Genomic DNA, 55,616 nt, shown 5'->3' with positions numbered 1-55,616 from the left:
TAGATTTCTTTGATGCGCAGGGCGAATTGCTGGAACACCGCGAAATCGACGCATCGTTGGAAAACCGCCATTTCTGGGTCGAATACCGTGCACCGACAGAAAAGTCGATCGCTCGAATCGAGCTACGTACCCTGACGGCGTCTTTTGTGGACTCCTTCACCTTCTGGAGCACCTAGCCACCTCGGGAGCCTTTGCCTTACAGTGGCGCGGATAATTTCGCGCCACTGCCAAGGTTTGCCTTGCATGATCATCCAGCCGCAAAAACCCTCCATCCGCGTCCTGCTGTTCTCGCTCAAGGGCTCGATCATCCCGGCGATCTGGCGCAAGGTGCTGTACACCGTGTTGATCAGCTCGGCGGTGGTGGCCACCCACGGCACCCTGTTCGAGTACAAGGTAATCCTCACTGCCACGCCCTTCACCCTCTGGGGCCTGACCCTGGCGATCTTCCTCGGCTTTCGCAACACCGTGGCCTACCAGCGCTTCTGGGAAGCGCGCACGCTGTGGGGCGAGCTGCTGATCGTCAGCCGCAACCTGACCCGCCAGACCCTGAGCCTGCTGCCCGACCTCGACGCCGGCCAGCGCCGCGCCCTGCTCGACCCGCTGATCGCCTTCGCCTACGTGCTGCGCGACCAGTTACGCGGCAGCCCGGCCAGTGCCGACCGCCAGCGCCTGCTCGACACGTCTACACGCACTGCCCTGGCCAGCAGCGACGCACCCGCCAGCCGCCTGCTCGGCGTGCTCGGCCAGCGCTATATGGCCCAGGCCCGCGACGCCGGTGCCGGCGAGGTGATCCAGGCCAACCTCGATCAGCAGCTCAACCGGCTGTCGTACGTGCTCGGCGGCTGCGAGCGGATCAAGAACACGCCCATCCCCTACCCCTACATCCTCATGCTGCACCGCATCGTCCATGTCTACTGTTTTTTGCTGCCGTTCTGCCTGGTCGACAGCATCGGCTGGTTCACGCCTTTTGCCGTGTGCGTGCTGGCCTACACCTTTTTCGGCCTGGATGCCCTGGGCGACCAGATTGCCGACCCGTTCGACACCCAGCCCAACGACCTGGCCCTGGACGCCATGTGCCGCAATCTGGAAATCGCCGTGCGCGAGCTCGAAGGCGCAGCGGCGCCGGCGCAATTGCAACCGGTCAAAGGGGTTCTGTTGTAAGCGCAGGCTCGTCGCTGCGCGCGGCGTAGCGCTGGGCCAACACCGCACAGACCATCAACTGGAGCTGGTGAAACAGCATCAAGGGCAAGATCATCGCGCCGATGCCACCGCCCACGAACAGCACCTGGGCCATCGGCACGCCGGTGGCCATGCTCTTTTTCGAACCGGCAAACAAAATGGTGATGCGGTCTTCGAGGTTGAAACCCAGCCAGCGCCCCAGCGCGCTGGTCAGCCACAGCACCAGCGCCAGCAGCAGGCAGCAGACCAGCGCCAGGCCCAGCAACCGCGACGGCGGTACCGCATGCCACAGGCCGCTGACCAGCGCATCGCTGAAGGCGGTGTAGACCACCAGCAGAATCGAACCCTGGTCGACGCTCTTCAACCAGCGTGCATTGCGCGTCACCCAGGCGCCGATCCAGCGCCGTGCCAGTTGCCCGGCCACGAACGGCACCAGCAATTGCAGGACGATCTTCAACACGGCGTCCAGGCTCGAACCGCTGTCGCCCTCGATGCCCATCAGCAACACCACCAGCAATGGTGTCAGGACAATGCCCAGCAGGCTTGACGCCGCCGCGCTGCAGATCGCCGCCGGTACGTTGCCACGGGCCAACGAGGTAAAGGCGATGGCCGACTGCACCGTGGCCGGCAAGGCGCACAGGTACAGCACGCCCAGGTACAGCTCATCGCCCACCAGTGGCACAAACACGGGCTTGAGCAGCCAGCCCAGCAACGGGAACATCACGAAGGTGCAGGCAAACACCAGCAGGTGCAGGCGCCAATGCCCGGCACCGGCGGCGACCGCCTCGCGCGACAGCTTGGCGCCATGCAGGAAGAACAACAGGCCGATGGCCAGGTGGGTCAGCCAGCCGAAGAGCACGGCACTGCTGCCTTCGCAGGGCAACAGGGTGGCAATGAGGATGACCCCGAGCAGCGCCAGGGTGAAATTGTCGAACAGCATCCGCAGGTACTTCATCGCCGCTCCGGGCTTGTTATTGTGGCGCTGCAGACGTTAAGGTCTTTGCCCGACTTTCACTAACGCCAGCGCCCCGCCAGTGTCGCCAAAAGGACAACCGCCCGCCGTCGCCCCGCCGTCACTGGAGCAGCTGACCGAACTGCCGCGCCCGCTGTATGGCCATGCGCAGGCGCTGCCCAACGTGGTGCTCGGCTACCGCCATGCCCATCCGTGGGGGCAGTTGTCCTATGCCATTCGCGGGGTGCTGGAGGTGCACACCGACCAGGGTTTCTACCTGGTGCCGCCACAGCGGGCGGTGTGGGTACCGGCGCTGGTCCAGCACCGGGTCAGCTGCGCCGAGGACACCTGCCTGCGCAGCCTTTACCTGGAGCAGGCGCCGGCAGGCTGGAGCGATCCGCAGTGCCGGGTGATCGCGGTCAATCCGCTGTTGCGCGAGCTGATCCGGACCTTCAGCGAACTGCCGGTGGAATACGACACCGCGGGCCCGGACGGGCGCCTGGCGCAGGTGCTGCTCGATCAACTGGAGCTCGCCGAACAACAACAGTTGATGCTGCCGCTGCCGCTTGACCATGACCTGCGCACACTGTGCCGCCACCTGCAGGCACATCCCGATTCGCCTACCGGGCTGACCGCCTGGGCGCAGCAGGCCGGCGTGTCGGAGAAAACCCTGAGCCGCCGCTTTCAACGTGAAACCGGCTTGAGCTTTCGCCTCTGGCGCCAGCGCATGCGCCTGCTCAGCGCCCTGCCCGCCCTTGAGCGCGGCGAGCGGGTCACCGACGTGGCCCTGGCCTGTGGCTATGAGTCGCTATCGGCGTTTATCGCCGCCTTCGGCAAGCAGTTCGGCCTGCCGCCGGGTGAGTTCTTTCGCGCGCGAATCATCAGCAGCGAACACTAAGCGCCTGCGCATCGAAATCCCCGAGCCAGCCTGATACCCTTGCGCCCATCCGTTTTGCCTCTTGCCAGAAAAGGAGTTCCCATGGCAACGCTCACCGTCCGCGACGAGTCGGTTTCGGGCGAAGTCTTCGACGATTTCGCCCTGCACTTTGCTACCGACACCATCACCGTGCGCCAGTTGATCCGCGAGCGGGTTCACCAGGAAGTCCAGCTGCGCAACAACGAAACCGGCCACAGCCGGCGCCAGCGCCTGGTCAGCCCCGAGCCGCTGGAAGCCGCGCTCAACGGTGAGGCTCCCATCGAGCGTGCGAATATCGACTGGCGCAAGCAGGTCGACATCGCCTGCGACGCCTTCACGCGCAATGGCTTTTTCATCCTCCTCGACGAACGTCAGGCCGAAAGCCTCGACGAAGTCCTGACCATCCGCCACGACAGCGTGGTCAATTTCATCAAACTGACCCCGCTGGTAGGAGGCTGAACCATGGCCCTGGAACAACTTCAGGCGTTTCGCCACGACCGCCCGCAAACCGAGCTGGGCCCGGTCGAGCACATCGGCCCGGACGGCTACCCGCTGCTGGCCGGCTCCGAACTGCGCCACGAGCATGAGGTGATCGGCGAGTTGCTGCCGCTGCTGCAGAAGATCCACGGTCGCCCCGATGCCATGGTCTTTGCCTTGAGCAAACTGCCGGCAGTCATGGCCCTGAGCCCCGACCCGGCGTTTCGCACGCGCCTGGTGGTGGCGCTGATCGAACGGGTGGTGGCCTATAACGGTGAGCTGAGCACGGCCAGTGCAGGTCATGCCTTTTCCCATGTCTTTGACTACGGCGTGCTGCCAGCGTTGATGACCTGGCTGATGGAGAACGGCGCCGATGTCGGGCAACTGGCCGAGCCGGTGCTGCAATGGTTTACCAGCTACCGCTTTGCCTATTACGGCACCCTGCCGACCCTGACGGTCACTGACTGGGTCATCGAGCAGCACTTCAAGCACATACCCGACGACCTGCGCGACCTGCTGATCATGCTGCGCAGCCAGTGCGCCGACCTCGGCCACTACGGCAACTTCGGCGAACAGCTGATGGCCAAGCTCGACCCGCTGCTGGGCAACGGCGCCTGGCAGGTGCTGGCGCCCTGCGAGCACTGGACTCAATTAGCCCTGGAAGACCTCGAACAATTCAGCCCCGAGGTGCGCGAAGACTGGTTGGCGCTGCTGCGTCAGGCCGCTGCGGCGACCTCGGCGCGACCGTCGGCGAAATGGCTGAAGAACGCCCAGGCGCTGCTGCACAAGGTCGGTGAGGCTGCACTGCGCGAGGCCCTGCTGCGCTGGTTTGCACGGGTCGATGCCGGGCGCTGCGGCGCACTGCTCAACGTCGGTTGGGAAAGCAGCGATGACCGCGCGCGCATGCACGATGGCAACGCCACGGTGCTGCGCGGCCTGTTGTGGATGAGCGCGCCGCTGGCCGACAGCGAACTGACCCGGGCCATCGCCCGCCTGGCCCTGAGCGCCTACCGCAAGGTGCGCGGCATCGGCCCGCGGGCACCGAAGGTCGGCAACGCGGCGGTGTTTGCCCTGTCCTCGATCCCCAGCAGCGAAGCGGTCGGGCAACTGGCCCTGCTCAAGGTACGGGTCAAGTTCGGCACGGCGCAAAAGGAAATCGAAAAAGCCTTCACCAGCGCCGCCCAGGCCCTGCAGTTGCCGCGTGACCAGATCGAAGAACTCGGCGTGCCGACCTACGGCCTGGAACAGGTCGGCCTGCGCCGCGAAAGTTTCGACGACGGCGCGTTTGTCGCCGAGCTTAAGGTCGATGGCAAGAGCGCCACCCTGAGCTGGTTGCGCGCCGACGGCACACCGCAGAAATCGGTGCCGGCCAAGGTCAAGGCTGATTACAAGGAAGAGCTCAAGGAACTGCAAGGTGCGCTCAAGGACATCGGCGCCATGTTGCCGGCCCAGGCCGAGCGCCTGGACAGCCTGTTCCTGCTGGAAAAACACTGGCCGTTCGGCCAATGGCAGGAGCGCTACCTCGACCACCCGTTGATCGGCACCCTGGCGCGGCGGCTGATCTGGGTGATCAGCGAAGCCGGCCAGCAGCACGCCGTGGTGTTCACCGAGGGCGAACTGCAAAGCCTCGATGGCAAGACCGTTACCCCGTCCAGCGAGGCCGAAGTACGCCTCTGGCATCCGATCGGCCGCCCGCTGGATGAGGTCCTCGCCTGGCGCGAGCGTATCGAAGCGCTGCAGATCACCCAGCCGTTCAAGCAGGCCCACCGCGAGGTCTACCTGCTGACCGAAGCCGAGCGCAACACCGCCACCTACTCCAACCGCTTCGCCGCGCACATTCTGCGTCAGCACCAGTTCCACGCCCTGGCCGCCGCCCGCGGCTGGCGCAACAAGCTGCGGCTGATGGTCGACGACAGCTATCCGCCGGCCACCCGCGAGCTGCCGGCCTGGGGCTTGCGTGCCGAGTTCTGGATCGAGGGCGTGGGTGACGACTATGGCGTCGACACCAACGAAGCCGGCGCCTTCCTGCGCCTGAGCACCGACCAGGTACGCTTCTACGCCATCGACGCCGCGCAACGCAGCGCCCATGCCGGTGGCGGCGGCTATGCCGTGAACCGCTGGGACAACGCCGACGACGCCGCGCCCTTGCCACTGGAGCAGGTCCCGGCGCTGGTGCTCAGCGAAGTGATGCGCGATGTCGACCTGTTCGTCGGCGTCGCCTCGCTGGCCAACGACCCGCTGTGGGCCGACGGCGGGCCGGACGGCCGCTACCGCGATTACTGGCACAACCATTCGTTCGGCGAACTGGGCGCCACCGCGCAAACGCGCAAGCAGCTGCTGGAAAAACTGCTGCCGCGCATGACCCGGCTCAAAGACAAATGGGCCCTGCACGGGCGCTTCCTCGAAGTCACCGGCAAGCTGCGCAGCTACAAGATCCACCTGGGCTCGGGCAACATCCTCATGCTGCCAAACGATCAGTACCTGTGCATCGTCCCCGACGCCAAGGCGCGTCAGCAGACCACGCCGCAGTACCTGCCGTTCGAGGGCGATGCCCTGCTGTCGATCATCCTCTCCAAGGCCCTGCTGTTGATTGACGACGACAAGATCAGCGACCCGACCATCACCCGCCAGCTGGCCTTGAAGTAGCTTGTCTGTCCGCCGCTGGCCCACCGGCGGCGCCTTATTCACCTGCCAAAGGATCGCCCGTGATCGCTCAACTACTGATCTGTGCCAGCGCCGCCATCGTCCTGCTACTGGGCACTGTGCACCTGGTCTATACCTTCGCCAGCAACAAGTTCCAGCCACGTGACCCGGCGCTGGGTGAACAGATGCAAAAAATCTCCCCGGTGATTTCCCGGCAGACGACGGTGTGGCGTGCCTGGGTGGGTTTCAATGCCAGCCATAGCCTGGGCGCCATGCTGTTCGGCCTGGTGTATGGCTACCTGGCCCTGGCAGCACCGCAGGCGCTGCTGCGTGACGGCTTTCTGCTGGGACTGGGGGTTGTGTTCCTGGCGAGCATGGCGCTGCTGGCGCGGCGCTACTGGTTCAACATTCCCCTGATCGGCATCAGCCTTGCGCTGCTGCTGTTTGTTGGCGCCGTCATGCTTCAGGCCCTGCCGCTATGAGGCTGTTGCTGCTGGCTCTGATGCTGGTCGGCACGGCTTGCGTGGCCGATGATGAAGACTATCCGGACCCGCTCTACGGCTTTGTGGTCGGGCCTTATGCACTGGTCGGCAAACAACCGGACAACGGCGCCACGTATTCGGGCCGGGCCACCCTGCGCTATCTGGACGGTCAGCTGGTGCTGGCGAGGACCATCGACGGCAAGACCCGGACGGCCATCGGCAAGGTCGAGGTCGCGGCCATCGCCCGCGCGAAAGTGCTGCGCTTCACCTGGCCCGGACACTACTCGACCTGCCTGGCCCACAGCGACCTGGACAACAACGCGCGCCTGACCTGTTACTGGCAGCGCGACGGCGTCGAGCACAAGGAGCCCGGCATGGAAAGCTACTTCCCGACCGCCACCTGGCCGGAGAATCGCCAATGAACACCGACCGGCAACGCCCGAGCGTCGTAGTGATCGGCGCCGGTATCGTCGGCGCCTCGATTGCCTATCACCTGAGCAAGCATGCCCAGGTGACGGTGATCGACAAGGGCCAAGCAGGCCTGGGCGTCACCTCACAGGCCTTTGGCTGGCTCAACACAACGGCGCCACAGCCCGGCGAATTTGCCCAACTGCGCGGCCTGGCGATTGCCGAGTATCACCGGCTGCAAAACGAGCTGGGCACGGCGCCGATCAACTGGACCGGCGCGCTGTCGTTCAGCCAGGCGCCGTCGCCTGCTGACGGCGTCGAGCCGATCGACCCCGCTCGCGTGCAACAGCTTGAGCCGCATTTCAAAGCGCCCCTGCAGCAGGCGCTGTTTGCGCCCCAGGAAGGCTCCATCGACCCGCCAGCGATGACCCGTTTGCTGCTGGAGCGCGCCCAGGCCAACGGCGCCAACGTGCTGACCGACACCCAGGTGCTGGCCATCGAATGCCTTGACGGCGCCGTCGCGGCACTCGTTACGACTGGCGGGCTGATTGCCTGCGAGCGTCTGGTACTGGCGGCCGGCACCGAGTGCAAGGCCTTGCTGCAGCCCTTGGGCGTGACATTACCGCTGCACCCGTCGCCGTCGATCCTGATCCGCCTGCGGGCACACGAGCGACTGGTGCACACCCTGATCGCCAGCAACGAACTGGAAATCCGCCAACCGACGCCCGAGCGGGTCCTGGCCGCCGAAGACTACCTCGATGCCGATGGCGAAAACGGCCCCGAGGCTATTGCCCAGCGGGCGCTGAATACCATTCGGGACAGTTTGCACCGAGGCCAGGGCCTTGAACTGATCAGCACCGAGGTTGGCTGGCGGCCCATGCCGGATGATCGCATCCCGATCATCGGGGCCTTGCCCGCTGTCAGCGGGCTGTACCTGGCGGTGATGCATTCGGGCGTGACCCTGGCAGCGGTGGTCGGTCGCCTGGTCGCGCAAGAGCTGATCGATGGCCAGCCTGCGCCCGAGCTGCAAGGCTGCCGGCCTTCACGCTTCAGCCTGTAGCCGCCTTCGACAACCAGCTTTTGAACGCTGCCATCGCCGGGCTCTCGGCCTTCGACTGCAGGCGCGTCAGCCAGTAGCTACCGGTGCTGATGCTCAAGGCAAACGGCTGGCGAATGGCATCGCTGGCCAGCAGCCGTTCGAACATCAGCGGCGGTGCCAGGGCCACGCCGGCGCCTTGCAGGGCCGCCTCCATCATCCCCAGCGACGAATCGAAGACCATGGTCCGCGAAGGCTGCACCGCGCCCGACAGCCCGGCGGCCTGGAACCATTCGGCCCATTCATCGCTGCGGTAGGAGCGCAGCAGGGTTTGTTGCAACAGATCGGCAGGCGTGTGCAACTGCAGCGCAATCGACGGCACACACAGCACCGACAGCGGCGCCTCCAGCAGCGGCTGCGCATCGATGCCATGCCAGGCGCCGGAGCCAAAGCGAATGGCATAGTCCAGGCCTTCGGCGGCGACATCGACGCGGTTATTGTTGGTCGACAGGCGCAAATCGATAAACGGGTGCAGGGCCTGGAACTCGGGCAGGCGCGGCAACAGCCAGCCGACGGCAAAGGTGCCCACCGCGCCCACGGTCAGCACCTCGCGATAATGGCCGCCGTCGAAGCAGTCGAGCGTCTGGGCGATGCGGTCGAAGCATTCACGCAGCACCGGCAGCAAGGTCTCGCCTTCGCAGGTGAGCATCAGCCCGCGCGGCAGGCGCTTGAACAGGGTGACCTTGAGCTGGGCTTCGAGGCTCTTGACCTGATGGCTGACCGCCGCCTGGGTCACGCACAGCTCGATAGCCGCACGGGTGAAGCTCAAGTGCCGGGCCGAGGCCTCGAACGCGCGCAGGGCGTTCAGGGGCAAGTGCGGTCGGATCATGCAGACTCCCAAATTTTTCTAATGGCTGCTGCGAAATATCATCGTTTGTGGAGCCTGCGCAGAACGCCTAGATTGGCGCTCCCTGCTGCAGCCAGGCTCACAACAGTCCACTTATGGAAAGGTTGCCGATCATGCACCAAAAAACCAACCTCAAGCCAGGGATTCTGGCCGCCCTGGCCCTTAGCCTGGTCACCGGGCAAAGCCTTGCCGACACGTCGCTGGCATCCACGGTGAACGCCGTCGTGCGCCCGCTGATGCAGCAACAGGCAATCCCCGGCATGGCCGTGGCCATCAGCGTCGATGGCCAGCAGCACTACTTTAACTACGGAGTAGCGTCGAAGCAGAGCGGCCAGGCGGTGAACGCCGACACCCTGTTCGAGATCGGTTCGGTGAGCAAGACCTTCACCGCCACCCTCGCAGGCTTTGCCGAGGCCCGCGCCAAGCTGAGCCTGGGTGACCCGGCCAGCAAGCACTGGCCCGCGCTCAAAGGCACGGCGTTCGATGGCATCACCCTGCTCAACCTCGGCACCTACAGTGCTGGCGGCCTGCCCTTGCAGTTCCCTGATGAGGTCAAGGGCGAGGCCGACCTGCTCGGCTACTATGGCCACTGGAAGGCCGACTACGCGCCTGGCACCCACCGGCTGTACTCCAACCCCAGCCTTGGCCTGTTTGGCTACCTGACGGCAAAAAGCCTGGGTACGCCGTTTGCCGAGCTGATGGAGAAACAGCTGCTGCCGCAACTGGGCCTGCAGCACAGCTACCTGCAGGTGCCTGCTGCACAGATGGGCAACTACGCCCAGGGCTACAACAAGCAGGACCAGCCGGTGCGCGTCGGCCCCGGGCCACTGGATGGCGAAGCCTACGGTTTGAAAGTGACGGCGGTGGACCTCTTGCACTACCTGGACCTGAACATGCAGCCGCACAGCCTGAGCAAGCCGTTGCAACGGGCCATCGCCACGACGCAGACCGGCTACTACCAGGTCGGTGAAATGACCCAGGGCCTGGGTTGGGAGCAGTATGCCTACCCGGTAAGCCTGGAACAGCTGCAAGCCGGCAATGCGCCGTCCATGGTGCTGCAAGCGCAGCCGGTGACCTGGCTTAAACCGGCGCGGCCACTGCCGGCCAACACCTTGTTGAACAAGACCGGTTCGACCGATGGTTTTGGTGCCTACGTGGCGTTCGTGCCGTCAAAACGCATCGCCATTGTGCTGCTGGCGAACAAGAACTACCCGATTGCCGAGCGGGTGAAGGTGGCGCATCGGATCCTCACGGCTTTGGATCAGTAAGATCGCGGGTCAAGCCCGCTCCCACAGGTTTTATGTGGGAGCGGCGGTGCGACGACTCGACTTGACCCGCGATGAGGCCAGTTGACCTCACGGCAACCCGTTGCGCCCATGCAAGCGATAGCCTTCACGTTCGCTCAGGCGATCGTAGTAAGCCTCGACGGCCGGCAACGCCGGGCGCTCCAGCGGCGTCTGCAGCCAGCGGTTGACCGACAGGCCGATGGGAATGTCAGCCAGGGAGAAATCCGCGCCACTGACATAGGCTCCAGTACGCTCCAGCTGACGCTCAAGGAGGGTCATGTTGCGCGCCCAGTTGCGGCACCCCGCCGCCAGCGCTTGCGGGTCCTGGTGGGTCGCGGCCTTGCGCACCAGCGAGACAAAGGCATAGCTCCATGAACCGTTGAGGTCGGTGGCCTGCCAGTCCATCCATTGATCGACCCGCGCCCGCGCCCTGGGCTCGGTCGGGTACAGCTGCTGACCGCCATACTGGCCGGCCAGGTAGCGGATGATGGTGTTGGACTCCCACAAGACGAAATCACCGTCGACGATCACCGGCACCATGGCGTTGGGGTTCAGCGCCAGGAACGCTTCATCCTCGGTCGAGCGAAAGCCCGAGCCCCAGTCTTCGCGCTCGAACGGCAGCTGCAATTCGGCGCAGGTCCACAGCACCTTGCGCACGTTGATCGATGAAGCCTTGCCGAGTATCCGTAGCATCACTCACTCCTGATGGTCGTGTTGTCCCAGGTGTTGCAAAAACAGGCTGAACAGCTCCGATTGGGACGAGACCCCAAGCTTGCTGTACAGGTTGCGGCGGTGCACCTTGACCGTCTCCTGGGAGATGTCCAGGCGCTTGGCGATGGCCTTGCTGGAGTTGCCGCGCAGCACCAGGCGGGCCGTTTCCAGTTCGCGGGCCGACAGGGTGTCGCTGCCAAAATGCTCCAGGGCACGCTCCACCGGCGTCGAATGCTCTGTGACCTGCTGAGGATGCTGCTGGTGCCAGTGCTGACGCATCAGCGCCAGCAGCCACGGCGCCAGCAGGGTCAACTGGCCGATGGCGGCAGTGTCGTAGCGCTGATTGGCGCCCAACGAAATGGCCAGGACCTTGCCCGCGTCGAGGTTGAGGATCAGCTGCAGCTCGTCCTCGCCGACCAGGGCGCGAAAGTAGTTGTTGAAGTAGTCGCTCTTGCGAAACTCGTCCGGCGCCACCTCTTCCATGCGGTACACGCCATCGGCCAGGCCGTCGCGCATGGCCTGGATGAACGGATCGAGCAGGTACAGGCCGCCCAGGTACAGCGGTGCCGCCGCAGGCGCATTGCGAAAACCACGGTCGAACTCCTCCAGCACCACAGGCGCACCCTCACGCTCCACCAGCAAGGCCAGCGCTGTGTCGCAAGGCAGCAGTTGATCGAGCAGCACGATCAACTGGTGCCAGAACCCCGGCCTGCCCAGCTGGTCAATGACCCGGGCCAGGCCATGGTGATGGGCGGCGGCTTCGAATAGCAGGTTCACCGGTAACTCCTTGGGGGTAACGATTGGGGGGAATCGCCAGCGGCAGGTCGAGTTCCTAGACTCTGCACACCGGCACGCAGTATTGCCGTTGCTCGAGCACTTGTCATGCTGTGCGAGCAATGGCCATTGCGGGCCCTTCGAACCTTTCAACAGGAGCTGTGAATCAATGCGTGTACGTGATCTGGGCATTCGAATCGGCGTGGGCAACCCTGGCGCATTCAACGCCATCACCGATGTACCGGGCGTGCGTGTCGGCCATCACACCGTGCAGCGCGGCAGCGGCGACAACGCGGTCAACACCGGGGTCACGGTGATCGAGCCACGGGCCCGGGCCGCCAGCCTGCAGCCGTGCTTTGCCGGCGTGCACGTGCTCAATGGCAATGGTGATGCCAGCGGCCTTGAGTGGATTCGCGAGGCTGGCCTGCTGACCACCCCGATTGCCTACACCAACACCCACAGCGTCGGCGTGGTCCGCGATGCGCTGGTGGCGGCCGAGCGCGAGATGGGCAAGGCCCGCACCTACTGGTGCATGCCCACGGTGCTGGAAACCTACGACGGCGTGCTCAACGACATCTGGGGTCAGCATGTGACTGCCGAGCATGTCCACGCAGCGCTTGGCGCGGCGCAGTCGGGGCCGGTGGCCGAAGGTTGCGTCGGTGGCGGCACCGGGATGATCTGTCACGAATTCAAAGGCGGTATCGGTACCTCTTCGCGGGTACTGGACAGCGCGGCCGGCGGCTGGACCGTCGGCGTGCTGGTGCAGGCCAACTACGGTGTGCGCGGCGCCTTGCGGGTAGCCGGCTACCCGGTCGGTCAGGTGCTGGGGGAGGTACATTCACCCTTTAGCGCACCGCGCACTGTCGGTGAGCCGGGCATGGGCTCTATCGTCATCACCCTGGCCACCGACGCGCCGCTGCTGCCGCACCAGTGCACGCGCCTGGCGCAACGGGCCAGTGTCGGCCTGGCGCGGGTCGGCGGCGGCACCGAAGACTCCAGCGGCGACATCTTCATCGCCTTCTCCACCGGCAACAGCCTGCCAGCGGCCAACTTCGGCCACCCAGGGGCGCCGACCAGCACGGTGCAGATGGTCAACAACGACCATATCTCGGCGTTGTTCAGCGCGGCGGCCGATGCAGTGGAGGAAGCCATCGTCAATGCCCTGCTGGCGGCCACCGACCTTGAGGCCCATGGCAGCAAGGTGCTGGCCCTCAAACCCGAGCAATTGCTCAAGGCCCTGCACGCCGTGGGTTGGCGGGCCGCGCCAGATACTGCTGACAAGGCCTGACAGCGAAAGGCACTCGTTGCTGCGACAATTTGTCGGTATGGTGGTGTTCTGAAGATGGACGTTTACCCGCTCACAGGAAACCCAGAATGCCCCAACGCGAAGTCATCAATGCATCTGTCAGCCCAAAAGGCAGCCTGGAAACACTGTCTCAACGAGAAGTACAGCAACTGAGTGAAGCCGGTTCCGGCAGCCTGTACACCCTGTTCCGCCAGTGCGCGCTGGCAATCCTCAACACCGGCGCGCACGTCGACAACGCCAAGACCATCCTCGAGGCCTACAAGGACTTCGAGGTGCGCATTCACCAGCAGGACCGCGGCGTGCGCCTGGAGCTGCTGAACGCGCCGGCTGATGCCTTCGTCGATGGCGAGATGCTCGCCAGCACCCGCGAAATGCTCTTCAGCGCCCTGCGCGATATCGTCTACACCGAAAGCGAACTGGCCAGCCAGCGCATCGACCTGGAAAGCTCCCAGGGCATCACCGACTACGTTTTCCACCTGTTGCGCAACGCCCGTACCCTGCGCCCGGGCGTGGAGCCGAAAATGGTCGTGTGCTGGGGCGGTCACTCGATCAGCACCGAGGAATACCAGTACACCAAGAAGGTCGGCCACGAGCTGGGCCTGCGCAAGCTGGACGTCTGCACCGGCTGCGGCCCGGGCGTGATGAAAGGCCCGATGAAGGGCGCGACCATCGCCCACGCCAAGCAGCGCATGAGCGGCAGCCGCTACCTGGGCCTGACCGAGCCGGGCATCATCGCCGCCGAAGCGCCCAACCCGATCGTCAACGAGCTGGTGATCCTGCCGGATATCGAAAAACGCCTGGAAGCCTTCGTGCGTGTCGGCCACGGCATCATCATCTTCCCCGGTGGCGCCGGTACTGCCGAAGAGTTCCTCTATCTGCTCGGCATCCTCATGCACCCGGACAACCGTGGCCTGCCGTTCCCGGTGATCCTCACCGGGCCGAAAAGCGCGGCGCCGTACCTGCAGCAGCTGCATGCCTTCGTACGTGCCACCCTCGGCGAAGCGGCGCAGGCGCATTACCAGATCATCATCGACGACCCGGCCGAAGTGGCCCGGCAGATGGTCGACGGGCTCAAGGAGGTCAAGCAGTTCCGCCGCGAGCGCAATGACGCCTTCCACTTCAACTGGCTGCTGAAGATCGAAGAGGGCTTCCAGCGTCCCTTCGACCCGACCCACGAAAACATGACCGGGCTCGCGCTCAGCCGCGAACTGCCGCCGCACGAACTGGCCGCCAACCTGCGCCGGGCGTTTTCCGGGATTGTCGCCGGCAACGTCAAGGACAAGGGCATCCGCCTCATCGAAGAAAAAGGCCCGTACGAAATCAAGGGTGACAGCGCTGTGCTCGAGCCCCTTGGCCACCTGCTGCAAGCGTTCGTCGACCAGCACCGGATGAAGCTGCCGGGTGGTGCCGAATACGTGCCCTGCTACCGCGTCGTGAGCTGATTCAAGCCCCTCCCCCGTTTGCGGGCACAGCCTGTGCCCGCAACATTTGCTGCTATTTTCCTACCCCGCTCAGTGAACCTGCCTGCAGAAATATGGTCTTTCAGCTGGCGGCCTGCGCGCACGCCGCCTCTTCACCGGCCCAGCCATCGGGCTTTTATTGTTTATTTCACGCGAAGACCATCATGCCTATCTCTCGTCCTGTTGCTGCGGCGCCCACGCTGTTTTCCTCCTCCAACCCGGGCGCGCGCCGCCTGCTGACGGCCAGCCTGATAGGCGCCCTATTGGTCCTCGCCACCCCGCTACAGGCCGAGGAAGCCACCAGCAGCAACGAGCGCTGGGTCAGCGACAGCCTGGCCACCTACGTGCGCAGCGGCCCCACCGATGGCCACCGTATCGTCGGCAACCTCAAGTCCGGGCAGAAGGTCACCCTGCTGGCCACCCAGGGCAACTACAGCCAGGTGCGCGGCGAGTCCGGCGACACCGTGTGGATCACCAGCAGCGACCTGCAGGCCGTGCCCGGCCAGGCCGAGCGCCTGCCGCAACTGACCGGGCAGGTGACCCAGCTCAGCGAGCAGTTGAAAACCATCGACGACAGTTGGAAGACCCGGGTGCAAGGCATGCAGGAGACGCTTGATTCGCGCAAGGCGCTGATCGACGAACTGGAAGCGCGCAACAAGGCGCTGAATGCCGAGCTTGGCGATACCCAGTCGGAACTGCGCAGCACCCAGGCGCGTCTGGGTGACGAGAACAAGCAGGTGCTGATGCGCTATATGGTCTACGGCGGCGCCATCGCCGGTGCCGGCCTGCTCGCCGGCTTGATCCTGCCGGCCTTGAGCCGTGGGCGCAAACGTAATGATCGGTGGTTCTGAGGGATAGTCCTGGGACGCTCAGCGCCCCCTGTGGGAGCTGGCCTTGCCAGCGATCGGCCGCGCAGCGGTCGTGATCCGCAGCGTCCAGCCAAAGGTCATACCCGCCGCTGCCAGCAGAATCAACCCTGAACCCGCCAGTTGCCGCGCGCCTAACGGGTGCCCCAGGGCCAGCCAGTCGACCAGGATCGCCACCACCGGGTAGATGAACGACAAGGCGCCGACCAGGCTGGTGGGGATCTTCTGGATAGCGCTGTACAGCAGGGTCGACATCAGCCCGGTGTGGACGATGCCGATGGTGGCCAGCCAGGCCCAGGTAGCGGGCGCACGCGTCAACCCCGGCACGTGCGCAAAGGGCGCCAGCAGCCCTACACCGACCAGCATCTGGATCAGCACGATCAATTGCGGCGCCACACCGTGTAATCGCTTGGTGATAACGGCGGCAACCGCATAGAAAAACGCCGCGCCCAGCGCCATTAACACGCCCAGACGGTAGTCACCGGCGACAGCATCCGCGCTCGATCCGGCCATGACGATCAGCAGCATCCCCGCGAACGCCGCCAGCAACCAGCCGGCTTTGTTAGCGGTCATCTTCTCGGCGAACAACAGCATCCCCAAGCCCACCAGCATAAACGGCTGGGTGTGATAGACCACGGTGCTCACAGCGATCGAGGCATGCCCATAGGCACTGAACAGCAACACCCAGTTCAGCACCAGCGCCACCCCACCGACTGCCGCCGCCAATGCCTGGCGCCGGCTAATCCTCCCTCGCCGCAGCAAACCCAGCCCGGCACAGGCCAGCAGTAATGCCAACGCACCGAACAGGCAGCGCCAGAACACCACGGCGGCCGCAGGCTGGTCTGCGGCCAGGACGAACCAGCCAACCGTACCGGAGATCAGCATGGCGGCGGTCATCTCCAGGGTGCCGCGTGTTTTCAGGTGCATGGCGAGCTGAATCCTGTCATATCGAACAAAGGTCCGTTATGCTGAACAGATGAAAACCGTTCGTCAAGACGAACAATTGACCGGTATAGCGAACAAATGATCGAAGCACACTCCCCCATCCTCCTGCTGGCCAGCGCCATCCGCCGCGAGCGTGAGCGCCTGGGCCTGTCAGTGACCGAACTGGGCAAGCGCGCAGGCCTGGCCAAGTCCACCCTGTCGCAGCTGGAGTCCGGGGTCGGCAACCCCAGCCTGGAAACCCTCTGGGCCCTGGCCAGTGCGCTGCAGGTGCCGGTCAGCCGGCTGATGGGCCAGCCGCGCCAGCATGTGCAGGTGATTCGCGCCAATGAAGGCGCCGCCAGCCACGCCGAGCAGGCCAATTACGCCGCCACCTTGCTCGCCGCCTGCCCGGCGGGGGCTCAGCGCGATATTTACCGGGTGCGGGTGCAGCCAGGTGAGCCACGGCTGTCAAAACCGCATCCACCGGGTACCCTTGAGCATGTGATCCTGTGCCACGGCCGCGCCCGAGTGGGCCCGGTCGAGCAGGCGGTGACGCTGGCGGCCGGCGACTACATGAGCTATTCGGCCGATACCCCGCATCTGTTCGACGCGCTGGACGCCGACACCCTGGCCGTGATGCTGATCGAACACGCCTGAACGAGGACTGCCCATGAGCGAATTGCTGTTGCGCCGCCTGTACTTGCCGGCGCCGATGGGCCAGGTGCTGATCGTCAGTGACGGCCAGCAACTGTTGGCACTGGAATTCGATGCGCCCGAAAAACGCCTGCTGCGGCTGCTGCGTACCCGCTTCGGCACAGGCGTACAGTTGCGTGAAACCGCGGGGCTGGCGGCGCTCGCCGATGCCGTGCAGGCCTACTGCACGGGCCAATTGCAGGCGTTTGATGCAGTGCCCATGGACGCTGGCGGCACCCTGTTCCAGCAGCGCGTCTGGGCGGCGTTACGAGCCATCCCGGTGGGCAGCACCCGCACCTACGGGCAGATCGCCGCACAGCTCGGCAACCCCGCAGCCGCGCGGGCGGTGGGCCTGGCCAATGCGCTGAATCCGGTGAGCCTGGCCATCCCCTGCCATCGGCTGGTCGGCAGCAACGGCGCGCTGACCGGCTATGGTGGCGGTATTGAACGCAAGCGCTGGTTGCTGGAGCACGAACGTCGCAATTCAGACGACGGCTGATGTTGGCTGTACCGGCCTCATCGCGGGTCAAGCCCACTCCCACAGGTTCGGCGTACACAGATTTACTGTGGGAGCTGCAGGCGCCCTACTAACAGTATTTACATAGGGTTCAGAGGGCGCTTTTTATTTATCCAGTCAAAAATCCCAGCGCGTGGTCAGCATCAAGTTGCGCGGGTCACCATAAGACATCGAATTATAGAAACCGATGTTGGTGTAATAACGTTTATCGAACAGGTTATTGGCATTGACTGTTGCCGACAGGCTGTCGGTGATCTGGTAGCGGGCCATCAGGTCCACCAGCCAGAACGGATCCTGGGCGAACTCCTGGTCGATGTCCTTGGGCTGATTGTGCAGCACCTGCCAGCCCTTGCCCTGCCAACGCGCACCACCGCCGACGGTCAGCCGCTCCAGTGCGCCCTTGAGCTTGTAGCTGGTGTAGAAGCTGACCTGGTCTTGCGGCTCCCAGGTCGAAACCTTCTGGCCATCGTCATCGCGAATCACTTTATGGGTGTAACCCGCCTGCAATTGCCAGCCCGGCGCCAGCTCACCCGAGACTTCGGCCTCGAAGCCCTTGGTCTTGGCTTTCACGCCCATCCAGGCGAAGGCCACGTCGGGGTTGGTCGGGTTGCCGTTGTACTGGTTGTCCTCGACCGTACGATTGCTCTCATGGATCTCGAAATAGGCAAGGCTGGCGTTGACCCGGCCGTCAAGGAATTCACCCTTCAGACCCAGTTCGTAGTTCTGCCCTTCGTCCGGGTCCAGCAGGCGGTTGGTACGGTCACGGAACCAGGCGTCCTGGGGCATGAAGATATCGGTATAGCTGGCGTACAGCGAGTAGGTGTCGTTGAGGTCATAGACCGCGCCAAGGTACGGCACCAGGCGGTCGTTTTCCTTGTTGTTGTCCTCGATCCCGTCGTAGCTGTAGTTGACCAGGCGCCCGCCGAGCAGCAGGGTCAGGTCGTCGGTCGGGTGCAGGCGTGCTGTGAGGTAGGTGCCGTTCTGGCGCACCTTGTCGTCGGTGCGCGCCGCCACCGGGCCCCAGTCGGGTTCGGCAATGTCGCCGTCCCAGTTGGGGAAGTCCTCGATGTTGTTGTTGCCATGGGTGACATTGCGGTAGTCGTTGCCCTTCCAGCGCGAAGCGGTGAAGGAGTTGCCGATCACCAGTTCATGCTCGCGGCCGAACAACTGGAACGGCCCGCTCAGGTACAGGTCGAGGGAGTTGCTGACGGTTTCGCCGGTGTACTTCTGTGCATAGATACCGGCGGTGCCGTCCTTGCGCGGCTGGTAGCCCTGGATCGAGCCAAGCGGCGCGTGGTAGCCGTTGATCTTGTGATCGAGCTGGGCCTTGGCCACCCAACCGCTGTCCAGATGATGTTCGAGGCTGGCGAACACCGTGCGGGTGTACTGCTCCCAACTGCTCCATTTCGCCGCGTTGTTGAAATGGTGCGAGACATTGTTGGTGTCACCCTTGCCATCGAACAGCGGCACGGTGCCCGACCAGCTGGAGCCTTTGGGGTTGTTGTCCTGGTAGTCGGCGCCGACGGTCAGCAAGGTGTCGGGGTCGAGGTCGAATTCGAGAATGCCGTAGTAGACACTGGTCTTACGCTGGTAGTGATCAAGGAACGAGTGCTTGTCCTGATAGGCCGCCACCGCCCGGCCACGCACATTGGCGCTGTCGGTCAACGGGCCGCTGACGTCCAGCTCGCTGCGGTAGTTGTCCCAACTGCCGGCACCGAGGGTGAAGTGGCCCTTGAACTCGGCGGTGGGCTTTTTGCGCACCAGGTTGATGGTCGCGCCGAGCGAGCCTGCACCGGTCAGCAATCCGGTTGCGCCCTTGAGCACTTCGACGCGGTCGTAGATGGCCATGTCGCTGAGGCTGTTGCCGGCCGAATATCCAACGTTGCGCGAAGTCGAGGGAATGCCGTCGTACTGGAAGTTGTTGATGGCAAAACCGCGTGCGTAGTAGCTGTTGCGCTCGGTGTCATAGGCCGAGACGGTGATGCCCGGCGTGTGGCGCATCACGTCGTCGATGTTGTTCAGGCCAAAATCATCCATGTGCTGGCGAGTCACCACGGTGATCGATTGCGGCGTTTCACGGGGCGTCAGTACCAAACGCGTGGCCGTGGCGATGGTGCCGGGGGTGTAGGAATGGCTCTCCTCGGTAATGGTACCCAACTGGTTGCTGGTAACCTCGGTGGCGCTGAGGTTGATCGCGCCCGCCTCGCTCACTTCCCGTACCAGGCTGTAGCGCCCGTCCGCTTCCTTGATCACCGCCAGGCCCTTGCTGGCGAGCAAGGCGCGCAGGCCCTCCTCGACCCCGTACTGGCCATGCAGGCCTTCGCTGCGCTGGCCCTGGGTCAGCGCCGGGTCAAACGACAGCACCACTCCAGCCTCGGCGGCAAAGCGGGTCAGCACCTGACCCAGATCATCCTGCGCCAGGTCGTAGGTACGCGTGGCCGCTTCGGCCTGGGCCATGCTCAAAGGCAACAACAGCGCGCAACAGCGCAGGGCGTGGTGAATCCGGCGGGTTCTCATTCGATGCGTTCTCTTCTGGTTGGCATTCAGGCAGTGGGCCTGCCTCCCATAAGTCGAACGACAAGACGAATTAATATCATTTGCATGAAAAATACTTTAGCTAACGGGCCTGCACCGTCACCCAGTACGGCGTGCGCAGGCTGACCCGCACCGGCAGCGTGCTTTCCAGGGCGCGGAAAATCTGCGCCTGGTCGTCGAGCCTGAAGGTGCCGCTGATGCGCAGCCCTACCACCTCCGGCGCACAGCGCAACCAACCGCGGCGGTAGCGCGCCAGCTCGGCGACAAACGCCCCAAGGTACTGCTCGTTGGCGATCAGCAGGCCTTTGCTCCAGGCGTCCAGGTTGGTTTCCAGTGGCGAACTGAGCACCAGCGCCGGGTTGGCAAAACGGCATTGCTCACCGGCCTCAAGCAGCGCACCGCCACCCTGCTCGCCCGGCAGCACCCGCACGCGGCTTTCGAACACGGCCAGGCGCGTGGTGGTTTCGCCGGCCAGCACCGAGAAGCGCGTGCCCAGTGCCTGCAGCGTGCCGTGGCGGGTTCGTACCAGGAAGGGTCGATTGGCCGGGTCCTTGGCGGTAGTGACCAGCACCTCGCCGTCGCGCAGCACCAGCAAACGCTGCTGGCTGTCGAAGCGCACATCCACGGCGCTGGCGGTGTTTAGCTGGATCTGGCTGCCATCGTCCAGGGTCAGGCTCAGGCGTTCGCCGGTGCGGGTGTGGTAGTCGGCGAACCAGGGGCCTTGGCGCCCCTGCTGGTAACCGGCCCAGCCCAGCCCGCCGGCACCGGCGACCAGGACCAGCCCCTTGAGTACCCCGCGACGGCCCATCGCCGGCTGCTGGCCGGCCAGCTCCAGCATGCGCCCGGCCAGGCGCGTGGGCATTTGCTGCAGGCGTTGCTGCACCCGCTCGACCTGCTGCCAGGCCCAGCGGTGCTGCTCGTCGGCCTGCATCCAGGCGTGCCAGGCGGCTTGCTCGGCGTTGCCGGCGCTTTCGTCACCGAGGCGCGCACGCCAGGCGGCGGCCTGCTCGAGGGCGGCGAGTTGGCGCGAGTCCAGGGCGGCCATCAGTCGGCCTCGTGCTGCAGGCTGTACAGCGTGCAATGGTGCAGGGCCTTGGCGATGTCGCGGTTGACCGTGACCACCGAGATGCCGAGGGTTTGGGCGATGGCCTTGTAGGTCATGCCATCGAGTTGCGACAGCAGAAAGGCCTTGCGCACCCGGGCGCCGAGGCCGGCGAGCATGGCGTCCAGCTCGCAGAGGGTTTCCAGCAAGATGGCCCGGCCTTCGGCAGAGATATCCAGGGCTTCGGGTTGCTCGGCCAGCGCTTGCAGCCAGGCGCGCTCCAGCCGCGCGCGGCGAAAGTGGTCGATCATCAGCCGCCGGGCGATGGTCGCCAGGTAGCCACGAGGTTCACGCACGGCGTGCAGGCGGTCACTGGCATCGTCGGCGCTGAGCACGCGGACGAACACGTCCTGCATCAGGTCGGCGGCCAGGTCCTGGCATTCCACCCGCGGGCGCAGCCAGCCGGTCAGCCAGCGGTGATGAGCCTGGTAGAGGTGGCTGACCTGCTGGCGCAGGGCGGGGTTGGAATCGGTCATGGCGACTCGACGAGCAAATGAGAATTTCTATCATTCTATGCGAATGATAGAAGGCGTTGGAAGAGCGCCGCACTCAAGCTGGCCCACCGGCCGCATCGCTGGCAAGCCAGCGCCCACAGGTCTTGCACAAACCCTGAGAGCGGCGCCGACCCTGTGGGAGCGAGCGCGCAGCGCTCGCAATCCCGGTGAATTTACGTCAGCCTGGTTATCATCTGCGCTCTTTCAGGAAGGAACCGCCCCTCATGTCCCTCGTCACCACCTACCTCACCGGCCTGCGTCAGGCGCTGCCGAGCGAGTCACTTGAGCAGTTGAACCTTGCCCACGGCGCTTCGGCCGAAGGCCTGCAGAAGCTCACTGAGCGTTACCCGCTGTGCCCCGCCAGCCTGCTGGAACTGCTCGGCCATATCGACGGGACCCATTTCCGAGACTACCCAGGCGGCACGGTCATCGTCCTGATCCTCGGCTCGGACGTGTTCGAGTACCCCTACTTCCTCAGCGCCGCCGCACAGATCCTCGAAGACGCCAGGGGTTACACCGACAGCATTCGCGGCATGTACGGCGATGACCTGGACGAATACCCGGAAGCCGTCGGCCCGGGCATCGACATCGACCTGGGCATGAACCAGCGCCTGTGCTTCTCCCACTGCATGAACAACGGCGGCACCTCGAAGCTGTACATCGACTTCAATCCCGCCGCCGGCGGCACCGTCGGCCAGGTGCTGCGCTACCTGCACGACCCCGACAGCTATGAAGTGATCGCCGACAGCTTCGATCAGTACCTGCAGCAGTTGATCGACAGCGACTTCGCCTTTGTTGAACGGGAGATCTGAGCGCCATTACCCATTCAGGGTTACTCCATCAACGTGATTACCGCCCACGCCGTCGCGCCGCATACTCGGTTCCAGCCCTACGCAAGGAACCCCGATGAAGATCGAACTGATACAACTCGCCGGCCGCGACGGCGATACCGCCTACAACCTGCAACGTACCCTTGAGGCCATCGCCGGCTGCGCGGCCGACAGCGACTTGCTGGTGTTCCCGGAAACCCAGCTGATGGGCTTTGCCAGCGCCGCGCAATTGCCCGAGGTCGCTGAAGCCGTGGATGGCCCCAGCGTCCAGGCCGTGCTGCAGGCAGTGCGTGAACGCAATGTCGCGGTGGTGATCGGTCTGGCCGAAAAGGCCGACGGCCGCTACTACAACACCTCGCTGCTGCTGACCCCCGAGGGCATCGCCCTGCGCTACCGCAAGACCCACCTGTGGCCCTCGGAGCGCGGCCTGTTCATCCCCGGCGATCGCTACGCCACAACCACCTGGAAAGGCCTGCGCATCGGCCTGCTGATCTGCTACGACATCGAGCTGCCGGAAAGCAGCCGCGCCCTGGCGCAACTGGGCGTCGACCTGATCGTGGTCAGCAACGGCAACATGGACCCCTACGGCCCGGTGCACCGCACCGCGATCATGGCCCGCGCCCAGGAAAACCAGGCCTTTGCGTTGATGGTCAACCGCGTTGGCGCTGGCGATGACGGCCTGGTGTTCGCCGGCGCCAGCGCGGTGGTCGACCCGCACGGGCGCCTGCTGTTCGAGGCCGGGCGCGAGGCCTGCCGGCAGGTCATCGAGCTGGACCTGCAACAACTCGAACACGCCCGCCGCGCCTACGACTACCTGGCCGACCGGCGCCTGCAACTGCCCGGCCAACGCATCGAGCACCCTGACGGGCGCCGCGAACTGCTGATCCCCTGAGCGCTATCCCTTACAACAAGAGCCCGGAGAGCCCCATGAAGTCGATCCGCCCTATCCCCCTGGTACTCGCCGCGCTGCTCAACGTCGCCGTCGCCCAGGCCGCCGAAAGCAGCGCACCCAGCGTGCATATCTACAACTGGTACGACTACATCGCCCCCAACACCACCAAGGAGTTTCAGCAGGCCTCGGGCATCGCCCCGGTGTATGACGTGTTCGACAACAGCGATGTGATGCAGAGCAAGCTGATGGCCGGGCGCAGTGGCTATGACGTGGTATTTGCCAGCGGCGACCTGCTGCCCAACCTGATCAAGGCCGGGGTGCTGGCCGAGCTCGACCGCAGCCAGTTGCCCAACTTGCCGCACCTGGACCCACAGATCCTCGCCAAACTGCAGAACAACGACCCCGGCAACCGCTTCGCCGCACCATATTTGTGGGGCACCACGGGCCTGGGGTATGACGTCGACAAGGTCAAGGCGCGCCTGGGCGATGCCGCACCGCTCAACTCCTGGGACCTGATCTTCAAGGAAGAAAACATCGCCAAGCTGGCCGACTGCGGCGTGGCCATGCTCGATGCGCCCAACGAGATCATCCCCATCGCCCTGCATTACCTGGGCCTGCCCTACAACAGCAAGAACCCCGAAGACTACCGCAAGGCAGAAGCGCTGCTGCTCAAGGTACGCCCGCACATCGCCTACTTCGACTCCTCGCGCTTTATCTCGGACCTGGCCAACGGCAATGTCTGCGTGGTGCTGGGCTGGTCCGGCGGGGTGTTTGACGCAAGACTTGCCGCCGACAACGCCAAGAATGGCCGCGACATCCGCTACGCCATTCCCCGCGAAGGCGCGCCACTGTGGCTGGAGAACATGGTGCTGCTCAAGGATGCGCCCAACCCGCAGCAAGGCCTGGCCTTCATCAACTACATGCTGCGCCCCGAGGTGATAGCGGCCTCGACCAACTACCTCGGCTACCCCAACGCCAACAAGGACGCCGCGCCGCTGGTGGAGGCGAAGATTCGCGACAACCCCTCGGTGTACCCACCCCAGGCAGTGCTCGACACCCTGTTCGCCCTGGAGCCGCTGCCTCTGAAATTCGAGCGCATCCGCACCCGGGTGTGGAGCAAGGTCAAGACCGGGAGTTAGTGTTAGCGTAGTGAACCGCACGCTCGCCCAAGGACTCGCTGCATGATCCGCTTGGCATCCACTGAAGACCTGCCCGCCATCGATGCCCTGATTGAGGCGGCCTACAGCCCCTACATCGTCCGCATCAAGGCCAAGCCGGGGCCGATGCTGGAAGACTACGCACAGTTGATTGCCCGTCGGCAGGTTCAGCTGCTGGACGTTCAAGGACGCGTTCTTGGCCTATTGGTGTTGATTGTCGAAGAGCACGCGCTGCTGCTCGATAACGTGGCGGTACACCCCGAGGCGCAGGGACGCGGCTATGGTCGCCAGCTTATCGAGCATGCCGAAACCCAAGCCCGTCAATTGGGGTTGCCGCAAATTCGCCTGTACACCAACCAGGCCATGGCGGAGAACCTGGGGCTGTATCAGGCGCTTGGTTATCGTGAAACCCATCGCGCCGTTGATCAGGGTTTCCAGCGGGTGTTCATGGAGAAGACCATTGGCAACCGCTGAGCCTCAATCCTCCAATGGTTTGGGCGGTGGCAAGGGCTTGGCGGGTTTTGCCGGCTTGGCCGCTTTGCCATCCTTGCCCGGCTTGGCCTCTTTAGCCTTTGTGGCGTCAGTCTTAAGATCGGCAACAGTCGGCGGCACGATGGCTTTCTCTGCCGCCGGCAACTGATCAACCGCGTCGAAAATCGCCTTGGGTTCAAGGGTGCCGGGGTGTTCTATCCGGTGCTGCTCACCATCCTTGCCCACCAGTACCACCTGGGTGACCACCGTATCCCGGGCACTGAACTTGAACTGGCGGATCAAGGCCATGGTGGCCTGCTGATCGAGGTCTTTGCCATCGCGCTTGCCCATCATGCCGGCGACGCTGTACAGCACCAGGTTGCGCTCCTGGAAGGCAGCCTTGGTGGCCGGGTCTTCCAGCGCTGCATTCAACGCGCGAAGGGTCGGGTCGGCGGTACTGGGGGCAAGCACAACCAAGGCGCGGGCCTTGTACAGATCCTGGCCCAAGGGGTCATCACTATCGGCAGCGAGGGCGGGACCGGCAACAATGGCCAGCACGGTGGCGAGGGTCAGTGACCGGACAAGCATGCGCATCTCCTTTCAAATTCCATGCATCAAAGACTACAAATCGCGACGAAAGATCCGGGTTGCGAGCCTAAACTACAGGGCCAGATGAGTGGGCAAGGCAAAGGTAACTTCCGATTACCAAGTGCGACCTTGGATGCACACCGAAAGGTCTGTCATCCGATTCTGAGGATAGCTGAAGGCCGCCTGCCATGCCCGACGACCACCCTGGAAAAAGGCCTGAACCATGAGCATTGCCGACACCCTGCTGTTGTTGCTGATCCTTGTTACCGCCCTGGGTTGCGGGTTGATGGGCGGGTTGTTCTTCGCCTTCTCCAACTTCGTCATGCAGGCCCTGGAGCGCATCCCGGCGCAGAGCGCAGTCACGGCCATGCAGTCGATCAACCAGGTGGTGCTCAACCGCCTGTTCCTCTCGCTGTTTCTCGGCACCGCCATTACCTGTGCGATTCTGCTGACCTGGGCCTGGTTGCGCTGGCCATTGCCGGGCAGCCTGTGCATCGGCATCGGCAGCGGCCTGTATTTGCTCGGTAACGTGCTGGTGACCATGCTCTTCAACGTGCCACGCAACCAGAGCCTGGCACGCCTGGACCCGGCCAGTAGCGAGGCGGCCAGTGCCTGGCCGACCTATGCGCGGGTATGGAACCGCTGGAACCATGTGCGCACCATTACCGCCCTGGCGGCGACGGCCTGGTTGATGGTGGCCTTGTTGCGGGTGGTGTGGACTCAATAGGCAACACATCGGCGCCGAACAGATGGCCTTGTGATATCCTTGTGCCCGCCTCGCGTGGGCATCAGGATTTCAAACAGTAAGGATTATCTGTGAAAGACTTCGTCATCAGCGTCAACAACATCGTGCTCTACGTCTCCCTGGGCGTTCTCTGGCTGCTCGGCCTGGGCACCATGTTCATGCATAGTTTCTGGTCCGGCCTGGGCGCCCTGGTCGGCGGTACGCTGCTGTGGTGCATCGTTTCCGGCTTCTGGTTCGTGCAGTCGGCAACCTATGAAGAGTTGCGCAAGCTGAACGCGAAGAACGCATAAGCGCAGCGGTTCATCGCTGGCAAGCCAGCCCCACAAAATCATGCATGACCCTGTGGGAGCTGGCTTGCCAGCGATCGAGTGCAAAGCACTCGCAAACACCTAGAACAAGCCCATCTGCCGATCGATCAACGCCGTGAAATCGTCCTCCACGAACGGCAGGATCGCATCCGCCACCGGCTGCAACTGACGGGTCAGGTAGTGGTCGTAATCGATCGCCGAATGCCGCGTCTCCAACGGTTCCGGCCCCGCCACGGTAATCACGTAGCTGATCCAGCCGCCATTCTGATACTGCCGCGGCCTGCCCTGACGGTCATTGAAGTCATCGGCCATGCGCGCTGCCCGCACATGCGGCGGCACATTGCGCTGGTAGTCGGCCAGCGGCCGGCGCAGGCGCTTGCGGTAGATCAACAGCTCATCCTGCTCACCCGCCAAGGTCTTGCGCACGTATTCACGCAAATACTGTTGATACGGCTGACGCTTGAAGATCCGCTCGTACAGTTCCTGCTGAAACTGCCGGGCCAGCGGCGACCAGTCGGTGCGCACGCTTTCCAGGCCCTTGAAAATCATCTCCTCGACGCCCTCGCCACGTTGCACCAAGCCGGCATAACGCTTCTTGCTGCCCTCCTCGGCGCCGCGAATGGTCGGCATCAGAAAGCGCTTGTAGTGGGTCTCGTACTGCAGCTCCAGGGCGCTGTCCAGGCCATAACTGTCGCGCAGGTGCTCGCGCCACCACTGGTTGACCTGCTGCACCAGCTCGCGGCCGATGCGCGCCGCATCCGCCTCGTCATGGGCCCCCTTGAGCCAGACAAACGTGGAGTCCGTGTCGCCATAGATCACCGCATACCCCTGGGCCTCGATCAGCTCACGGGTACGGCGCATGATCTCGTGGCCGCGCATTGTGATCGATGAGGCCAGGCGCGGGTCGAAGAAGCGGCAGCCACTGGAACCGAGCACACCGTAAAAGGCGTTCATGATGATCTTCAGCGCCTGGGACAGCGGCGCATTGTGCTCGCGCTTGGCCACCTCGCGGCCCTGCCAGACCCGCTCGACAATCGCCGGCAGGCAATGCCGGGTACGGGAAAAGCGCGCACCGCGAAAGCCCGGCACCGAGGTCGCGTCGCCCGGCTCGCGCAGGCCTTCGATCAGCCCCAGCGGGTCGATCAGGAAGGTACGGATGATCGACGGATACAGGCTCTTGTAGTCGAGCACCAGCACCGACTCGTACAACCCCGGCCGCGAGTCCATGACAAAGCCGCCGGGGCTGGCCTCCTCCGGGCGCTCACCCTGGTTGGGCGCGACGAAGCCCTGGCGGTGCATCAAGGGCATGTACAAATGACAGAACGCCGCCACCGAACCGCCGCTGCGGTCGGCCGGCAAGCCGGTGACCGTGGCACGCTCCAGGAGGAAGGTCAGCAGCTCGGTCTTGGCAAAGATGCGCGTGACCAGTTCGCAGTCCTTGAGGTTGTAGCGGGCCAGGGCTGGCTTGTCCTCGGCGAACATGCGGTTGATTTCGTCCATGCGCTGGTACGGGGTGTCGATGGCCTTGCCTTCGCCGAGCAGGGTCTGGGCGACGTTCTCCAGGCTGAACGAAGGGAAGCTCCAGGTCGCCGAACGCAGCCCTTCGATACCGTCGATGATCAGGCGCCCGGCGGCCCCGGCAAAAAAATGCGCGCGGCTACCGTGCTCGCGCCAGTCCATTGCTTCACCGCCACGGCCCAGGCGCAACGGCACCTTGAGCGCGGTGGCGTGGTGTTGCAGCACGCGCAGGTCGAACTGCACCAGGTTCCAGCCGATGATCGCGTCGGGGTCGTGCACAGCCAGCCAGTCGTTCAGGCGTTCGAGCAAGCAGGCGCGGCTGTCGCAGTACTCGAGGTCGAAATCCACGCCTTCGGCGTTGCCGTTGGCCGGGCCGAGCATGTACACCTGGCGCTGGCCGCAACCTTCCAGGGCAATGGAGTACAGCTCGCCGCGCTCGGTGGTTTCGATGTCCAGCGACACCAGCTTGAGCGTCGGCCGGTAGTCGGGGGCGGGTTTGAGCTGGGCGTCGAGCAGCACACCGCTGGCATCCGGCGTGCCGCTGAAACTGACCGGCGCGGTGATGAAGCGCTCCATCAGGTAACGCTCCGGCGGGCGCACATCGGCCTCGTAGATTTGCACGCCGGCGGCGCGCAGGCGCTTTTCCAGCTGGATCAACTGGCGGTGCTGGCGGCAGTACAAGCCCAGCACCGGCCGTTGTTCGAAATCGCGCAGGGCCAGCGCACGCAACTCGACGTCGCGTTCGCCGCGCAGCACCGCTTCGGCTTGCCCACGCTGCTCGACGGGGACGAACGCCACCGAGGTCTGCACCGGCAGACGCAAGCGCCGGGGGCCTTGATCGGTGGCCAGCCAGAACTCGACAACCGTACCCGCCGGGGTATCGCGCCAATGCCGGGTCAGGACAAAGCCCTGCTGTAACTCCACCGCTGCAACCTCGAAAACACCTGTGTATGCGGCGATTCTACCCGTCTGGGCCAGCGCCTGCCGAACTTAGCTCAGCACCCGTGCGCCCGGTGCGAAACCATGACCATGGGCGCGACCGGCAATCAGCAAGGCCACGGCGATCAGCGCCAGCAGCACCCAGGGGAAACTGCCCACGCCCCACTGGCTGAGCAGCACGCCGCCGAGCAGGCCGCCTGCGGCAACCGCCGAGTTCCACACCGTGACAATCATCGACTGGGCGACATCGGCGCCCTCCCCGGCAGCGTCGGCGCTGGCGGTTTGCAGCAGGGTCGGCGCGCCGCCGTAGGTCAGGCCCCAGAGCGCGACACTGAGATACACCAGCGGCGCCGACTGGCTGACAAAACCGAGCACCAGGGCCACCACGGCAAAGCCGAACAAACTCAGCAGGACCATGTTGCGCAGGTGCTTGTCGATCAACGCACCCACCACGCCGATACCGGCCAATGCGGCAATACCGAAGGTCAGCAGGACCATGCCGGTACTCGCCGCCAACCCCACCGACGCCAGGTACGGCACGATATAGGTGTACAGCACGTTGTGCGCCAGCACCCACGTGAGGATCACCAGCAACACCGCCAGCACGCCGGGGGTGCGCAGTACCTGAGCGATGCCCGGGCGTTGGCCCGGGGCGTGGCCGTCAAAGTCCGGCACCTTGCACAGCACCCAGGCCACCAGCACCAGGGTCGCAGCCGAGACCAGGGCAAAGGTCATGCGCCAGCCCAGCAGCTCGCCCAGCCAGGTACCGGCCGGCACGCCCAGCGACAAGGCCACCGGCGCGCCGATCATCGCCACCGCCATCGCCCGGCCCTGTTGCTCGGGGCTGACCATGCGCCGCGCATGCCCGGCGATCACGCCCCAGGCCAGGCCAGCGGCGACGCCGGTCATGAAGCGGGCGACCAGCGTCAGCCAGTAGGAACTGGACAAGGCCGTCACCGTGTTGAACAACAGGAAGCCGATAATCGCCAGCAGCAACACCGGCCGCCGGCGCCAACCCTGGGTCAGGGTCACCAGCGGGATGGCGGTGAGCAGCGAGCCCAGGGCATAGACGCTGACCATCTGCCCGGCCATGGCCTCGCTGATGTGCATGCCGCTGGAGATCTGCCCGAGCAGGCCGGCCGGCAGGGTTTCGCTGAGGATGGCGATAAAACCGGTCATTGCCAATGCCAGCAGGCCGCTGACCGGCAAGGGCTGCTCCAGTGCGGCGGGCCCATCCGCCGTGCAACTCATCTGAGTCATGGTGACACTCCTGTAGGAAAGATGGGCGAACCTTAAGCCTGCGGTCACTGCGGAAAAAGACGGGTACAATTCCGCTCATAACGGACACTGATGTCCGCAATCAGGAAATGCAGATGGATAGCCTCAACGGTTTCGTGGTGTTCGTGCGGGTGGCAGAAACCGGCAGCTTCGTCGGCGCCGCGCAGTCGTTGGGCGTCAGCGCTTCGGCCATCGGCAAGCGCGTGGCGCGCCTGGAGAGCCGCCTGGGGGTGCGCCTGTTTCACCGCAGCACGCGCAGCATCACCCTGACCGCCGAGGGCGGTCTGTTCCTGGAGCGCAGCCGGCGCATCCTCGCCGAGATCGAAGCCACCGAACTTGAACTGTCCCAGGCCAGCGAGGTGCCACGCGGACGCCTGCGTATCAGCCTGCCACAGGTGACCGCGCTGGTGATGCCGGCCTTGAGCGAGTTCATGGCGCAGTACCCGGCCATCGAACTGGACCTGGATTTCGACGACCGCCTGGTCGATATCATCGGCGAAGGTTTCGATGTGGTCATGCGCGGCGGCACACCCAGCGACTCGCGCTTGAGCGCGCGCTTTCTTGGCCACTTTCATCACGTGCTGGTGGCCTCGCCGGCGTACCTGGCGCGCAATGGCACGCCCGTTCACCCCGATGAACTGGCCCGGCATACCTGCCTGCACTACCGCTTTCCCAGCACTGGCAAGCTCGAGCAATGGCCGTTGCGCCAGGAGCCCGCCGGGCACGAATACGACATCCCGGTGTCGATGGTGTGCAATCACGTCGACACGCGCATCTGCTTTGCCATCCGCGACCGCGGCATCACCTGCATTCCGGATTTCACCGTACGCCAGCAGTTGCAACGCGGTGACCTGGTGACCGTGCTGGATGACTACATGGAGCGGCGCGGCAGCTTCTACCTGCTGTGGCCCTCGGGGCGGCAAGTACCGCCACGGCTGCGGGTGTTCATCGACTTCATGAGCACGCGGCTGCTGCCGGGTGCTGGCGCGCCGCAGTATTAGTCATACAAATAATCCAGCCCCTGGCCGGGCAGTTGCGGTACCTGCTGCCGCAGGAATTGGCCGAGTTTCTGCACCTGGTGCGCCTTGGGGCTGGCCTGCAGCCAGGTCAGGTAATAGCCCTCGCCGGTGGCCACCGCCTGGGGGAATGGCGTGACCAGGCGGCCGGCGTCAAGCTCACCGCTGGCCAGCAGCAGGTCGACCACGGCCACACCCAGGCCTTGCTGGGCAGCAGAGATGCCCTGATCAAGGGTGTCGAATACCTGGCCACGTTCCAGGCTGAGCGCGCTGCCCCCTGTCCGATTCAACCAGCGCCGCCAGTCACGCCGGTCCGGCGACGGGTGCAGCAGTTCGCAGCGGGCCAGGTCTGCCGGGTATCCGGGCTGGCACACCGGCACCAGCCACTCGTCAAACAGCTTGAGGCTGGCGATATCAGCGGCGAAATGACCGTCGCCGAGCAGGATCGCGCAGTCGTAGGGCTCGCGGTAGAAGTCCACCGTGTCGATGTCCATCCAGACGCTGCTCAGTTGCACATTACTGTGCTCATCATGTTGCTTGAACGCCGCCAGGTGCCTGAGCAACCAGCGCACGGTCAGGGTCGAGGGCGCCTTCAGGCGCAGATGCTGGCGGCCCTGCCTGAGCAGCCCGCAGGCGTTCTCGATGATCTTGAAACCGACCTTGAGCTCCTGGGCCAGCAACCGGCCCGGCTCGGTCAGCGCCACTTTCGGCCCGCGGCGCTCGAACAGCGCGCAGTCGAACAGGCCTTCGAGGGTCTTGATGTGATGGCTGATGGCGCCCTGGGTCAGGGCCAGTTCTTCAGCGGCGCGGGTGAACGAGCCGTAGCGTGCGGCCACCTCGAATGCCCTGAGTGCCTGCAATGCGGGAATACGTTCGGTCATGTCCAGCCAGATCATGAGTAAAACTAATAGAAGGCCACAGTAACAGGCGTTTTACAACCCTCCCTGGCCTGCCGAGAATTCTGCTCCCCCCTGACCGAGAGATCCGCCTGTGAACAGTGCCCTGCTTGCCACCTACGCTCTGACCGTCTTGCTGCTGATCGCCAGCCCCGGCCCGGTGGTGGCGCTGGTGGTCAACACCACTGCCCGCGCCGGGCGCAAGCAGGCGCTGCTGACCGCCCTGGGCACCAACGGCGCCTCGCTGGTGCTGATTGCCCTGGCGGCAGCCCTGATCTTCAGCAGCGCCGCACTCAACCCACTGGTGTTGAGCGCCCTGAGCGTGTTCGGCTGTCTGTTCATCGGTTATCTGGGCCTGAGCGCCCTGGCCGAACTGCGCCAGCCCGCGCTCGCCACGGAGCAGGCCCCGCCCCGCCAGGGCGGGCTGTGGCAAGGCTTTGCCATTGGCCTGGCGAACCCCAAGGACATCCTGTTCTTTGTCGCCTTCTTCCCGCAGTTCATCCAGGTCACCGAGCGGTTCAGCCACAGCCTGATGCTGCTGGGGCTGGTCTGGCTGGTGCTCGACCTGGGTATTCTGGGCCTGTACATCCTGGCCATCGGCCGCCTGGCCGAGCGCCTCGACCGGCGCCTGATCAGCGCCATCAGCGCCGTGGTACTGCTGGTCATCGCCGTTGCCGGGCTGGCCTACAACATCCGCCAACTGTTGCCCTGACGGGCTACGCTTTCGACTGTGGGCCCAGAGCGGTTAGAATGGCGCGCTATAACCCAGGCCGGCCTCAAGCCACACTATGGACAGTCGGATTGAACCCTGAACAGCGCAGTTGTCTCCAAGCCCACATGCATACCCGTCCGGCCCCGAACCCCAGAGGCTCTTCCTTGATCCGCTCGCCCCTTTTGCACGGCCTGCTCGCCGTCGTGCTGCCGACTTCGGCACTGGCCGCCGGCGTTCAGATCGACCCACATGCCGACCTGCTGTACCGCCAGGCCCTGACCTTCCTGGAACAGGCCGAGTCCCAGACCAGCAGCTACACCCTCAAGACCAGCACCACCGACCAGGACCTCGCCCAGCAAGGCCAGGCCCTGGGCCGCACCCTGGCACCGGCGGTGACCCTGCTGAAGAAGGCCGTGGCACTTAACCACCCGGCAGCGCAATACCGCCTGGCGCTCTACTACATCACCTATTTGCCGGCAGCCCAGATCCCTGACGCCGCCTGCCCGCTGCTCGAAGGCAGCATGACCCAGGGGTTTGCCCCGGCAGCGCTGGGCATCGAGAACTGGTGCCCGACCTTCAGCCGCGGTGAATACCGCACGGCGCTGGAGAGCGTGCAGAGCACCGCGACCCTCTACGCATCTTACTACCCGCAACCGGCCGTACGCCTGCCGTGCCATCGCGAGCAACCGCAAGGCCTGGCCATGCAGTGGGGCCGCCAGCGCGACTACCAGGCCGAGGTCTACCGCCTGCTGGCCAGCACCGACCCGGCGCAAAGCAGGAGCTACTGGCAAAAAGCGGTGGACATCAACGGCTGCATCCCGGCGCAGCGCCGGCTGGCCAGCAACCACTACTGAGGGCCCTGGCGTCGCCGCCGACAGCAAGATCGTTCAAGTCAGCGGCGCATCGCTCTGGCATGCTGTACAACCGTGTTCATTGGTTGTTGCTGCCGTCCATGTCCAGTCCACCGTTCGCCCGCCAGGCCTTTATTCGAGGCGCCATCGCCATCCTGCCGTTGTCCCTTGCCGTGGCCCCCTGGGGGTTGCTGGCAGGCTCCATGGCCATCGAAGCCAACCTCAGCCCCTGGGAAGGCCAGGGCCTGTCGGCCATCGTCTTTGCCGGCGCGGCGCAACTGGTGGCGATCGGCATGCTCAAGGGCGGCGCCAACCTGTTCTCGATCCTGCTCACCACCCTGTTGCTGACCTCCCAGCACTTGCTCTACGGGCTGTCGATGCGCCCGGTGCTGTCGGGCCTGCCGACCCGCTGGCGGCTGGGCCTGGGCTTTCTGCTCACCGACGAGTTTTTCGCCCTCACCAGCCAGTACGACAAACAACAGTTCAACCGCTGGTACGCCCTGGGGGTGGGCCTGACCTTCTACATCGCCTGGAACCTGTTCACCCTGGCCGGGATCATCCTCGGCCAGAACATCCCGCACCTGGACCAACTGGGCCTGGACTTCTCCATCGTCGCCACCTTCGTCGCCCTGATCGCGCCGCTGGTGCGCAACCTGCCCACCGTGGTGTGCGTGGCGGTGTCGTTGTTCTGCTCGGTACTGTTCAGCTTCTGGCACTGGGACATCGGCCTGGTGGCCGCCGGCCTGCTGGGCATGAGTGCAGGGTTCATCTGCCAGAAATTCAGTGGAGCACGCGCATGATCTTCGCCCTGATTATCGGCATGGGCCTGTTGGTGTTTCTCAACCGCTATGCCTTTCTGGAACCGCGCCTGCCGTTGCGCCTGAGCTCCAACGCCCGGCAATTTCTCGGCTTTGCCGTACCGGGCATGCTCACCGCGATCTGCGGGCCGATCGTCTTTCTGCCCGGGCACCAGCTTGACCTGAGCCTGAGCAACCCTTACCTGATCGGTTCGCTGGTGGCGATAGTGCTGGTGCTGTTGACCCGCAGCACCTTGATCAGCATGCTGCTGAGCATGGCCTTCTTTTTTGTCTTTCGCTGGTGGTTGAACGGCAGCCCATGAACCCTGCACCCAAGGAACAGACCCGCTTCTGGCAAGCCTCGGCGCTCGGTGACACCGAGATGCTGCATGCGCGTTATTTTCAGCAGCGCTTCGCCCCCCATGTGCATGAAGGCTACGTGATCACCATCATCGAGTCCGGCGCCCAGCGCTTCTGGCACCGCGGCAGCGAACACCTGGCGCCGGTGGGCAGCATGGTGCTGATCAACCCCGACGAGCTGCACACCGGCGCCAAGGCCAGCGAAGAGGGCTGGCGCTATCGCGGTTTTTACCCCGACAGCGAACGCATCACCGGCGTGCTCGACGAGCTGGAACTCAAGCGCGACGGCCTGCCGCGCTTTGACGCCAGCGTGCTGCATGACCCGCAACTGGCCAAAGCCTTCAGCTGGCTGCACTGCTCGGCCGAACGGGGTGCCAGCGCCCTGGAACAACAAACCGCCTGGCGCGAAGCCGTGCTGTTGCTGGTGCAGCGTCATGCCCGCGCCGGCGCGGCGCGCACGCCCGGCAACGAGCCCTGCGCCGTGGCCCGGGCCAAGGAGTTGATGGACAGCCGCCTGGCCTACCCGCCCTCGCTGGAAGAGCTGGCCACAGCGGTGAACCTCTCGCCCTTTCACTTCGCCCGGGTGTTTCGCCAAGCCACGGGCCTGCCGCCCCATGCCTGGCTCAAGCAACGACGCCTGAGCCGCGCCCGTGAACTGCTGAAAAGCGATTGCCTGCCGTTCAACGTCGCCTTTGCCCTGGGGTTTTCGGACCAGAGCCATCTGAACCGGCAGTTCAAGCAAGCCTATGGCGTAACCCCGGGCGAGTACCGGCGCGCCTGCACTCATTAACGGACTAAGCCAATGCCCTACCCGCTTGCCTACCGCTGGTTCATTCACAAAGGCCTGACCGACTGGGAACCGTGGTATTTCTGCGATACCCAGGCGTCGCTGCAACACGCACCTGACCTGACCAGGAACGCCTTCGCCGCCAGGGCCTTTGCCAAGGAAACCGGGGCGGACTTCGAGGTTTACCTGTTCGCCCGCCGCCAGGACCGGGAAGACTTTGCCTTCTTCGTGGTGCGCGACGGGGTGATTGAAGACAAGGTCATCACCGTGCATTTGTCGTTTGCCGACAAACTGGAGCTACGCTCGCAGTTGAGCTATGAACAAGTGACCCGCAGCTTCAGTGAATGGGTCGCCGAGGTGGCGCTGGCGGATGCGCTTGAGTGGATGAGCGAGGAAGACCTGCAGGATTGAATCTGGGGCTGCTCTGCAGCCCATCGCTGGCAAGGCCAGCTCCCACATGTGGGAGCCGGCCTTGCCGGCGATCGAGCGCAAAGCGCTCGCAGGGCATTCACGCCGGGCGCTGCATCAACACCAAACGCAGCGCCAGCAGTGCCAACACACTGGCCAGCAAACGTGGCTGCAATTTGGCCAGGCGCCCCTTGCCACTGAACCACCGGCTTATCACCCCGCCACACGCCCCCAACAGCACATGAAAGACCAAGGCAATCACGCTCAGCACCAGCCCCAGCAGCAGCAACTGCTGGGCCACCGCGCCTTTGGCCGGCACCACGAACTGCGGCAAGAACACGATAAAAAACAGCAGTGCCTTGGGGTTGAGCAGGCTGTTCAACGTGGCCGCAACCAACACCGCCGCCAGGGATGTCTCGCGCGGCCTATCCGCGTTGCCCGCCTTGCGCGGCTGCAACAGCTTGAAGGCCATCCACAACAGATAGACCGCGCCGCTGAAGCGGATGATGTCGAAGGACGGCGGCCAGGCGGCGACCAGCGCGGTAACACCGGTGGCGGTCAGTACGGTGAGCACCAGGTCCGCCAGGCTGATGCCCAGCGCCGCCGCCAGCCCGCCGCGCCAGCCCATGGACAGCCCATGGCTGATGACAAAGGCCATGTTCGGCCCCGGCGACAGCAGCAACAGGGTCACCGCCCCGGAAAAAATCATCAGCGTTTGCATATCGAGCATCGCACGCCCTCCTGGCTGAGTTACGAGTGTCGACAGTAACGAATCACCGGCTCAAACAAGCACTACAGTGGCGATGATTTTCTACGCAACAGTTGCCAACCTCACTGAAATGTTTGTCTGTTGTTCATGACTGGGCCACTGCGCGCCAATCGGCGCCGAAGATGGCATAATGCTATGGCGCTATTCACTTCTATCCAACAGGGATGTATCGTTGAAATTCGTGTTTGAACTGTTCAAAACCTATGCACCCGTCGTCTTGCAGATAACCATCACTATCGGTGTGATCGTGACCTTCTGCTATTGGACGTTCATCATAAATTTTTATCCCACGGGCATAACCCTGAGTGAGAGCTTGCTGTTTATTTTCGCCGCCCTGATGTTTGGTCTTTTATACAGCTTTTGGTTCTGTCTAGTGTTCATTGCACTGTACGGTGTCGTCCAATTTAGCTCGAAAAAGATCAAGACCAGTTGGGGGCTGGCGCTAATTGGCCTTCTGGCGGGTATATTACTGGTTCTCTGGGCGATCGGAGCCGGTACGCTTGAGGTGCTAGCGCCAATTTTGGGAGCTGTCATCCTTGTTATTATTTTAGTGGTGCAACCTCCCCTTCCACCGTACAGCCATCCCAACGATATTAAAGAACGTAAACGCAATAATACACTCATGACGATAATCGCCGTGATCTGCCCATTGATAGTCGGCTCAGCTATTTCTGCGAAAATCATTTCCAGCAGCTTGGAGCTCCTGGGTTTCCGACAAATGAATGTGTCCATCAGTCTCGATGAATCAAATCAAAAAATTATCCAGCGAATAGCTGCCGAATTCGACCTGCCGCTACAGGGATGTGAGTCGCAGCATCAGGAGGCTCAGATCATTCACCATGTCAACGTGCTCTGGCATGGTGTCGGTGAGCGTACACTGGTGGAGATACCAGTGTTGACGCGCGCCAACGCGAACTCGGCCTATCAGGTTGAGTTGAACCGGAGTGGTTTGAACATTGTAAGGCGGCCGTCCAACAAGACAAGCGTCCCCTTGTGCTTCTCCTTGAACAATGACCTACTTTTCGACACCTACTCTTCCACCTTGACGGGCGAAGGCAGGCGGGCCCTCGACGCTTTCACGGTTAAAATCAAGGACTACCTGAGCGTCAGTAAAACGTCCATCTCCAGCATCAGCGTTGTGGGTCACACAGACCGCACCCCAGTCCTTGCCGCAAAGGACAATAACCAGAAACTCTCTCTGCGTCGTGCCGAAAGCGTTAGCATGGCCTTGCAAGGACTGGGTGAGAAAAATCCTGAATTTATCCTCGAAGGTCTCGGTGCTCGAGCACCACGGTCCAAATGCCCACGCACACTTCCTCAACATGAACTGAGAGAATGTTTAACGGTGGACCGCCGGGTGGAGATTATCATTAAAACCAAGGCTAATTATTCCCCACCGACCTTTACCGTCCGCCTCCAGCATGCGTGGGAGGTTGTTAGATCTACCGCTCGTTGGCTCGGAATTAATTGACGCTCGCCATTTGTCTGGGAGTCACTCAAGCCAGCAACTGTATTTGCTTCATCCAACAGGAGCTAACGCCTCTTGGCTCCCGGCAATATCTGTATCTGCGTAAAGCCAGCTCTCAATTGGAACTGGCCTTGCCAGCGATCACCCATGCACCCATCGCCGATGCAGCCCCCGAGCCACCGCATCGAGCATAAAGCCCAGCACACCGATCAACAGCACCATCGCCATCAGCTCCGAGTACGCCAGCCGATCGCGGGTATCGAGGATGAAGTAACCAAGCCCGGCACTCACCCCAAGCATTTCGCACGGCACCAGCACGATCCACAAGATACCAATGGCCAGGCGCACGCCGGTCAGCACATGGCCAAGCACGCCGGGGATGATCACCTTGCACAGGGTCTCCCAGCGCGTCGCGCTCAGGCTGCGGCTCAACTGCAACCAGCGCGGATCGAGCTGGCGCACACCCGCAGCGGTATTGAGCAGGATCGGCCACAGCGCGGCGAAGGCCAGCAGGAAGTAGATCGGTTGATCGCCCACCCCCATCAGCATCACCACCACCGGCATCCACGACAGCGGCGAGATCATCCGCAAGAACTGAAACGCCGGGGTGGTCGCCGCCTCCAGGTGACGATAGCTACCCACCAACAAGCCCAGCGGCACGCCGATCAGCAAAGCCAGCAGCAAGCCGATGAGGATGCGCGTGAGGCTGACCCAGATGTGCTCGTACACCTCGCCCTGGCCCAGCAGCTCGATCAGGCTGCCGAGGCTGGCCTGGGGCGAAAAACGCGCCGACAGGCCATCGGCCTCGCCAAACACATGCACGCCCAGCCACCACAGCAACAACAAGCCGAGCAGGCCGGCAACGCCGAGGGCGCCATGGATTGCATGCTTGCCCATCAGATCGAAAACTCCTCGCTACGCTCGAAGCTCTCCGGCAAGCCGAAAGCCTTGAGCCCGCCGACGGCGGCGATGCTGTTGCGCACGAAGCGGTCGTCGACCAGATCGCGGGCGGTCTGTTGCGGGTCGAGGCCGGCGAGAAAACCCTTGTCGCCTTCGATCAAAGTGTTCTGCAGGCGGCGCACCAGTTCTTCGGTGTAGCTGGGGAACGGATAGGGCTGAAAATCGATGCGTTTCTCGTCCCACTGCGCATGCTGGATCGCACCGCTGGCGATGTAGGCGTCGCGGGCCGCGGCCGCCGGCGCCAGTACCTGGCTGAGCACCTGCGGGGTGTGCGGGGTGTATTTGTTCGGCCCGCTCTTGGACAGCAGCGCGGCGGCTTCGGCGCGGTGGTCGCGGGTCCACAGCTGGGCCTTGACGATGGCATTGACCACCTTCTGCGACCACTCTGGGCGGTTGTTCAGGTCATGCTCGTGCATGAACACCACGCAGCAGGCATGGTTGCGCCAGATGTCGCCGGTAAAACGCTGCACGCGGCCGACCTTGAGGTCTTCGGCCAGGGCGTTGAACGGCTCGGCGACGATGTAGCCGGCGATGCGCTTGCTGGCGAGCGCCGGCGGCATGTCCGACGGCGGCAGCACCACCAGGTTGACCTCGTTGGCGGCCAACTGGGCAGTCGCGGCCTTGGACACCGGGGTCAGGCCGTGGTCGCGAAACAGCTGCTGCACCACCACGTTATGGATCGAGTACCAGAACGGAATCGCCACGGTCTGCCCGCCCAGTTGCTTGACCTCGGTGACGCCCGGGGCCACGGTCAGGCCCGAGCCGCCAACGTGGTTCCAGGCCACCACCTTGGCCGGCACCTTGCTGCCGTAGCGGGCCCAGACGGTCATCGGCGAGAGCAGGTGAATGACGTTGACCTGCCCGGAAATGAACGCCTCGATCACCTGCGCCCAACTGCGCAGCAGCACCGGCCGCTCGGCCTTGATGCCCTCGGCTTCGAACAGGCCATTGTTGTGCGCCACCAGCAACGGCGTGGCGTCGGTGATCGGCAGGTAGCCGATGCGCACCGGTGCATCCGGGTCGCTGGCCGCACGCGCCTGCAGGCTATTGAGCAGCGGCATGGCGCCGCCAGCGGTCAGCAGGGCGCTGAGTTTGATGAAGTCACGACGAGTGTGGGTGAAGTCGTCCAGGCACATGGGCAGTCTCCGACGGCAGCGGCATAGGTTGAGAATCAGGTTCGGGTGTGCGGCTGGCCCGCCGAAGGGTTTTGAGTATGTCGATGCGCAGCGCGCCCAGTTCCTCGACCCGCTGCTCGCGTGGCTGCGGCAGGTCGATGGGCCATTGGCCGAGGGTGCGCGCCGGGTGGTTGCCCAGTAGCAGCACGCGATCGGACAACAGCAGGGCTTCGTCAATATCGTGGGTAATGAGGATGGCCGCAGTGTTGTGCCGGGCAATCAGTTGCAGCAGCAGTTGCTGCATGTCGGCGCGGGTCACTTCATCCAGGGCGCCGAAGGGTTCATCGAGCAACAGCACTTGCGGTTGGCGTGCCAGGCAGCGGGCCAGCGCGGTACGCTGGGCCATGCCGCCGGAGAGCTGCGCCGGGTACTGCTCGCGAGCGTGCTGCAGGCCGACCGCCTCGATGGCATGGTCGATGCGCGCCCGTCGTTCGCTGGCGGCAAGCTTGGGCTGGCGGGCGAAATCCAGGCCGAAGGCGACGTTGCTTTCCAGGCTCAGCCAGGGCAGCAGGCTGGGGTCCTGGAAGGCCACCGCCAGGCGTGGGTGCGGCCCCTGCAGCGGCTCACCCAGCAGGCTGACGCTGCCGGCGCGAGCTTGCTGCAAACCGGCCAGCACCCGCAACAGGCTGGATTTGCCGACACCACTGGGGCCGAGGATGGTGATCACCTCACCGGGCGCCAGTTGCAGGTCGAAATCTTCCAGCACGCTTTGCCAGCCGTGTTCACGCGGGTAGCCGAGGCTGATACCGCGGGCTTCGAGCAACACCTCGGTCATGCTGCCGGCGCCTGGCGTTGCAGCTCGGCGCGCAGTTGCACCAGGCTCGGGGTAACGATGGGCACGAAGGCCGACTCGCGCCAGCGGCGGGCAAAGCCTGCGCCGTAAGCGGTGAGATAAGCCTTGCCGCCGCTGGCCTGCAACTCAAGCTGCACGGCATCGGCTGCGGTTTCGGCGAGGGTGATGCGCAGCTTGAACAAGGCCGCCGGTTGGGTCAGAAAGCGCCCGTCGAGCAGGCCCTTTTTCAGTTCGGTCACGGTGTTTTCCAGGCGCTCGCGCAGTACCTGCAGCGCCTCGCCAAGGAACGAGCGCATGCCTTGCAGATGCGCCTCCACCTCACTCAATGAACGGCGCGCCAGGCCGATGGCCATGCCGCATTGCAGGCCCAGGAACGACGGGCGCACCGCAGGCAGAAACTGCTTGGCGTTTTCGTGCAGCAGCCAGTCGCGGCTGACCGGCACCTGCTCGAAACTCAAGGCGGCGGTGTTGCTCGACTGCAGGCCCAGCAGTTGCAGGTCGTCGGAGCGGGTCAGCCCGACAGCAGTGTCGGGAATAGCCAGGACGAATGGCGAGGCGCCCTCCTCTTCAATGGCTGCCGCCACCACGAAGCCCCCCTTGCGCAGGTTGGTCACCCAATGCAGGCGCCCGGCCAGGGTCCAGCCCTGGTTGTCACGCAGGCCCTTGACCTGCAGCGCTTCGATACCCGAGAGGTACTTCATGGCGTTGGAGAGCCCGGTGGCGCCGGCCAGTTTGCCACTGAGCAGGTCGGCCAACAGGCGCTCGCGCAGCCCGGCGTTGGGGCTGTGCAGCAAGTATTCGACAAAGGCGCGCTGGCCCCAGAAGACGAAGGCCGCCGCCAGGGAATGGCTGGCGACATTGGCAAGCGTCTCTACCGCGTCGGCGACCGTGCCGCCGCTACCGCCCAGAGCCTGGTCGATGCCGACGCGCAGCACCTGCGCCGCCGCCAGTTGCCCCAGTACCGCCTGCGGGTCGCCATGGCCCTGGTCGAGGGCTTCGGCCTGGGCATCCAGCCACGTAACCAATGCGGGATCGAGCATAGCGTTTACTCCATTAAAAATGCGCCAGCCTGCGCCGGCGCCGAGGGTTCGTTATGCCGAAGGCTGCCAGCGGTACTTGCTCAGCTCGTCATTGAGCGGGGTTTGGGCGAACACATTAGCAAAGTTGCACAGGGTTGCCAGGCTTACACCGAGGATCACCTCCAGGGCATTGCCTTCGCTGTAACCCGCTTCGCGCAACGCTCCGTAGCCGGCCTCGCTGACATTGCCGCGGGTGGCGATGACTTCGCGGGTGAACGCCGCCAGGGCTTCGAGCTTCTCTTGCGGCAGCTCGCTCTTGGCGCGCAGGGCATCGACCACCTCTTGCCCCAGCTTGGCCTTGTTCAGCGCCACGGCAGTGTGGCCGGCCACGCAGAAGTCGCAACCGTGGTGGGTGGCAGCCACCAGTTGCACCACTTCACGCTCGGCCAGACTCAGCTCGGCCTTGCCATTGAGTGCCGAGACGGTGACATAGGTTTCCAGCGCCGCCGGGGCGTTGGCCAGCACGCCGAGCAGGTTGGGGATGAAACCGGAGGCCTTCTGGGCGTTTTCCAGGTAAGGACGGGCAGCCTCTGGGGCGCTTTGCAGTGTATGGACAGTGACGCGCGACATGGAGTGGACTCCTGCAGACTAGGGGTGTGCCACAAGTCTGTTGGTTATAAGAATTACCTGCCATATTCTGCAGTCGCTATTACTTGCTCCTGAGTCTTTTCATTAGATGATTTCGTCCAGCCCTGTAGTCGATTGGTTATTAGAAAGCCTTGAGCTAGACGCCAGCCTGTTCCATGTCGGGCGTTATTGCGGCGCTTGGCACGCCAGCACCCACGGCCTGGCGCGGGCCAGTTTCCACCTGATCGTCCAGGGCCATTGCTGGCTGCATATCGACGGCCAGGCCGAGGCCATGCGCCTGCAAGCCGGCGATGCGGTGTTCCTGCTGCGCGACTTCAACTATCGGCTGTCCAATGCCCAGGACTGCGAGCTGGCCCAGCAGCAACCGCGCCAGGTCATGCAAGCGCTGGACAGCGCAGCCACTGACGGCGTCGGCCTGGTGTGCGGGTTCTTTCATTTTCAACCGGGCCTGTCGTCGCTGATCATCGACAGCCTGGACGACTGGATCATCCTGCGTGCCGGCGACCCGGCATCCACAGCCGCACGTGCACTGTTCGAACTGATCCTGGCCGAGTGCCAACGGCTGCCCGCGCCCTCCTCGGCGCTGCTCGAACGCCTGAGCCACCTGCTGTTTTTGTACGTGCTGCGCCAGCGCGTCAGCGACGACCAGGGCATCAGCGGCCTGGTGGCCCTGGCACGTCACGCCAACTTTGCCAGCCTGCTCGAGCAACTGATCGAACACCCCGACCAGCCCTGGTCGCTGGAAAGCATGGCAGCCTGCACGGGGCTGTCGCGTTCGGCGTTCTTCAAGCGCTTCAGCGAACTGGCCGGGCAATCGCCGGGGCAAGTGTTGCTGGCCCTGCGCATGCGCCATGCCTGCCAGCTGCTCAAGGCCAACCACACCGTCGAGCAGGTGTGTGCGGCGGTGGGTTATCAGTCGATTGCCGCCTTTACCCGTGCCTTCAGCAAGGCCGTCGGCGTGCAGCCGGGGGCGTATCGGCGCCAGCATGAAGGCCGCTGAGGCAAACAGCGTGCGGTAATCGAACACAAGCAGGCCTTACCCCCTCAAGTCCGCCAGCAGCCACTCCGATAGCAGACCCACCCACTGCCGTTACAGCGGCAACGCGTGGGGTGATAACAACTAAAGGAGTACTGCCTGCATGTTCGCCGACCTGAAAATCCGCACCGGTATGTTCTGGGTGCTGTCGCTGTTCAGCCTGACCTTGCTGTTCTCCACCGTCAGCGCCTGGCGCGCGGCGGTGGGTAGCGACCAGCAGATCAGCGAACTGGACCAGACCGCGCACCAGTCGGACCGCCTGAACAACGCCCTGCTGATGGCGATCCGCGCCAGCGCCAACGTGTCCTCGGGCTTTATCGAACAGACCGGCGGCCACAGCGAGAGTGCCAACAAACGCCTGAAGCTCTCGGAGGAACTGCTGGGCAACAGCGCGCAGTTGATCAATGAGTTGGTCAGCAACGCCCAAGAACCGACGCTCAAGTCCCTGACCGTGGCGCTGCAAAGCACCTTTGGCGAATACGCCAAAGCGGTGGCCGGGCAGCGTGAAGCCACCCGCCAGAACGACCTGCAGCAGTACTTCAAAGTCAACATCGACGCTGGCAACGCCATGGGCCGCTTGCAGGCGCTGCGCCAACAACTGGTGGCGGCGCTGAACGAGCGCAGCCAGCAGATCATGCTCGAATCCGACCGGCGCCTGAGCAGCGCCCAGGTGCTGAGCGTGGCGCTGGGGCTGCTGACCTTGCTGCTCGCCGCCCTGTGCTGGAGCTTTATCGCCCAGCGTGTACTGCGTCCGCTACGCGAGGCCGGCCAGCACTTCCAGCGTATTGCCAATGGCGACTTGAGCGTGCCGGTGACGGTGCACAGCAGCAACGAGATCGGTCAGCTGTTCAGCGAACTGCAGCGTATGCAGCACAGCCAGCGCGACACCCTGGGGCAGATCACCGGCTGTGCCAGGCAACTGGCCGAGGCTGCCGGTGCACTCAATGGCATTACCGAACAGAGCTCGCACAGCCTGCGCCAGCAAGACCAGGAGCTGGAACAGGCCGCCACCGCCGTCACCGAAATGACCACGGCCGTGGAGGAAGTCGCGCGCAACGCCGTGTCCACCTCGCAAGCGGCCAGCGCCTCCAACGAACTGGCCGAACAAAGCCGCCGCCAGGTCAGCGACAACCTCGACGGCACCCAGGCCATGGCCCGAGAGGTGCAGACCAGCAGCGCGCACCTGGAGCAACTGGCCGGGCAGATTCGCGACATCGGCCAGGTGCTGGAAGTGATTCGCTCGGTGTCCGAACAAACCAACCTGCTGGCGCTCAATGCCGCCATCGAAGCGGCCCGTGCCGGGGAAGCCGGGCGCGGCTTTGCCGTGGTCGCCGACGAGGTGCGCACCCTCGCCTACCGCACCCAGCAATCGACCCAGGAAATCGAGCAGATGATTGGCCGCGTGCAGCACGGTACCGAAGCGGCAGTGACGTCGATGCAGGCCAGCACCCAGCGGGCGCAGTCGACCTTGGGTATTACCCAGGCCTCAGGGCAGGTACTGGAAGGGATCTACAGCGCCATTGGCGAGATCAACGAGCGCAACCTGGTGATTGCCAGCGCCGCCGAGGAGCAGGCGCAAGTGGCGCGCGAGGTGGATCGTAATTTGCTCAACATCCGCGAACTGTCGACCCGCTCGGCGGCCGGGGCGCAACAGACCAGCGAAGCCAGCCAGGCATTGGCGGGGCTGGCCGGGCAACTGACGGCACTGGTGGCGCGCTTCAAGGTTTAAGCAATAAGCGCCCACAGGGTCGGCATACACCGATCCCTGTGGGCGCCGGCCTTGCCGGCGATGGGCTGCAACGCAGCCCCAACACTCTCAGACATCCACAAGAATCCTGAATCCACCAAAAATCACCCGCTTACCATCAAACGGCATCGGGTTCTGCTCAGGCTGCAAGCGCGGGTCCTGCATCATCTTCTGCATCCCCGCATCGCGCACTTCGCGTGACGGCCAGAGGACCCAGGAAAACACCACCGTCTCGTCGTCCTTGAGCTTCACGGCCATGGGGAACGAGGTGAGCTTGCCCTCGGGAACATCATCGCCCCAGCACTCGATCACCTTCAGCGCACCGCATTCCTTGAACACCACAGCGGCCTCTTCGGCGTGTTTTTTGAAGGATTCGCGGTTGGCGGTGGGCACTGCGAGGACAAAACCGTCGACATAGGACATGGGCTGAACTCCTGCATGAGGGGGGTACAGGGTGGTCGATCAGGCAGGCGCGCAATCGACAGGCCTATCGCCTGAGGCGACCAAAGGTCATCGATCTGCACAACCTCTTCCCCTGCCCCATTGCGGTGCAAAGCCACTACAATAGCCCACCGCAAAAACAGGCTGCCCCCCCATGGATATCGAGCTGGCCCGTACCTTCCTTGAAATCGTTCGCAGTGGCAGCCTGGTGTCCGCCGCCGAACGCCTGCACGTCACCCAGACGGCTATCACCGCCCGGGTACAAAAGCTCGAACAGCAACTGGCCTGCCAGTTGTTCATCCGCAGCCGCAGCGGCGCCAGCCTCACCGCCGACGGCGAAGCCTTCGTGGTTTACGCCAATCAGCTGGTGCAAACCTGGGAGGCCGCACGCCGCGACCTGCCCTTGCCCGAGGGCTGCCACCAGGTGCTGCACATCGGCGGCGAAGTCAGCCTGGGCAACCCGCTGGTGCTCGGCTGGGTCAGCGCCCTGCACCGGGAAATGCCCGGCCACGCCATTCGCAGTGAAGTCAGCGACGGCGAGTCCTTGCTGCACAAAGTGGAAATGGGCGTGCTCGACGCCGTGCTGGTCTACCAGCCCACCTACGGCCCGGGCCTGCAGGTGGAACAGCTGATGGAAGAAAAACTGATCCGCATCCGCCGCAAAGACCAGCCCGAACCTTACGTATACATCGACTGGGGCCAGGCCTTCCGCCGCCGCCACGACGCCGCCCTGCCCGAATGCGCGCGCCCGGCGCTGAGCTTCAACCTCGGGCCGCTGGCGCTGCAGTACATCCTCGAGCACGGTGGCAGCGGCTACTTCCGTACCCGCGTGGTGCAGGCGTACCTGGACAGCGGCGTATTCGAACGTGTGCCGCAAGCGCCGGAGTTCACCTACCCCACCTACCTGGTGTATGCCCGCGAGCGCGACAGCGAGGCGTTGCAGCAGGCGTTCAGGGTGCTGCGCGAAGTGGTGGCCGGTGAGAGTGACTGGTCACAGCGCTGGGATCCGGTGATCTGAGCGCGTCGCTTCACTGAGCAACTGGCGTTTGAGCCCGGCAATCAAATCCGTCTGGGTGATCACCCCCACCAGCGCCTCCCCTTGCATCACCGGCAAGCAATGCAGCCCCTGCTCACTGAGCAACGGAATCAGCGCCACCGCGGGCTCATCACTGCGCACGGTAATCACCGGCCGGCTCATGATCTGCTCCAGCAGCACCTGAGGCCGGCGCCCAAACAACCCGCGCCAGCTGAAACGCCCCTCGGCCATGGCCGGCCCGACCAGGTCGCTCAAGCTGACAATCCCCACCAGACGCCGCGCCTCATCCAGTACCGGCAAGGTGTGCAAGTGGTGGCTCGACAACACCTGCCAGGCCTGCTGCAGGGTGGTCTGCGGGGTCGCCAACTGCACATCCCGCGACATCACCGAGGCGGCGGTAATGCCGCCGAGGCTGCGCTTGAGCGCGTGCTGCTCGGTGGCCATGATGATGCGTTCGAGCTCATCGCGGGTGACGTCGACAAACTCGCCGAGCTCTTCCAGCGCCTGGTCGAGGTCCTCGCCACTGACCCCGACCCGCTCACCCGGCAACACATCGGCGGTGTGGTGCAGGTCTTTTCGCGGCGTGGCGGTTTTCGGGTAGCGCACGCCGGTCAGGCGGTTGTAGATCACCGCTACGGCCACCAGTACCAGGGCATTGAGCATGATCGGCTCGAACACCTGGTCGCCCATTGCCGCCAGTGATGAGTCCGCCAGCACTACACTCACCGCCACCCCGCCACCCGGCGGGTGCAGGCAGCGCAGCAGGCACATCAGCAAAATCGCCACGCCAAGGGCCAGCGCCGCGACCCACAAGGCCGAGCCAAAACAGTGATGCAACACCAGCCCCACCGCTGTCGCGCAGGCATAGCTGCCAACAAAGGGCCAGGGCTGCGCCAGCGCGCCGGAGTGCACGGCAAACAGCAGCACCGCCGAGGCCGCCAACGGCCCGAGCAAGTGCAGCGCCACCGTCGGGCCAAAGGCCAGGCTACAGGCGAAACCAGCAAGAAACAGACCGAGCAGCGCGCCGACGCCTGCGCGTAGCCATTCTTTCGGGGGGATGTTCAGAGGGGCCGGCAGCAGCCGGCTGAACCAGTTGTTCAGACCGCGGGTAGACATGGGTAAATCGGGCACCTGGGCAGTAAAAAAAGCCCGGCCAACGTGGCTGGGCTGAGTATTGCGAGGGGCAATACCAATAGGCTCCGTCCGTGGAGATGGAATTTTTTGAGTGTTGCGTTGGGGGGATTTTGCCGGGGTTGCGGTGGGGGGTGGTAATTCAAAAAAGTGAGGGGTGGGTGCAGTTTTTTTGAGGGATGGGCAGCAACAGGCCGGTATCTACCGATCCGCGCCGGCACCTTGGCCCAGTCGGCGAGCAGGTTGGGAGACGATGCCAAAGTGATAGGTGAGTAGTCCGATTGCGGCCACGGTGCCCAGCGCGACGAAGGCTGCGCTATAGCCGAAACGATGCGCGATCCAACCGGCGAGTGCGTGACTCATGGCCGCGCCTATCCCTTGGATCGCCATCACGGCACCAAGCCCTGCATTGACGTGTCCAGTGCCGCGCAGGATGCACGCGACAAGCCCAGGCAAGGCGACACCCAGCAGACCCGCCCCGATTCCGTCAAGGGCCTGTACCGGAATCAGTGCCCACGGGGACGCCCAGAAACCGGCGATCAGCCCTCGCAAGGGTAAAGCCAACAGGGCGGTAATGATCAGTACCCGATACCCGTGCCGAGAGGCATACCATCCAGCCCAAAGCGCCACAGGAACCATCACCAGCTGCGCGACGATGACGGTCGATGCAGTGAACACGCTGGGGTCCGCCAGCCCGCGCGTGACGATCGACTGCGCAAACAAGGGCAGCATCGCGGCATTGCCCAGGTGGAACAGCAGCATCGTGATCGCGAGCAGGCCCAGCTCGCGCGAGTCCGTCAAAATCCGCAACATGGAAGGCGAAGGACTGCCACCTTGCGCAGGCTGGTTGCAAGTGAGGTCTGCACCACGGGCCCGCTCATGATTGATGTCCTGCGGATGGATCTTGCACAAGCAAGCAAGCGCCGCGCACGCCATCAGGGCCATCAACACGAATACGGCTGACAGCCCCCAGCGGTAGCCTGCCAGCCCGGCCAATGCAGCCGCGACCACGTTGCCGGCATGGTTCCAGGCCTCGTTGATGCCAAGCTGCCGAGACAGGTCCCTCTGATCCACGATGCCCAAGGTAATACCCATGATGCCGGCGCCCATCAACGCCCCCACGGCACCGGTCACCAGCTGAGAGGCGACCACGACGCCGAACGACGGTGCCGTCCATAGCGCCGCCGTGGCGAGCATGAGCATGACGGTGGCACTTGCCAGTAGCAGTCGCTTGTAGCGCGAAGCGTCGATCCAGGCTCCCATCGGCGTGGTCGCCAGCATGCCTGCGACGCCGCCGATGGCCATCACGTAGCCAATGTCATCGGCTCGCCAGCCTTGACTGGCCAGAAGCACACCGAGGAAGGGCCCCAGGCCGTCACGGACGTCGGCCAGGAAGAAGTTCAGGCCGGACAGCCAGCTCCGCGAGCTGGCGTGCGTCGGGGTTATGGAAGGCGTTGCCATCGTCACATCCTTACTGCGCACGGTCGTAGAGCGGCTCCAGGGTGGACAGCGAGGTGCCCATGCTGACGGCTTCCAACGCGGTGCCAAACGCATTGCGCGTGCCCAGCCCGGATGCCGCGAACGGCGCCCCCGTCTGCACCGAAAGGCGCAGGCTTTCTGGCGGGAAACGAACGATGCTGCCATCGCTCAGGATGACGCCGTTGGCCTCGCCCCGCGGACCGGTGAGCACGGCCTCCACCTGGCCTTCCACCTGCTGGGGCTGCAGGCGCTGGGCGCGCAGGTGGGGTGGCAGGACTCGGCCTTCGCCGACCGGCGGCGGCTGGTCGTACACGGTGCGCCCGCTGTCGGTGTGGACGATGGCGTCGGCCTTGACCGTGCCCCGCGCTTGCGCCCGTCCGATGATGCGCACGGCGTCCCCCACCTGGACCGCCGCAGTGAGCGCATCGGCCATGTGCGGCGCGAACTTGACAATGGTTCCGTCGCTCAGGCGCAGGCCGTCGACCTCACCGTAGGGATTGATGAGCATCCGCTGGACCTGACCTTCCACCACGTACTGGCCCATCAGGCCAGGGGCGGCCATGTCTTGATGCGGTGTCGCAGGCAGATGAGCGGCTGGGTCGGGCGGCATGGCCTGTGCGCTGAGGTTGCACAGTCCGAATACCAGCGCAGCAGACGTGGCGATGAAATACGTAGACATTGGAGAAGCTCCTTGGCTTGGGAAACAACACCCAACCTGTAGTGCAAGCACCATGCCTAATAATATTTACAACGAAATCAACTACTTATATCAATAACGAGCCATGTACCGTCCGATCCCGTGACGCCCGGGTGTCACAGAATCGGACACCGGCTGGCCTGCGCAGGGGTCAGTCCAGCTCAAACTCGGCCAGCTTGCGGTAGAGCTGTTGGCGAGACAGACCGAGACGCCGCGCCGCCTCCGCGCGGTTACCAGCCGTCGCAGTCAGGGCACGCACAATCATCTCGCGCTCCAGGTGGGCAACGGCTTGTGCCATAGGTCCCTCCCAGTCGATGTCCAGGCCCGGGGTGGGCGCCGCCGCCGTCTGCAAGCCGATGTGCTCGACATCGATGACCGCGCCGTGGCTGAGGATGGCCGCGCGTTCCATGGCGTTGCGCAGTTCGCGCACGTTGCCGGGCCAAGGGTGGGCCAGCAGCAGCCGAGCTGCCGCCGCACTCAAGCGCTTGGGCGAGTCGCCGCCCAACAGGCGTAGAAAGTGTTCGGCCAGCAGCAGCACGTCGCCCAGCCGCTCACGCAGCGGCGGCAGCCACAGCGGCACCACCTGCAGGCGGTACCACAGGTCTTCCCGGAAGCGCCCCTCCTTGACCGCGGCGGGCAGGTCCCGGTGCGTGGCCACGACGATGCGCACGTCCACCGGCTGGACGCGGTTGGCGCCCACGGGGGTGATCTCGCGCTCCTGCAGCACCCGCAGGATCTTCGCCTGTGTGGGCAGCGGCATGTCGCCGATCTCGTCAAGGAACAGGGTGCCGCCATCGGCCTCGCGAAAGCGCCCGGTGCGTTCGTTGACGGCACCGGTGAACGCGCCTTTGACATGACCGAACAGCTCGCTTTCCATCAGTTCAGCCGGGATCGCAGCGCAGTTCACTGCGACGAAGGGGCCGGTGGCTCTAGCGCTGTTGCGATGCAAGGCGCGCGCCACCAGCTCCTTGCCCGTGCCCGTCTCGCCGAGGATCAAGGCGGTGGCATCGGAGTTCGCAGCCAGCCCGATGCGCTTGAAGACCTGGCGCATGGCCTCGCTGGCGCTGACCAGTTCGCGGCCATCCACAGGTTCTCTTGCACCAGGCGATGCCCCAGCCGCCTGCGGCCGGTCTGGGCTGGGGGCTGCTTGGCGCAAGGCCCGTTCGAGCGTTTCGACCAGGGCGACCCTGGTCACGGGCTTGGTCAGATGGTCGAACGCGCCCAGGCTCATCGCCTCGATGGTGTTGCCACCGCTCGCATAGGCGGTGAGCATGATGCAAGGCACCTGCGAGAGGCGCGCCGCACGGCGCAGGAACACCAGACCATCCTCTCCCGGCAGCCGCAGGTCGACGATGGCCGCATCCACGGCCTCGGTGCGCAGCCTGTGCAGGCCCGCATCGGTGGTTTGAGCCTGCAGCACCGTATGGTCCAGGTCCTGCAGCACTTCTGCAAGGCTGTCACGGAACGCAGCGTCATCGTCGACGATCAGGATTCGGGCCACGGTAGCTCCATCTCTATGCGCGTGCCCTTGGCCGACTCGGCGAGACCGACCCGCCCGCCGTGTCCCTGCACGATCTCACGCACCAGCGCCAGCCCCAGGCCGGTACCGCCTGCGCGGGTAGTGGCGAAAGGCTCGAACAACGTTTCGCGCATGTCGGCCGGAATACCGCAACCATCGTCCGCCACCCACAACAGCAATGCACCACGGCGCGTGCGATGCGCACCGAGTTCGATTTCACCGCATGCTCCCGTGTGCGCCATCGCGTTGAGCAGCAGGTTGTCAAAGACCCGTGCCATTTGTGTCGGGTCGAACAGCGCCAGCCCCTTCGCGTTATCGGACAGCTGCGGTTCAACCGCCAGTGTGATTCGTACGCCATGCTTTTGCGCCGCTTCGGCGTGGGCATTGCGCTGCGTCTCCAGCCATCCCCGCAGGTCAACCGCCTGGCGCTCGGCGCGCAACGGTTGCGTCAATGCCAAGAGGCTCGACACCAGTGCCTCCAGGCGTGCCGTTTGCGACAGCACCGCCTCCAGGGCACCAACCACACGGGCTTCGCGCCGGTCGGCCGGCGCAGCCATCGCGTTTTCCGCCTTCATGCGCATCGTGCCCAACGGATTGCGAATCTCATGCGCGAGCCCGGCGCAAACGCGCCCCAAGGTCGCCAGACGCTCGGACTGGGCCAGCTGCTCTCGCAGGTGGGCCGACTGGCGCTGCCAACGCGCAAGCATCCAGCCCAGCCATGCGCCGGAGACCACCACCAGCGCCAGCAGCAGGCTCACCGCGAGGATCAGGGTGTTGACCGTGCCTGCGGCCAACAGCGGCACGCGCAGCAGGGTCCAGGCGATCAGGCGGCGGTCATCGGTTGCCACAGGGCAGGCGGCGAACGCCACGGCTTCGCGTAAACCCGGTCGCACGTCCGCCACCAGGCCTGCGGAATCCTGCGCACGCTGGGCCGTGGAGGCAATGCGCTCCAACTCGGCACTCGGCGGATCGCGCTTGATTCCCGTGCCGTCGTAGGTTGGGAACGCGTAGGCCACCACCCCCACATCCGCTCGCCAGAAGCCACCCTCCATGCCCGGCTGATCGCGCAGTGCCAAATCAAGCACCGCCTGTGCCGCGGCCGGGGTCATGGGATAGGGCTGATCGTCTGCAGGCGGGAGCTGCTGGCGAACGCGTGCCGCCCCCGCTTGCAGCGCCTGGCAACTGGTCGCGGTGAGTTGGCGCGCATGCGCAATCTGGGGGCCGGCGCCTTGGCGGCTGAGTATCAACAGCAGCCACCCCAGCACAAGAGCAACTGCGGCAATGGATAGCCACAGGATCAACAGATCACGTCGAACGGATGATTGCAGCGACAGGTCAAATTCCCTTTGATGTGAGGCACCGCGGGTCAATCGGTGGGTGTTTTGCCGGCAACCTTGCCAGATGGGACATTGCCGTGCAAGGAAACGGTCGGTTGGCCGGCCGTTTCATAACCAGGCGTGACGTGGTTGAGCAAGGTTACGAGGTTGCAAGGGTGTGCGTAGGGGCAAGTTGTTTTCGAGTAAAAGTGCCCCGCTGCCGGGGAAGATCGTCTGTCAGGACCTCCCCAAATATGGCATTCCGCCTGATGGGCAGTGACACCTCTCTGGCCAGGGGGGATCCGACACCAACGCACCATAGGCAACACCTGATGCAAGCATTACTGCTAGAGATCCTCGACCAAGTTCGCCCCCTGCTCAGCCAGGGCCAAGTGGCGCAATACATACCCGCCCTGGCCCAGGTAGAGCCCAACCAACTGGGCATCGCCGTGCATGGTTTGGACGGTCAATTGCACTGCGCGGGGGATGCGCACACGCCCTTCTCGATCCAGAGCATTTCCAAGGTATTCAGCCTGGTGCAGGCGATCAACCACAGCGGCGAAGATATCTGGTCGCGGCTGGGTTACGAGCCTTCCGGGCAAGCGTTCAATTCGCTGGTGCAGCTTGAGGTGGAAAAAGGCAAGCCGCGTAACCCGTTTATCAATGCCGGCGCACTGGTGATCTGCGATATCAACCAGTCCCGTTACGCCACCCCAGCGCTCTCGATGCGTGATTTTGTCCGCCGCCTGGCTGGCAACCCGCGCGTTACCAGCGACCTTGTGGTCGCGGACTCCGAATACCAGCACCGCGCACGCAATGCCGCCATGGCCTACCTGATGCAGGCGTTCGGCAACTTCCATAACGATGTTGATGCGGTGCTACGCAGTTACTTCCACCATTGCGCCTTGTCCATGAACTGCATAGACGTTGCCCGGGGCTTCGCGTTCCTGGCCAACAGCGGTTACTGCCCACATAGCGGCGAACAAGTGCTCAACCCACGCCAGGCGCAACAAGTGAATGCGATCATGGCCACCAGCGGGCTGTATGACGAGGCCGGCAACTTCGCCTACCGTGTGGGCCTGCCAGGCAAAAGCGGAGTCGGCGGCGGTATTGTCGCGATTGTGCCGGGGCGCTACAGCATCTGTGTGTGGTCACCAGCACTGAACGCCTCGGGTAACTCACTGGCGGGGCTGCGGGCGCTGGAGCTGTTGAGCGAACGCATCACCGGCTCGGTGTTTTCGGCGGTACCTTGAACCGCCCGGGCGTCAAGCGTGTTCCCGATTCCCCGCCAATCCTTCTTTAACTGCCCCGGCAAAACCCGCACAATTGCCGGCTTTTTTTGACAAGGTAGTCCCTCGTGCAACGGATCGTCATTTTGGGCAACGCCGGTAGCGGTAAGTCCACCCTCGCCCGCGTCCTCGGTAAACGCCTGGGCGCGCCGGCGGTACACCTGGACAGGCTGTTCTGGGAGCCCGGCTGGGTCGAGCCCGATGCCGAGCAGTACCGCGCACGGGTGCGCGAGGCGGTGGCGCAGGACACCTGGGTGTGTGAAGGCAACTATGCACGGCGCACCTTTGACCTGCGCCTGCCGCGCGCTGACCTGGTCATCTGGCTGGATACACCGCGCTTGACCTGCTTTTGGCGGGTGATCAAGCGCAGCGTGTTGAATCGCCCTCGCCCCGACCTGGCCGACGGCTGCAGCGAGAAGCTCGATCGGGCGTTTCTGATCTTTTTGAAGTTTGTCTGGACCTTTGATCGCGGTTATCGCCCGGGGATCGAGGCGGTGCGCGAGGCCATCGGGCCGCAGGTACCGGTGGTCCACTTGCGCGGCAGTCGGCAGATTGCGGCGTTTGTCGAAGGCTTGCCCAGCAATGCCGGCTTCAGCCCAAAGGCACAGCAATCAGTGCAATGATACTGCCGTGCATGGACCGGATACATCGCTGACAAGCCAGCGCCCTTGAGAACGGCGCAAGTCCTGTGGGAGCGGGTCTTGCCCGCGATCGGGCGCGCAGCGGTCGCTATCCAGACAACACTGATGTGCTGGCTGTACCGGCCTCATCGCTGGCAAGCCAGCTCCCACAGGGATGGACTGCCCCCAAGAAGTTGGACACCAATCCAACCCTTGGGGGAGTTATGAGCAAGTACTCAGAGCATTTCAAGC

Annotated in this window: 57 protein-coding genes (1 of these 57 running past the window's edge); 33 read left to right on the top strand and 24 right to left on the bottom strand. The window is 64.2% G+C overall.

Translation table 11 applies throughout. The features are described from left to right. On the top strand, positions 1-176 hold the 3' end of the coding sequence (locus tag NLX68_RS11745; protein ID WP_254284122.1) for a hypothetical protein. Its footprint begins 1,654 nt before the window's first position; 176 of the gene's 1,830 nt are visible here — the last part of the coding sequence; its start codon lies off the left edge, out of view; the stop codon is at positions 174-176. Positions 177-243: 67 nt separating this feature from the next. Next, positions 244-1,161, top strand: a complete 918-nt coding sequence (locus NLX68_RS11740; protein ID WP_254284121.1) for a bestrophin family protein — start codon at positions 244-246, stop codon at positions 1,159-1,161. Here the strand turns inward: NLX68_RS11740 and NLX68_RS11735 are convergent. Further along, a complete protein-coding gene (locus tag NLX68_RS11735; RefSeq protein ID WP_254284120.1) occupies positions 1,142-2,134 on the bottom strand; it encodes a bile acid:sodium symporter family protein in 993 nt (330 codons plus the stop codon). The two genes, NLX68_RS11740 and NLX68_RS11735, sit on opposite strands and share 20 nt — an antisense overlap. Before the next feature lie 79 nt (positions 2,135-2,213). Here NLX68_RS11735 and NLX68_RS11730 point away from each other — a divergent pair, with 79 nt between their 5' ends. The 6 genes from NLX68_RS11730 to NLX68_RS11705 all read left to right on the top strand — a co-directional run bounded on the left by NLX68_RS11730 (position 2,214) and on the right by NLX68_RS11705 (position 8,117). Then, on the top strand, positions 2,214-3,029 hold the full coding sequence (locus tag NLX68_RS11730) for a helix-turn-helix domain-containing protein (protein WP_254284119.1): 816 nt from the start codon (positions 2,214-2,216) through the stop codon (positions 3,027-3,029). Positions 3,030-3,110: 81 nt separating this feature from the next. Next, entirely contained in the window at positions 3,111-3,506 is a 396-nt protein-coding gene (locus NLX68_RS11725) for a hypothetical protein (protein WP_254284118.1), read from the top strand. A 3-nt stretch (positions 3,507-3,509) separates the two neighbouring features. After that, on the top strand, positions 3,510-6,170 hold the full coding sequence (locus NLX68_RS11720) for a DUF4132 domain-containing protein (protein ID WP_254284117.1): 2,661 nt from the start codon (positions 3,510-3,512) through the stop codon (positions 6,168-6,170). A 59-nt stretch (positions 6,171-6,229) separates the two neighbouring features. Then, positions 6,230-6,649, top strand: coding sequence for a hypothetical protein (locus NLX68_RS11715; protein ID WP_254284116.1), 420 nt, complete (start codon positions 6,230-6,232; stop codon positions 6,647-6,649). Then, positions 6,646-7,071: a hypothetical protein gene (locus NLX68_RS11710; RefSeq protein ID WP_254284115.1), complete on the top strand. Its 426-nt coding sequence runs from the start codon at positions 6,646-6,648 to the stop codon at positions 7,069-7,071. The genes NLX68_RS11715 and NLX68_RS11710 overlap by 4 nt, the downstream gene beginning before the upstream one ends. Beyond that, positions 7,068-8,117 carry an FAD-binding oxidoreductase gene (locus NLX68_RS11705; RefSeq protein WP_254284114.1) on the top strand — a complete coding sequence of 350 codons (1,050 nt, stop codon included), beginning with the start codon at positions 7,068-7,070 and terminating at the stop codon, positions 8,115-8,117. The genes NLX68_RS11710 and NLX68_RS11705 overlap by 4 nt, the downstream gene beginning before the upstream one ends. On the opposite strand, the gene NLX68_RS11700 is transcribed toward NLX68_RS11705, so the two are convergent. Further along, positions 8,107-8,982, bottom strand: a complete 876-nt coding sequence (locus tag NLX68_RS11700; RefSeq protein WP_254284113.1) for a LysR family transcriptional regulator — start codon at positions 8,980-8,982, stop codon at positions 8,107-8,109. The two genes, NLX68_RS11705 and NLX68_RS11700, sit on opposite strands and share 11 nt — an antisense overlap. A 131-nt stretch (positions 8,983-9,113) precedes the next feature. On the opposite strand from NLX68_RS11700, the gene ampC reads away from it, so the two are divergent. After that, a complete protein-coding gene (gene ampC / locus NLX68_RS11695; RefSeq protein ID WP_254284112.1) occupies positions 9,114-10,268 on the top strand; it encodes a class C beta-lactamase in 1,155 nt (384 codons plus the stop codon). Between the two features lie 87 nt (positions 10,269-10,355). Here ampC and NLX68_RS11690 read toward each other — a convergent pair whose 3' ends face one another. Together NLX68_RS11690 and NLX68_RS11685 are read right to left on the bottom strand one after the other, a co-directional pair. Further along, a complete protein-coding gene (locus NLX68_RS11690) occupies positions 10,356-10,979 on the bottom strand; it encodes a glutathione S-transferase family protein (protein ID WP_254284111.1) in 624 nt (207 codons plus the stop codon). Positions 10,980-10,982: 3 nt separating this feature from the next. Further along, the gene (locus NLX68_RS11685) at positions 10,983-11,774 is read right to left on the bottom strand and encodes a helix-turn-helix transcriptional regulator (RefSeq protein ID WP_010221771.1); all 792 of its coding nucleotides are present in this window, start codon (positions 11,772-11,774) and stop codon (positions 10,983-10,985) included. A gap of 166 nt (positions 11,775-11,940) precedes the next feature. Between NLX68_RS11685 and NLX68_RS11680 the strand changes: the two genes are divergently transcribed. The 3 genes from NLX68_RS11680 (at position 11,941) to NLX68_RS11670 (ending at position 15,388) form a co-directional block, all read left to right on the top strand. Further along, positions 11,941-13,059 (top strand): P1 family peptidase, encoded by a 1,119-nt coding sequence (locus NLX68_RS11680; RefSeq protein ID WP_254284110.1) that lies wholly within the window; start codon positions 11,941-11,943, stop codon positions 13,057-13,059. Positions 13,060-13,145: 86 nt separating this feature from the next. Continuing rightward, positions 13,146-14,519, top strand: coding sequence for a nucleotide 5'-monophosphate nucleosidase PpnN (ppnN, locus tag NLX68_RS11675; protein WP_254284109.1), 1,374 nt, complete (start codon positions 13,146-13,148; stop codon positions 14,517-14,519). A gap of 182 nt (positions 14,520-14,701) precedes the next feature. Beyond that, positions 14,702-15,388, top strand: a complete 687-nt coding sequence (locus NLX68_RS11670; RefSeq protein WP_254284108.1) for a TIGR04211 family SH3 domain-containing protein — start codon at positions 14,702-14,704, stop codon at positions 15,386-15,388. 18 nt (positions 15,389-15,406) lie between these two features. Here NLX68_RS11670 and NLX68_RS11665 read toward each other — a convergent pair whose 3' ends face one another. Then, complete coding sequence (locus NLX68_RS11665; protein WP_254284107.1) at positions 15,407-16,330, bottom strand: DMT family transporter; 924 nt, start codon at positions 16,328-16,330, stop codon at positions 15,407-15,409. Between the two features lie 96 nt (positions 16,331-16,426). Here NLX68_RS11665 and NLX68_RS11660 point away from each other — a divergent pair, with 96 nt between their 5' ends. Together NLX68_RS11660 and NLX68_RS26455 are read left to right on the top strand one after the other, a co-directional pair. Next, positions 16,427-16,984 (top strand): helix-turn-helix domain-containing protein, encoded by a 558-nt coding sequence (locus tag NLX68_RS11660; protein ID WP_254284106.1) that lies wholly within the window; start codon positions 16,427-16,429, stop codon positions 16,982-16,984. A 13-nt stretch (positions 16,985-16,997) separates the two neighbouring features. Beyond that, positions 16,998-17,519, top strand: a complete 522-nt coding sequence (locus tag NLX68_RS26455; protein ID WP_302056175.1) for a methylated-DNA--[protein]-cysteine S-methyltransferase — start codon at positions 16,998-17,000, stop codon at positions 17,517-17,519. Positions 17,520-17,654: 135 nt separating this feature from the next. On the opposite strand, the gene NLX68_RS11650 is transcribed toward NLX68_RS26455, so the two are convergent. The 3 genes from NLX68_RS11650 to NLX68_RS11640 form a co-directional block, all read right to left on the bottom strand. Then, positions 17,655-19,994, bottom strand: coding sequence for a TonB-dependent siderophore receptor (locus tag NLX68_RS11650; protein ID WP_302056185.1), 2,340 nt, complete (start codon positions 19,992-19,994; stop codon positions 17,655-17,657). Between the two features lie 160 nt (positions 19,995-20,154). After that, positions 20,155-21,117, bottom strand: a complete 963-nt coding sequence (locus NLX68_RS11645) for a FecR domain-containing protein (protein ID WP_254284104.1) — start codon at positions 21,115-21,117, stop codon at positions 20,155-20,157. Beyond that, positions 21,117-21,650 carry a sigma-70 family RNA polymerase sigma factor gene (locus NLX68_RS11640; protein WP_254284103.1) on the bottom strand — a complete coding sequence of 178 codons (534 nt, stop codon included), beginning with the start codon at positions 21,648-21,650 and terminating at the stop codon, positions 21,117-21,119. The genes NLX68_RS11645 and NLX68_RS11640 overlap by 1 nt, the downstream gene beginning before the upstream one ends. 242 nt (positions 21,651-21,892) lie before the next feature. Between NLX68_RS11640 and NLX68_RS11635 the strand changes: the two genes are divergently transcribed. From NLX68_RS11635 to NLX68_RS11620, 4 genes are all read left to right on the top strand, one after another. Then, positions 21,893-22,480: an SMI1/KNR4 family protein gene (locus NLX68_RS11635; RefSeq protein ID WP_254284102.1), complete on the top strand. Its 588-nt coding sequence runs from the start codon at positions 21,893-21,895 to the stop codon at positions 22,478-22,480. 94 nt (positions 22,481-22,574) lie between these two features. After that, positions 22,575-23,390, top strand: a complete 816-nt coding sequence (locus tag NLX68_RS11630) for a carbon-nitrogen hydrolase family protein (protein ID WP_254284101.1) — start codon at positions 22,575-22,577, stop codon at positions 23,388-23,390. Between the two features lie 35 nt (positions 23,391-23,425). Next, entirely contained in the window at positions 23,426-24,529 is a 1,104-nt protein-coding gene (locus NLX68_RS11625) for a polyamine ABC transporter substrate-binding protein (protein WP_254284100.1), read from the top strand. A gap of 42 nt (positions 24,530-24,571) precedes the next feature. Then, entirely contained in the window at positions 24,572-25,021 is a 450-nt protein-coding gene (locus tag NLX68_RS11620) for a GNAT family N-acetyltransferase (RefSeq protein ID WP_254284099.1), read from the top strand. A gap of 3 nt (positions 25,022-25,024) precedes the next feature. Here the strand turns inward: NLX68_RS11620 and NLX68_RS11615 are convergent, their stop codons facing one another. Then, positions 25,025-25,606 (bottom strand): DUF4174 domain-containing protein, encoded by a 582-nt coding sequence (locus NLX68_RS11615; RefSeq protein WP_254284098.1) that lies wholly within the window; start codon positions 25,604-25,606, stop codon positions 25,025-25,027. Positions 25,607-25,829: 223 nt separating this feature from the next. Between NLX68_RS11615 and NLX68_RS11610 the strand changes: the two genes are divergently transcribed. Together NLX68_RS11610 and NLX68_RS11605 are read left to right on the top strand one after the other, a co-directional pair. Next, positions 25,830-26,333, top strand: coding sequence for a DUF1772 domain-containing protein (locus NLX68_RS11610; RefSeq protein ID WP_254284097.1), 504 nt, complete (start codon positions 25,830-25,832; stop codon positions 26,331-26,333). Positions 26,334-26,422: 89 nt separating this feature from the next. Continuing rightward, a complete protein-coding gene (locus NLX68_RS11605) occupies positions 26,423-26,641 on the top strand; it encodes a hypothetical protein (protein ID WP_254284096.1) in 219 nt (72 codons plus the stop codon). 99 nt (positions 26,642-26,740) lie between these two features. Here NLX68_RS11605 and NLX68_RS11600 read toward each other — a convergent pair whose 3' ends face one another. Next, positions 26,741-29,101 (bottom strand): DNA polymerase II, encoded by a 2,361-nt coding sequence (locus NLX68_RS11600; RefSeq protein ID WP_254284095.1) that lies wholly within the window; start codon positions 29,099-29,101, stop codon positions 26,741-26,743. A 66-nt stretch (positions 29,102-29,167) separates the two neighbouring features. Further along, on the bottom strand, positions 29,168-30,367 hold the full coding sequence (locus NLX68_RS11595) for an MFS transporter (RefSeq protein ID WP_254284405.1): 1,200 nt from the start codon (positions 30,365-30,367) through the stop codon (positions 29,168-29,170). Between the two features lie 122 nt (positions 30,368-30,489). On the opposite strand from NLX68_RS11595, the gene NLX68_RS11590 reads away from it, so the two are divergent. Further along, complete coding sequence (locus tag NLX68_RS11590) at positions 30,490-31,395, top strand: LysR family transcriptional regulator (protein ID WP_254284094.1); 906 nt, start codon at positions 30,490-30,492, stop codon at positions 31,393-31,395. On the opposite strand, the gene NLX68_RS11585 is transcribed toward NLX68_RS11590, so the two are convergent. Then, positions 31,392-32,291, bottom strand: coding sequence for a LysR substrate-binding domain-containing protein (locus NLX68_RS11585; RefSeq protein ID WP_254284093.1), 900 nt, complete (start codon positions 32,289-32,291; stop codon positions 31,392-31,394). The genes NLX68_RS11590 and NLX68_RS11585 overlap by 4 nt on opposite strands. 109 nt (positions 32,292-32,400) lie before the next feature. On the opposite strand from NLX68_RS11585, the gene NLX68_RS11580 reads away from it, so the two are divergent. From NLX68_RS11580 to NLX68_RS11555, 6 genes are all read left to right on the top strand, one after another. After that, positions 32,401-33,018 (top strand): LysE family translocator, encoded by a 618-nt coding sequence (locus NLX68_RS11580; protein ID WP_254284092.1) that lies wholly within the window; start codon positions 32,401-32,403, stop codon positions 33,016-33,018. A 125-nt stretch (positions 33,019-33,143) separates the two neighbouring features. Beyond that, the gene (locus NLX68_RS11575) at positions 33,144-33,872 is read left to right on the top strand and encodes a sel1 repeat family protein (RefSeq protein ID WP_254284091.1); all 729 of its coding nucleotides are present in this window, start codon (positions 33,144-33,146) and stop codon (positions 33,870-33,872) included. A gap of 98 nt (positions 33,873-33,970) precedes the next feature. Further along, positions 33,971-34,669 (top strand): AzlC family ABC transporter permease, encoded by a 699-nt coding sequence (locus NLX68_RS11570; protein ID WP_302056174.1) that lies wholly within the window; start codon positions 33,971-33,973, stop codon positions 34,667-34,669. Next, positions 34,666-34,989, top strand: a complete 324-nt coding sequence (locus NLX68_RS11565) for an AzlD domain-containing protein (protein ID WP_010225671.1) — start codon at positions 34,666-34,668, stop codon at positions 34,987-34,989. The genes NLX68_RS11570 and NLX68_RS11565 overlap by 4 nt, the downstream gene beginning before the upstream one ends. Further along, the gene (locus NLX68_RS11560; protein ID WP_010225669.1) at positions 34,986-35,816 is read left to right on the top strand and encodes an AraC family transcriptional regulator; all 831 of its coding nucleotides are present in this window, start codon (positions 34,986-34,988) and stop codon (positions 35,814-35,816) included. Before NLX68_RS11565 ends, NLX68_RS11560 begins: the two co-directional genes overlap by 4 nt. 12 nt (positions 35,817-35,828) lie before the next feature. Continuing rightward, positions 35,829-36,224, top strand: coding sequence for a hypothetical protein (locus NLX68_RS11555; protein WP_254284089.1), 396 nt, complete (start codon positions 35,829-35,831; stop codon positions 36,222-36,224). A 97-nt stretch (positions 36,225-36,321) separates the two neighbouring features. Here NLX68_RS11555 and NLX68_RS11550 read toward each other — a convergent pair whose 3' ends face one another. Then, the gene (locus NLX68_RS11550; RefSeq protein ID WP_254284088.1) at positions 36,322-36,951 is read right to left on the bottom strand and encodes a LysE family translocator; all 630 of its coding nucleotides are present in this window, start codon (positions 36,949-36,951) and stop codon (positions 36,322-36,324) included. A 220-nt stretch (positions 36,952-37,171) separates the two neighbouring features. Here NLX68_RS11550 and NLX68_RS11545 point away from each other — a divergent pair, with 220 nt between their 5' ends. Beyond that, positions 37,172-38,461 carry an OmpA family protein gene (locus NLX68_RS11545; protein ID WP_254284404.1) on the top strand — a complete coding sequence of 430 codons (1,290 nt, stop codon included), beginning with the start codon at positions 37,172-37,174 and terminating at the stop codon, positions 38,459-38,461. Positions 38,462-38,599: 138 nt separating this feature from the next. Here the strand turns inward: NLX68_RS11545 and NLX68_RS11540 are convergent, their stop codons facing one another. The 5 genes from NLX68_RS11540 to NLX68_RS11520 are packed head-to-tail and all read right to left on the bottom strand — an operon-like array spanning position 38,600 to position 43,035. Then, positions 38,600-39,355, bottom strand: a complete 756-nt coding sequence (locus NLX68_RS11540; RefSeq protein ID WP_254284087.1) for an ABC transporter permease — start codon at positions 39,353-39,355, stop codon at positions 38,600-38,602. Further along, positions 39,355-40,554, bottom strand: coding sequence for an ABC transporter substrate-binding protein (locus tag NLX68_RS11535; protein WP_254284086.1), 1,200 nt, complete (start codon positions 40,552-40,554; stop codon positions 39,355-39,357). Before NLX68_RS11535 ends, NLX68_RS11540 begins: the two co-directional genes overlap by 1 nt. Further along, positions 40,520-41,368: an ABC transporter ATP-binding protein gene (locus NLX68_RS11530; RefSeq protein WP_254284085.1), complete on the bottom strand. Its 849-nt coding sequence runs from the start codon at positions 41,366-41,368 to the stop codon at positions 40,520-40,522. Before NLX68_RS11530 ends, NLX68_RS11535 begins: the two co-directional genes overlap by 35 nt. After that, entirely contained in the window at positions 41,365-42,426 is a 1,062-nt protein-coding gene (locus NLX68_RS11525) for an acyl-CoA dehydrogenase (protein WP_254284084.1), read from the bottom strand. The genes NLX68_RS11530 and NLX68_RS11525 overlap by 4 nt, the downstream gene beginning before the upstream one ends. A gap of 51 nt (positions 42,427-42,477) precedes the next feature. Continuing rightward, the gene (locus NLX68_RS11520; protein WP_254284083.1) at positions 42,478-43,035 is read right to left on the bottom strand and encodes a carboxymuconolactone decarboxylase family protein; all 558 of its coding nucleotides are present in this window, start codon (positions 43,033-43,035) and stop codon (positions 42,478-42,480) included. Between the two features lie 106 nt (positions 43,036-43,141). Here NLX68_RS11520 and NLX68_RS11515 point away from each other — a divergent pair, with 106 nt between their 5' ends. Next, positions 43,142-44,053, top strand: a complete 912-nt coding sequence (locus NLX68_RS11515; protein ID WP_254284082.1) for an AraC family transcriptional regulator — start codon at positions 43,142-43,144, stop codon at positions 44,051-44,053. A gap of 139 nt (positions 44,054-44,192) precedes the next feature. Beyond that, positions 44,193-45,818: a methyl-accepting chemotaxis protein gene (locus NLX68_RS11510; RefSeq protein ID WP_254284081.1), complete on the top strand. Its 1,626-nt coding sequence runs from the start codon at positions 44,193-44,195 to the stop codon at positions 45,816-45,818. Between the two features lie 87 nt (positions 45,819-45,905). Here NLX68_RS11510 and NLX68_RS11505 read toward each other — a convergent pair whose 3' ends face one another. Then, complete coding sequence (locus NLX68_RS11505) at positions 45,906-46,259, bottom strand: DUF1428 domain-containing protein (protein ID WP_254284080.1); 354 nt, start codon at positions 46,257-46,259, stop codon at positions 45,906-45,908. Between the two features lie 172 nt (positions 46,260-46,431). On the opposite strand from NLX68_RS11505, the gene NLX68_RS11500 reads away from it, so the two are divergent. Next, entirely contained in the window at positions 46,432-47,295 is an 864-nt protein-coding gene (locus NLX68_RS11500; protein WP_010225649.1) for a LysR family transcriptional regulator, read from the top strand. Here the strand turns inward: NLX68_RS11500 and NLX68_RS11495 are convergent. The 5 genes from NLX68_RS11495 to NLX68_RS11475 all read right to left on the bottom strand — a co-directional run bounded on the left by NLX68_RS11495 (position 47,269) and on the right by NLX68_RS11475 (position 53,440). Beyond that, positions 47,269-48,429, bottom strand: a complete 1,161-nt coding sequence (locus NLX68_RS11495; protein WP_254284079.1) for an HPP family protein — start codon at positions 48,427-48,429, stop codon at positions 47,269-47,271. The genes NLX68_RS11500 and NLX68_RS11495 overlap by 27 nt on opposite strands. Before the next feature lie 216 nt (positions 48,430-48,645). Continuing rightward, a complete protein-coding gene (locus tag NLX68_RS11490; RefSeq protein ID WP_254284078.1) occupies positions 48,646-49,905 on the bottom strand; it encodes an MFS transporter in 1,260 nt (419 codons plus the stop codon). Positions 49,906-49,915: 10 nt separating this feature from the next. Next, positions 49,916-50,602 (bottom strand): hypothetical protein, encoded by a 687-nt coding sequence (locus tag NLX68_RS11485; RefSeq protein ID WP_254284077.1) that lies wholly within the window; start codon positions 50,600-50,602, stop codon positions 49,916-49,918. 169 nt (positions 50,603-50,771) lie between these two features. Next, positions 50,772-52,121, bottom strand: coding sequence for a sigma-54 dependent transcriptional regulator (locus tag NLX68_RS11480; protein ID WP_254284076.1), 1,350 nt, complete (start codon positions 52,119-52,121; stop codon positions 50,772-50,774). Beyond that, entirely contained in the window at positions 52,106-53,440 is a 1,335-nt protein-coding gene (locus tag NLX68_RS11475) for a PAS domain-containing sensor histidine kinase (RefSeq protein ID WP_254284075.1), read from the bottom strand. The genes NLX68_RS11480 and NLX68_RS11475 overlap by 16 nt, the downstream gene beginning before the upstream one ends. A 347-nt stretch (positions 53,441-53,787) precedes the next feature. Here NLX68_RS11475 and glsB point away from each other — a divergent pair, with 347 nt between their 5' ends. Next, on the top strand, positions 53,788-54,708 hold the full coding sequence (glsB, locus tag NLX68_RS11470) for a glutaminase B (RefSeq protein WP_010225642.1): 921 nt from the start codon (positions 53,788-53,790) through the stop codon (positions 54,706-54,708). A gap of 104 nt (positions 54,709-54,812) precedes the next feature. After that, the gene (locus tag NLX68_RS11465; protein ID WP_254284074.1) at positions 54,813-55,367 is read left to right on the top strand and encodes an AAA family ATPase; all 555 of its coding nucleotides are present in this window, start codon (positions 54,813-54,815) and stop codon (positions 55,365-55,367) included. The last annotated feature ends 249 nt before the right edge of the window (positions 55,368-55,616 follow it).

The organism is Pseudomonas sp. SBB6, from assembly GCF_024213215.1.
Lineage (GTDB): Bacteria > Pseudomonadota > Gammaproteobacteria > Pseudomonadales > Pseudomonadaceae > Aquipseudomonas > Aquipseudomonas donghuensis.
The sequence above is the reverse complement of the archived record's forward strand: the minus strand, read 5'-3'. Positions and strand labels throughout refer to the sequence as shown.

Bases quoted from the DNA above. Each gene is read 5' to 3' on its own strand.
- NLX68_RS11560 (WP_010225669.1), top strand. From the start codon at position 34,986: ATGAACCCTGCACCCAAGGAACAGACCCGCTTCTGGCAAGCCTCGGCG.
- NLX68_RS26455 (WP_302056175.1), top strand. From the start codon at position 16,998: ATGAGCGAATTGCTGTTGCGCCGCCTGTACTTGCCGGCGCCGATGGGC.
- NLX68_RS11610 (WP_254284097.1), top strand. From the start codon at position 25,830: ATGAGCATTGCCGACACCCTGCTGTTGTTGCTGATCCTTGTTACCGCC.
- NLX68_RS11500 (WP_010225649.1), top strand. From the start codon at position 46,432: ATGGATATCGAGCTGGCCCGTACCTTCCTTGAAATCGTTCGCAGTGGC.
- NLX68_RS11625 (WP_254284100.1), top strand. From the start codon at position 23,426: ATGAAGTCGATCCGCCCTATCCCCCTGGTACTCGCCGCGCTGCTCAAC.
- NLX68_RS11530 (WP_254284085.1), bottom strand. From the start codon at position 41,368: ATGACCGAGGTGTTGCTCGAAGCCCGCGGTATCAGCCTCGGCTACCCG.
- NLX68_RS11520 (WP_254284083.1), bottom strand. From the start codon at position 43,035: ATGTCGCGCGTCACTGTCCATACACTGCAAAGCGCCCCAGAGGCTGCC.
- NLX68_RS11665 (WP_254284107.1), bottom strand. From the start codon at position 16,330: ATGCACCTGAAAACACGCGGCACCCTGGAGATGACCGCCGCCATGCTG.
- NLX68_RS11680 (WP_254284110.1), top strand. From the start codon at position 11,941: ATGCGTGTACGTGATCTGGGCATTCGAATCGGCGTGGGCAACCCTGGC.
- NLX68_RS11725 (WP_254284118.1), top strand. From the start codon at position 3,111: ATGGCAACGCTCACCGTCCGCGACGAGTCGGTTTCGGGCGAAGTCTTC.
- NLX68_RS11565 (WP_010225671.1), top strand. From the start codon at position 34,666: ATGATCTTCGCCCTGATTATCGGCATGGGCCTGTTGGTGTTTCTCAAC.
- NLX68_RS11635 (WP_254284102.1), top strand. From the start codon at position 21,893: ATGTCCCTCGTCACCACCTACCTCACCGGCCTGCGTCAGGCGCTGCCG.
- NLX68_RS11570 (WP_302056174.1), top strand. From the start codon at position 33,971: ATGTCCAGTCCACCGTTCGCCCGCCAGGCCTTTATTCGAGGCGCCATC.
- NLX68_RS11490 (WP_254284078.1), bottom strand. From the start codon at position 49,905: ATGGCAACGCCTTCCATAACCCCGACGCACGCCAGCTCGCGGAGCTGG.
- NLX68_RS11700 (WP_254284113.1), bottom strand. From the start codon at position 8,982: ATGATCCGACCGCACTTGCCCCTGAACGCCCTGCGCGCGTTCGAGGCC.
- NLX68_RS11540 (WP_254284087.1), bottom strand. From the start codon at position 39,355: ATGGGCAAGCATGCAATCCATGGCGCCCTCGGCGTTGCCGGCCTGCTC.
- NLX68_RS11575 (WP_254284091.1), top strand. From the start codon at position 33,144: ATGCATACCCGTCCGGCCCCGAACCCCAGAGGCTCTTCCTTGATCCGC.
- ppnN (WP_254284109.1), top strand. From the start codon at position 13,146: ATGCCCCAACGCGAAGTCATCAATGCATCTGTCAGCCCAAAAGGCAGC.
- NLX68_RS11535 (WP_254284086.1), bottom strand. From the start codon at position 40,554: ATGTGCCTGGACGACTTCACCCACACTCGTCGTGACTTCATCAAACTC.
- NLX68_RS11740 (WP_254284121.1), top strand. From the start codon at position 244: ATGATCATCCAGCCGCAAAAACCCTCCATCCGCGTCCTGCTGTTCTCG.
- ampC (WP_254284112.1), top strand. From the start codon at position 9,114: ATGCACCAAAAAACCAACCTCAAGCCAGGGATTCTGGCCGCCCTGGCC.
- NLX68_RS11650 (WP_302056185.1), bottom strand. From the start codon at position 19,994: ATGGCCCAGGCCGAAGCGGCCACGCGTACCTACGACCTGGCGCAGGAT.
- glsB (WP_010225642.1), top strand. From the start codon at position 53,788: ATGCAAGCATTACTGCTAGAGATCCTCGACCAAGTTCGCCCCCTGCTC.
- NLX68_RS11615 (WP_254284098.1), bottom strand. From the start codon at position 25,606: ATGCTTGTCCGGTCACTGACCCTCGCCACCGTGCTGGCCATTGTTGCC.
- NLX68_RS11595 (WP_254284405.1), bottom strand. From the start codon at position 30,367: ATGAGTTGCACGGCGGATGGGCCCGCCGCACTGGAGCAGCCCTTGCCG.
- NLX68_RS11630 (WP_254284101.1), top strand. From the start codon at position 22,575: ATGAAGATCGAACTGATACAACTCGCCGGCCGCGACGGCGATACCGCC.
- NLX68_RS11585 (WP_254284093.1), bottom strand. From the start codon at position 32,291: ATGACCGAACGTATTCCCGCATTGCAGGCACTCAGGGCATTCGAGGTG.
- NLX68_RS11495 (WP_254284079.1), bottom strand. From the start codon at position 48,429: ATGTCTACCCGCGGTCTGAACAACTGGTTCAGCCGGCTGCTGCCGGCC.
- NLX68_RS11550 (WP_254284088.1), bottom strand. From the start codon at position 36,951: ATGCTCGATATGCAAACGCTGATGATTTTTTCCGGGGCGGTGACCCTG.
- NLX68_RS11670 (WP_254284108.1), top strand. From the start codon at position 14,702: ATGCCTATCTCTCGTCCTGTTGCTGCGGCGCCCACGCTGTTTTCCTCC.
- NLX68_RS11590 (WP_254284094.1), top strand. From the start codon at position 30,490: ATGGATAGCCTCAACGGTTTCGTGGTGTTCGTGCGGGTGGCAGAAACC.
- NLX68_RS11690 (WP_254284111.1), bottom strand. From the start codon at position 10,979: ATGCTACGGATACTCGGCAAGGCTTCATCGATCAACGTGCGCAAGGTG.
- NLX68_RS11515 (WP_254284082.1), top strand. From the start codon at position 43,142: ATGATTTCGTCCAGCCCTGTAGTCGATTGGTTATTAGAAAGCCTTGAG.
- NLX68_RS11710 (WP_254284115.1), top strand. From the start codon at position 6,646: ATGAGGCTGTTGCTGCTGGCTCTGATGCTGGTCGGCACGGCTTGCGTG.
- NLX68_RS11660 (WP_254284106.1), top strand. From the start codon at position 16,427: ATGATCGAAGCACACTCCCCCATCCTCCTGCTGGCCAGCGCCATCCGC.
- NLX68_RS11735 (WP_254284120.1), bottom strand. From the start codon at position 2,134: ATGAAGTACCTGCGGATGCTGTTCGACAATTTCACCCTGGCGCTGCTC.
- NLX68_RS11525 (WP_254284084.1), bottom strand. From the start codon at position 42,426: ATGCTCGATCCCGCATTGGTTACGTGGCTGGATGCCCAGGCCGAAGCC.
- NLX68_RS11640 (WP_254284103.1), bottom strand. From the start codon at position 21,650: ATGACCGATTCCAACCCCGCCCTGCGCCAGCAGGTCAGCCACCTCTAC.
- NLX68_RS11645 (WP_254284104.1), bottom strand. From the start codon at position 21,117: ATGGCCGCCCTGGACTCGCGCCAACTCGCCGCCCTCGAGCAGGCCGCC.
- NLX68_RS11505 (WP_254284080.1), bottom strand. From the start codon at position 46,259: ATGTCCTATGTCGACGGTTTTGTCCTCGCAGTGCCCACCGCCAACCGC.
- NLX68_RS11555 (WP_254284089.1), top strand. From the start codon at position 35,829: ATGCCCTACCCGCTTGCCTACCGCTGGTTCATTCACAAAGGCCTGACC.
- NLX68_RS11620 (WP_254284099.1), top strand. From the start codon at position 24,572: ATGATCCGCTTGGCATCCACTGAAGACCTGCCCGCCATCGATGCCCTG.
- NLX68_RS11720 (WP_254284117.1), top strand. From the start codon at position 3,510: ATGGCCCTGGAACAACTTCAGGCGTTTCGCCACGACCGCCCGCAAACC.
- NLX68_RS11485 (WP_254284077.1), bottom strand. From the start codon at position 50,602: ATGTCTACGTATTTCATCGCCACGTCTGCTGCGCTGGTATTCGGACTG.
- NLX68_RS11705 (WP_254284114.1), top strand. From the start codon at position 7,068: ATGAACACCGACCGGCAACGCCCGAGCGTCGTAGTGATCGGCGCCGGT.
- NLX68_RS11510 (WP_254284081.1), top strand. From the start codon at position 44,193: ATGTTCGCCGACCTGAAAATCCGCACCGGTATGTTCTGGGTGCTGTCG.